The following is a 57,508-nucleotide window of genomic DNA, read 5'->3' on the forward strand; positions in this document are numbered from 1 at the left end:
TGCCTTTTGGACAGAATGACCTGCTCGGTGACCCGGTACACGTTGTCGGCGACGATGTTGTTGAGGTTCACGGCCGCCGCTTCGCCGTTCCGTAGACCGCAACCGCTCATCAGGTCGACGATCAACATGAACGCGTCATCACCTGCGGTGCGTATCGCGCGCAGCTGTTCGGGGGACGGGATCACGGCGCGCGCAGGGTCGTACTGCGGCGGCTTGACGCCGGCCACCGGGTTATCGGGAAAGATCCCGAGCCTATGTGCGTCCAGGAGGACCGAGCGCAGCTTGTCGAAGGCGTTGGACTGAGTAGCCAGACCGACGCCGTTGCGTTCCATGATACGGATAAAGCCGTCAACGACCTTGTGATCGAAGGAGTTCATTCGTCGGCTGGCGAGCGCCGGGTAGAGGTGATGCTCCAAAAGCGAGTCGAGGTGGCGAACCGACGAGACAGCCAGATGACGTTGGCCAGCCTTCCACTCCTCGACGTACTCGTCGAACCGCATCGTCCCGTACTTCTGAATGCGCTCCGTCGACCGAGCCTGCGGTGCCGCCTTCTTCTCGTTGTAGATCTCTGTCAAACGCCCGATGGCCTTGTCGCGGTCCGTGAACCCCGACTCCTCCAACTGCTTGCCGGTCGCCGACCGGTACCGGATCTTGTAGGGGTGGGGGCACTTCGGCCACCGGGATCGCGGATGCTCGCACTCCTTGAAGAACGAGCCCATTCCCCGAACCAACGAATCCCGCGCCACGGCCGACCGACTCCTCGCGACTGATGCTGACCTTTTGCTGACCAGGAGCAGTCACGCAGGTCGTTGACCTGCGGAAACAGCGGCGTAGTGCGATATGTGGTGGAACTTCGTGGCCCGCACCCAGGCCGAGATCGAACAGGCCCGCGAGGACTGGTCCCAGGGCACCCGCTTCGGCGAGGTGAAGGGCTACGACGGCGCCCCGCTGCACGCCCCGAAGCTGCCGGAGGTGCCGCTGAAGCCGCGGGGCAGGGTGCGCTGACGGAGGCTCGGCCGGCCTCCGGGAGGGGCCGGGCGCGCCGGTTCGCCATGCCCTCCCGGCTGCCCTTTCGGTCCTTGCGGGGCCCGTACCGAGGGCCTAGCCTCGGCCCCTCGGAGCCGATGGCGGCCTGAGTGACCGGAGGGCTGGTCAGCGCGTGCGAGACAGAGCGACATCCCCGGTGCCGGCGGCGCCCGCGGCGGCACGCAGGAGGCAGATACCGGGCCCGGCCCCGCAGTTCACCGCCGGGCCGGGGCCGCACCCCGCCGGGCTCGCCGCCCTCCAGCGGACCGTGGGCAACGCGGCCGTCACCCGGCAGGTGCAACGGGTGCAGGGCCAGGGAACTGACGGCGTCAGGGAGGAAGCACGGCGCAATGCCGCCGATCCCACCGCACACGGCGAGTGGGACACCTTCCGCGACATGATGGACAAGGTGGGCTTTCCGCAGGACGTCACGGACGCCGCCTGGCAGCTGATCCTGGGCGGCATCGCCGAACAGGGACAGCTCAACGACGAGGCGCTGGCGAAGTTCACCGAACGCCAGGAGCAGCGCGACCACCGCGCGTCGAACAGCTGGTACCAGGAGTTGGTGCGACTCGTCGGCGACTATCTGGAGATCGACCGGCCGACGATGGCCCTGTGGTCCGGCGGCATCGACACCAGCGTCTACGCCCGCTCCAAGGGCCATACGCCCCTGGAGTCCACCCCTTTCGGCAGTGTGGTCAACGCACTCCAGCTGACCATGGACTGGATGCTCAAGACGCCGATGTGGAACGTCCTGTCCAAGGCGTTCGTGACCCGCGCCCGCGGCCCCGTCCACATCTTCCTGCGGGCGTACAACCCCGACAGCGTCCTCATCGCGCAGGAGGTCCCGCAGCTGCGCGTGGTCATGGCGCTCAACCCGGCCGTGGAACTGATCTGGCACCCGGTGTACACCACGGCCGACGGCGAGCTGATGGAGGTCACCAAGGACCTCGAACTGGCCTCGGACGCGACCTACCGCACCCGGGATCTGTGCGTACGGGCCCTGTACGACTACCTCCGGCTCAAACACGACCAGGCCAACAGCCGGTCCGAGCGCGCCAACGCGGAGATGGGCGCCCGGCTCGCCTCCAACGGCAACCAGCCGTGACCCCGGGCGGGTCGGGGCGAGGCGTCAGGAGTGACCGAACAGCGCGGCCACGCTCCCCGGTGCTCCCTGGCCGAAGAAGCTCTCCAGGTTCTTCGCCGAGCGGGCGGCGGCATCGCGACCACGCGGGAACAGCCGCTCCTCGTAGGCGGTGAGCGCGGCCTCGGCGTCGGGTCGCCCGACCAGCTCGCGCGCCAGGTCGGCGCCGTCGTACATGGCGAGGTTCGCACCCTCACCGGCGAAGGGCGACATCAGATGCGCGGCGTCGCCGAGGAGCGTCGCGCCGGGCACCCTGTCCCAGGCGAGGCCGACGGGCAGGGCGTGGATGGGCCGGAGCCACGGTCGCGCGTCGCTCCGGGTCACGAAGTCGGTGAGCAGCGGCGACCAGTCGGCGAACTCGTCAGCGAGTCGACGGAGACCGGCGGCCGGGTCGCCGAAGTCGATCGACCTCAGCCACTCCTCGGGCTTGTTCAGCGCCACGTATCCGCGCACCTGCCCGTCGGCGCAGCGATGGGCGATGATGCCCTTGCCCGGGGCGACCGCCATCAGCGTGCCGCCGCCGATCGCGGCCACGCTCGCCCGGCAGTCGTGGTCGCCCGCGGCGAGGGCGATCTCGATGAAGCAGGTTCCGCTGTAGCGGGGCTCGGCGTGGGTGAGCAGCGGCCGTACCCTCGACCAGGCGCCGTCCGCGCCGATGACCAGGTCGGCGCGCGTGGCGGAACCTGCCGCGAAGGCGAGGTCGTAGCCGCCCTCCGGGTGGTGGCGGACCGAGGCGAGCTGGTGACCCCACCTGATCGTCCCGGGTGCCAGCGAGTCGATGAGCAGGCGCCTGAGTTCGCCGCGGTCCACCTCCGGACGGGCCGACGCGGGGTCCGCGGGCAGGTCGAACAGGATCGCCCCGTGGCGGTCGACCACGCGCTTGGCGTCCTCGCCCGGGCGGACCAGGGTGCGGAACGCGTCGTACAGACCGGCCGAGCGAAGGGCGACCTGTCCGGTTTCTTCGTGGATGTCGAGCAGGCCGCCTTGCGCACGCGCCTTCGGCGACGCCTCGCTCTCGTAGATCGTCGCGGCGACGCCGTGCGTCTGGAGCACGCGGGCGAGCGTCAGCCCGCCCAGTCCGGCTCCGACGATGGCGATGGTCTTCCGCATGGTGCGCTCCTCCGTCGCGCCGGCACGGGCCGGCGGTGGTCAGCGCCGGAAGCGGGCGGGACGCCCGATCCCGGCTGGGAGACGCTCACCGAGCAGAACCGTCTGCGTCGATGTATGCGCGATGCCCGGCGGACGACACCGCACGGAACATCGTTTTTCGCGACCGTGTGACTATAACGTCATTCCGCGCGGGAAGGGTGCGCCGAGCTTCGAGGCCCGGCCCGGGGCGATCGCCCGGGCCGGGGCGGCGGCCGGTGGGGCCGGTCGGTCAGGGGTGGGTGGTGAGGTAGCCGCCCATCGCCGTGAAGTACTCGGTCGCGGGCAGCTCGCGGCCGTCGTCGGTCCGGACGCGGGTGATGGCCAGTCCGTGGTTGCGGCCGGTGCGGGCATCGGCTCCGGCGACGATCACCACGCCGTCGCCCTCGCGGTAGAAGACGCGGCCCGGTGTGCCGCCGTAGCGGTTCTGGGAGACGACGGCGCCGAGGACTTCGAGGCGCCTGCCCCGGTGATGGGTGAAGGCGGCCGGGTACGGGGCGGACTGGGCCCGGATCAGGCGCTCCAGGTCCTCGGCGGGCCAGTTCCAGTCGATCCTGATGTCGTCCTCGGCGCGCTTGTGGAAGAAGGTGGCCTCGGACCGGTCCTGCCGGGTGAACTCGGTCTGCCCGGACGCGATGAGGTCGAGCGCGCCGATGGTGACCGGGGCGATCAGGTCGACGGTCTTGTGGAACAGGTCGGTCGCCGTGTCCGAGGGGCCCACGGGCACCGCTCGCTGGGCGACGATGTCTCCGGCGTCCAGTTCCTCGTTCATCATGTGGGCGGTGACGCCGACCTCCTTCTCCCCGTTGACGAGGGCCCAGATGAGCGGGGAGAAACCGGCGTACTTCGGCAGCAGCGAGTCATGGACGTTGAGCGTGCCGCGGCGGGGCAGGGAGTAGACGCGCGGAGGGATCCAGGTGCGCCAGTTGTTGGCGACGATGATGTCCGGGTCCGCCTCCTTGAGCAGCGTGAGCAGCTCCTCGTCGTCGGGCCGGTTGCGGATGACGACCGGGACCTCGTGGTCCGCCGCCAGGTCCGCCACGGAGTCGCTCCAGATCTTCTCGTAGGCGTGCTCGCTCTTGGGGTGCGTGACCACCATGACCACCTCGTGGTCGGAGTCGAGGAGCGCTTGCAAGGTCCGGTGGCCCCAGGTCTGGTACCCGAACATGACGACTCGCATGGAGATTCCTCCTTGGAACAGGGTCTGCGAATAACTTAGGTAAGGCTTACCTAATGTGCAAATGAGTGGGGGTCAGGCGTGCTTCCCGCGGCGGCGGTTGGCGGCCCGCGCCAGCAGGTCGAGCAGGGGGAGGGTGCGGGACCAGCCCAGGCAGGCGTCGGTGACGCTGACGTCCCGGCGCAGGACGGTCGCCGCGAGGTCCTGGCGGCCGTCGGAGAGATACGACTCGATCATCACCCCGGCCAGGCCCGGCTCCCCGTCGCCGATCCGCCCGGCGAGGTCGGCGACGACCTCCGGCTGACGGTTGTGGTCCTTGCCGCTGTTGCCGTGCGAGGCGTCCACGACGAGAAGCGGCGTCAGACCGGCCGCCGTCAGCAGCGAGCGGGCGTGCTCGGTGCCGGCGGCACCGTAGTTGGGCACCGGACCGCCCCGCAGCACCAGGTGGGCGTGGGAGTTGCCGATGGTGTGCGTCACGGTGAGCCGGCCGTCCGGTGCCGGCACGGGCAGGGCGTGCGGGTGGGAGGCGACCTGGACGGCGTCGACGGCGGAGCCCAGATCGCCGGACACGCAGTTCTTCATGCCGACCGGCATCGGGAGCCAGGAGGCCAGGTGCCGGTGCGGCTGGCTGGCCACCGTCCGGGCACCGATCGCGGCCCAGGAGACCGTGTCGGCCAGGTAGGGCGCGAGGAGGGGGTCGACGAACTCGTAGGCGAGGGGCAGCCCCAGGGCGGCGGCCTCGGTGAGGAACGCGCGGCCGGTGCGCAGACCGGTCGCCAGATCGCTCTTGCCGTCGAGGGCGGGGTAGTTGAGCAGCCCGGTCCAGCCCAGCGCCGTGCGCGGCTTCTCCAGGTAGGCCCGCAGGACGACGACCAGGTCGTCCGAGAAGCGGCGCGCGGCGGCGGCGAGCAGGCTCGCGTACTCCAGGGCGGCGGCGGGATCGTGGACCGAGCAGGGACCGGCGATCACGAGCAGCCGGGGGTCCCTGCCGTCGAGTACGGCGGCGACGGTGTCGCGGTGCTCTGCGACGGCCCGGGCCGTCGCCGTGGACAGGGGAAGGGCCGTGGTGAGCTCGGCGGGGGCGGGCAGTGTGTGCATCATCAGGCTCTCCTGAGGGCGCGGGTCCGGGGCAGTCTCGTCGTCCCGGCCGCGGCCAGCAGCCCGAGTCCGACGACCCACCAGAAGGTGTCGGCGAACGCCGCGGGGACGTCCTGGTGCCGGGCGCCGAGCCGGTCCTGGAGGACCACGGCGAGGGCCGCGGTCCCCAGCGAACCGCCGACGGTACTGAGGAGGTTGAGCGCTCCGGAGGCGCGGGCGATCTGCTGGGACTCGATCCGGCTGTAGACGATGTTCATCACGGGGGCGCCGATCATGGCCATCCCGAAGCCGCGCACCAGGAGCGCCAGGGCGATCGCGGCGTCGGGCAGTCCGTGGTCGAGCTGGGTGAAGGGGACCGTACCGGCCAGGACCAGGGTGACTCCGGTGATCACCAGGGTCCTCGGGGCCACCTTGTCGATGGTGCGGTTGACCAGCACGGATCCGGCCGCCGCGCCGAGCCCCTGGGGGGCCAGCAGCAGTCCCGTCCCCCAGGCCGACAGTCCGCGCCCGGTCTGGAAGTACAGCGGCAGCAGGAACGTCGTACCGAACACGGACGCGCCGAGGACCAGCAGGGCCAGGGCCGCCGCGCCGAGCGGCGGCCGGGTGAACAGCCGCGGGTCGATCAGCGGGGTGCCCCGGGTGCGCAGGCCGTGCACGACGAAGCCCGCCAGCATGAGCAGGCCCGCGCTCACCCCCACGGTCGCCGCGGGCGTGTTGCCGTGCGCGACCTCGGTCAGGCCGAACACCAGGACGGCGAGGCCGGGTGACAGCAGGACGGCCCCCCGGACATCGAACGCGGCCCGCCGGGACGCCGGTTCCAGCACCGGCACATGACGGCGGGCAAGCAGCACCGCGGCGACGCCGACCGGCAGATTGACCAGGAACAGCCAGGGCCAGGAGGCCGCCCCGAGCAGGGCGCCGCCGACCAGCGGGCCGAGCACCGGTGACAGCAGCGGGACGACCGCGACGACGCTGATCACCCGTCCGGTGCGGGCGGGTCCGGCGATCCGGGCCAGCAGGGCCTGCCCGGTCGGCGGCAGCAGTCCGCCGCCCAGGCCCTGGAGCACCCGGAAGACGATCAGGCTGGTCACGGACCAGGACAGGGCGCACAGGGCCGACCCGCCCAGGAAGATCCCCACGGCGACCAGCCAGACCCGCCGGCCGCCGAGGCGGTCGGCGAGCCAGCCGGAGGCGGGTACGGCGGTGACGACGGCCAGCAGATAGGCGGTGCTGACCCACTGGATCTCGGCCAGCGAGGCATGGAACTCGCTTGCCAGGGTGTCGATGCCGACGCTGACGATCGTGGCGTCGATGGACGCCATGAACGTGCCGAGGACCAGGATGAACGCGATGCGCAGCAGCGGTCCGTCGACCTTCTCGGCCGGTGCGGCGGTCTTCTGCGTCATCGCCGCTCCAGCAGGGTGCGGACGTCACGGTCGAGGTGGTCCGCCAAGTCGCGCAGCAGATCGAGCAGTTCCTCGGCGAGTCCGTCGGCGGCGGCTGCGGACCGGTGGGCGAGCACTCCGGTCCAGGTGTCGCCGTCCGGCATGACGGTCAGGGTCACCGGGTGGTGGGTGGCCTCGCGGAAGCGGCTGTCCGTGAGGGTGAGTCCGGGGGCGGGCTCGCGCAGCCGGTCGCGGTCCACCGGGTAGTTCTCGAACACCACGAGGCTGTCGAAGAGCCTGCGCCGCCCGGTGACGCGTTCCAGGTCGGACATGGCCACATGATGGTGGTCGAGCAGGGCCCGCTGGCGGGTCTGGAGCGCGGTGAGGGCCTCGGCGAGGGTGCCCGTCAGCCGGGCCCGTACCGGCACGGTGTTGGCGAGCAGTCCGACGATCTCCTCGACGCCCGCCAGCTCCGGGGGCCGGCAGGCGACCATGGCCCCGAAGCAGACGTCCTGGTGCCCGGAGCGCCGGGCGAGCAGCACCGCCCACGCGCCCTGCACCAGGGTGCTGCGGGTCAGTCCGCGGCGGGCCGCGAGCCGGGTGAGCCGGTCCACCAGCGGCGCGTCGAAGGTGAACACCTCGGGTTCCTGCCAGGCGGGTCCGAGGTCACCGGCGCCCAGATAGTTCCCCTCGGGCAGCCCCGCCAGCTCACCGGCCCAGACCCCGAGGTCGGGTTCGTGGGCGGCGCGCCAGGCGAGGTAGTCGCCGAACGGCACGGGTGCGGGCAGATCCGCCTCCTCGCCGCGCAGCCGTGCCGTGTAGAGGGCGAACAGCTCGGTGAGGATGCGGGGCGCCGACCAGCCGTCGGAGAGCACATGATGGCTGGTCAGGACCAGGTCGAAGCGTCCGGGTTCATGGCGGATCACGGTCAGCCGGAGCAACGGGCCCGCGCTCAGGTCGAACGGCTCCGCCAGATCGGCGGCGAGCACTTCCTCGGCGGGTCCGTCGCAGACGCGGAAGTCCGGTTCCGGGGACTTCGGGACGAGCGCGAGACCGGCCGGGAACACGGCGCCCAGGTTCGGATGCCGGGCCAGCAGGTCGGCACCGGCGCCGCGCAGCGCGTCGAGGTCCGGTGTCCCGGTGAGGGAGAAGGCCGACTGCACGGTGTAGGGGTCGGGGCGCTCGACGCGCGAGTGCCGCAGCATCACCTCCTGCAACGGCGTCAGCGGCTGCGCCTCGGCGATCGGCCGCCCGGTGTCGAGCGAGCCCAGCTCCGGCGCGGCGGCGACATCGAGCAGCGCGGTCCGCAGCCGCTCGGCCAGCCGCTCGATCTCGGCGGCGGTGAACAGCGCGCCGGGCCAGGTCAGCCGGATCCCGAGCCGGTCCTCGCGGACCAGCGCGTTGACCATCAGCGCGTACGGCAGCGGCATGCCGTCGGTGCCGCCGGAGCCGAGCGGGTCCGCGTCCGGGGGTGCCTGCCAGGCGGTCTCGGTGTCCGGGGCGCCCGTGTAGCGGCCGAGATAGTTCCAGGCGATCTCGGGGGCGACCGGGTCCAGCAGTCCGGCCGTGGTGAGGATGCCGTGCCCCAGGCCGTCGCCCTGGGCGCGCAGCCGTTCGGCGACCGCCTTCGGGTCGTCGTCGGGGTCGAGCAGCACCGGGTGGACGGCGGTGAACCAGCCGACGGTCTGGGAGAGGTCCGCGTCGGCCGGGCGGCCGTGGCTCTCCAGCGCGACCAGCGGTCGCGGGGTGCCGCGCCAGGCGCGTACGGCCCGGGCGAGCGCCGTGAGCAGGGGCGCGTCCGGTGTGCTGCGAAGGGCGGCGGGCAGGGTCGTGGTCAGGGCCCGGGTGGTGTCGGCGTCGAGGTGGATCTCGTGGTGCGCGGCGGTGGCCGCGGTGTCCCGGGCGGGGTCCAGCGGCCGGGCCGCCAGTGCCCCGGTGGCCGTCATCCCTCGCCAGTGCGGCAGTTCGGCGCCCCGGTCGGCCTCGCGCAGGGTGCGCGCCCAGGCCAGGAAGGACACGCCGTGCCGGGCCGGGGTGCCGCCCTCGTACGCGTGGCGCACGTCGTCCAGCAGGATCCGCCAGGAGACGCCGTCCACGAGGAGGTGATGGGCGATCAGGACGAGCCGGCCGGGCCGCGCGGCTCCGGCGTCGAGCCAGATCGCGCGCAGCAGCGGTCCGGTGCGCGGGTCCAGCGCGGCGCGGGTCCCGGCGGTCCACTCGTCGGTCAGGGCGCGCAGGCCCTCGGCGGTGAGGTCAGGCGCCACCGGCACCCGGACCAGCACATCGGCTCCGGTCACCGTGCCGGTCGGCGGGATGCGCAGCGCGTCCGCGACCAGATGGGCGCGCAGCACGTCATGGCGGGCCAGCACCTTGTCGAACACGGTCCGCCAGGCGTGCTCGTCGCCGCCGGGCGGGACGCAGATCTCCGTCCACTGGCAGAAGCCGTCGGCGGCGGTGCCCGCGCGGCGCAGCAGGTCCCGCATGAGGGGGGTCAGCGGGGCGTCGCCGACCGCCGGGGCCCGGTCCTCGGTGAGGGCCCGGGCGCGGGCGGCGATCCCGGCGACCGTGGCTCCCTCGAACACGTCCCGCGCGGTCAGCTGGAGTCCTTGTCGGCGGGCGCGGGAGACCACCTGGAGGGAGACGATGCTGTCCCCGCCGATCGCGAAGAAGTCGTCGTCGGGTCCGATGTCCTCGCTGCCGAGGATGTCCCGGAAGACACCGAGCAGCACCGCCTCGGCGGGAGTGGCGGGTTCGCGTCGGTCGGCCGCCGCGGTGTCGGGGGCGGGCAGGGCCGCGGTGTCGAGCTTTCCGCCGGGGCCCAGCGGCAGCCGGTCGAGCACCACCAGCGCGGTGGGCACCATGTGGTCCGGCAGCCCGGCGGCCAGGTGCTCGCGGAGCCGGGCGGTGTCGCACTCGGCGCCGTCGACCGGGATGACGTAGCCGACGAGCCGTCCCTCGCGCAGGACCACCGCGCAGGCGCGCACCTCGGGGTGGCGGGTCAGCGCGGACTCGATCTCGCCCAGCTCGACCCGGAAGCCGCGGATCTTGATCTGGTGGTCGGCGCGGCCGAGGAACACCAGCTGTCCGTCCGCCCGCCAGCGCACCAGGTCGCCGGTGCGGTACATGCGTTCGCCGGGCGGTCCGAAGGGGTCGGCCACGAACGCGGCGGCGGTCAGCTCGGGGCGGCCGAGGTAGCCGCGCGCCAGGCTCGGTCCGGCGAGGTACAGCTCGCCCGTCACGCCGGTGCCCACGGGGTGCAGACCCCGGTCCAGGACGTAGGCGCGGACGTTGGGGTCGGGGCGGCCGATCGGCAGCGGGCCCGGGTCGGCCGGATCGTACTTCCAGGTGACGGAGTTGATGGTGACCTCGGTGGGGCCGTAGGCGTTGAACAGGGCCCGCCGGCCCTCGCCCCAGCGCCGGGCCAGTTCGGGATCGAGGCGTTCGGCGCCGACGACGAAGAACACCTCGGGGTCGACGGTGCGGTCGTCGGGCATCGCCGCCAGGAACGACGGCAGCAGGTTCACGCCGGTCACCCGGTGCTCGGCGATGTAGTCCAGCAGTTCGTCGCCGGGGACGCGTACCTCCTCGGGGGCGATCACGGAGGTGCCGCCGGACAGCAGCGGCACCATGGTCTGCCAGAACGCCACGTCGAATCCGGTCGAGGCGAAGTGCAGATAGCGGTCGTGCTCGGTGACCTGGACGACGTCCTCCTGGAGGGCGATCAGGTCGGGTACGCCGCGGTGGGTGACGCCGACGCCCTTGGGCCGGCCGGTGGTGCCGGAGGTGTAGATGACGTAGGCGAGCGCGTCCTCGGTGAGGCCGGTGCGGGCCCCGTCCGGGTCGGTGCCGGGCAGCCCTGCGAGGGTGGCCGGGTCGTCGAGGCGCAGCACCGGCAGGTCGCGGGCGGTGGGCAGTTCGGCGCCCGTGGTGACGGCGGCGGCCGGTGCGAGGTCCTCCAGCATGTACGCCAGCCGGTCCCGGGGGTAGCTCGCGTCCATCGGCACGTAGACCGCGCCCGCCTTGGCCACGGCGAACAGGGCCACCGTCATCTCGATGTCCCGGCCGAGGAACACCGCGACCGGGTCCTGCGGGCGCACGCCGCGCCGGATCAGCGCGTGTGCGAGCCGGTTGGCCTCCCGGTCCAGTTCCGCGTAGGTCAGGACGCGGTCGCGGCAGACCAGGGCCTCGGCGTCGGGCTTGCGGCGCACCCAGGAGGCGAACTCTTCCAGCCAGGGACCGCGGGCACGGACCGGACGGGCCCCGGTGCCGGTGCGCAGCATCCGCTGCCGCTCGTCCGCGTCGAGCAGCGGCAGGGCGAGCACGGGCCGTGCGGGATCGGCGACGATCTCGCGCAGCAGGTGGTGCAGTCGGCGGCCGTAGTCGCGCACCGTCGGCTCGTCGAAGGCGCTCGGCTGGTAGCCGAGTCCGATGGTGAGGGTGTCCCCGGGGAGCACGATCACGGTGAGCGCGTAGTGGGTGGCGTCGGTGATGTCCACCGCGGCCAGGTCGAGCCCGGGGGCCAGTGGGGTGCGGTTCCGGTCGGAGAGCGGGAAGTTCTCCATCACCAGCATGGTGCCGAAGAGTTCACCCGCGCCCGCGATCCGCTGGATCCCGGGCAGGCCGACGTGGTGGTGGTCGGCCAGTGCGAGGCTCTCGCCGTGCACCTGTGCCAGCAGCTCCCGGGCCGTCGTGTCCTGGGTGTGCCGCACCCGCACGGGGATGGTGGTGCCGAGCTGGCCGATCATGGCGGCGACGCCGTCCACCTCGGCGGGCCGGCCGGACGCCGGGCAGCCGAACACCACGTCGTCGCGGCCGGTGAGCCTGCCGAGGAGCAGGCCCCACGCGGTCTGGAGCACCGTGGTCAGGGTGACGCCCTGGTCGCGGGCGAAGGCGCGCAGCCGTTCGCTGAAGTCAGGACCCAGGTCCAGCGTGATCCGGCCGGGCCGCTCGACCGGGGTCCCGGCCGTCGCCGGTGCCAGCCGGGTGGCGCCGTCGACGCCGTCGAGTGCCTCGCGCCACGCGGTGAGGGACGCCTCGCGGTCCTGGCCGGCCAGCCAGCGGTAGTACTCGCGGACATCGGCGGCGGGGGGCACCTTCGGGCCGCCGCCCAGTTCGGCGTAGATGCCGAGCAGGGTCCGGCCGACCAGCGGCATGGACCAGCCGTCCAGCAGCGCGTGGTGGTTGGTGATCACCAGTTTGTGCTCGGCGGGGCCGACGCGGGAGAGCAGGAAGCGGATCAGCGGCGGCCCGGACGGATCGAAGGGGCGCGCCAGTTCGGCCTGCGCGGCCCGCTCGAAGTCGTCGTCCTGGCGCCACTCCAGGGTGGCCTCGGCGGGCACCACCTGCACCACCTCGTCGCCGGTCTGCGCCAGGTACACGCGCAACGACGGGTTGCGGCGCAGCAGTTCGCGTGCGGCCAGCGCCAGGCGCTCGGGGTCGAGTTCGCCTTCCAGGGTGGTCACGGCCCGGACGACGTACACATCGGTGTCCGGGTCGTCGCGGACCAGGGTGTGGAAGGACAGTCCGACCTGGAGCGGGGTGGCGGGCCACACGTCCTCGATCGGCCCTGAGCGCTCCAGTGCCCGGATGGTGTCCTGGTCGAGGTCGACCAGCGGGAGATCGGACGGGGTCAGGCCGCCGGTGGTGTGCCGCGCGTGGTCGGCGAGCAGTTCCAGGGCCCGGTCCCACGCCGTGTGCAGGGCGGCCACCGTGTCGGCGCCGATGACTCCGGTCGCGGCGGTCCACTCGACGGCGAGCCGGGGTGTGTCCCCTTCGTGGACGAAGCAGTTGAGGGCGAGCACCTGTTCCAGTGCCTTGGCGCCGGGTTCGAGCACCGAGAAGGCGTCCTTCTCGGGCAGTTGCCATCCGGTTCCGGTCAACGGCGCGAAGCGGCCCAGGTAGTTGAGCAGCACGTCCGGCGGTGGTACGGCGGCCAGTTCGGCGCCCGCCGGGTCGAGGTGGCGGAGCACGCCGTAGCCGAGCCCCCCTCCGGGGGCGCCGCGCTTGGCCTCCTTGGCCGCCCGCAGCACCTCCCCGGGGTCGCCGCCCGCCGGGACCCGCACCGGGTACTCGCTGGTGAACCAGCCGACGGTGCGGGCGAGATCGAGGTGTTCGCGGCCGTGTCCCTCCAGGGTGACGGTCACCGCGTCCCCGTCGGCGCCCCACTCCCGCAGCGCCAGGACGAGGGCCGCGAGCAGGACCTCGTCGACACCGGCGCGATAGGCCGCGGGCAGGGTGGTCAGCAGGGCCTCGGTGACGGCCGGGGAGGCCACGGTGAGGGACCGGTGGGCGGTCGAGACCGTGTCCTTCGTCCGGTCCAGGGGCCGGGGGCCGAGACGGGTCGCGGAGGCGAGGGCGGCGCGCCAGTGGCCGAGTTCGTCCCGGCGGGTTCCGGCGGCGCCCTGTTCGGCGAGGACGGTGGCGTGCCGCCGCCAGGAAGTACCGGCCGACGGCAGGGTGCCGTCCGTGCAGGCCGTGTGCAGATCGGGGATGACGAGCCGCCAGGAGACGCCGTCCATGGCGAGGTGGTGCACCACGAGGACCAGCTCGTCCGGGGTGTCCGGGCCGGTGCGGAGCAGGGCCGCCCGCAGCAGGTCGCCGCGGCGCGGGTCCAGTTCGTCCGCCAGCCGACGGGCGACCGTGGCGGCGTCCGCGCCGTGGACCTCGGTGACGACCGCGGGCACCGCGCCCCGGGGCAGGATCTCCAGGCCGTCCTCGTCGGCCCGCAGCCGCAGCGCGTCATGCCGGTCGAGGATCGCCCGGACCCCCATGTCCAGTTTTTCCAGGGTGAGTTCGGGGACGCGCAGGGCCGTCCACTGGGCGTATCCGGCGACGGTGTCGATGTCCGGGTGGGCGTCGAGCAGCTCGCGCACGATGGGCGGCGCGGTGACGGGTCCGGTCGGCTCGTCGGCCGGTTCGTCGCTCTCCTCGGCGGGTACGGCACCGGCGGCGAGGGAGGCGAAGCTGCGGCGGGCCAGCAGGTCCCGGGGCCGCAGTTCGAGGCCCAGCGCGCGCAGCCTGCCGCTGACCGTGATCGCCGTGATGCTGTCCCCGCCGAGGGTGAAGAAGTCGTCGTCCACACCGACCCGTTCGACCTCGAACACCTCGGCGAGCGCCGCGCACAGCAGGCGTTCCCGCTCGGTGCGGGGCTCCCGGCCGCCGCCCGCGGTGACGGGGGCGGGCAGCGCGGCGCGGTCGAGCTTGCCGTTGGGGGTGAGGGGCAGCGCGTCGAGCACCACCACGGCGGCGGGTACGAGGTGCTCGGGCAGCGACTCGGCCAGCCGGGCGCGCACCGCCTCGGCGGTGGCGGTGGCGGACACGACGTATCCGACCAGCCGGGCGGAGCGTACGGCGGCGGCAGCGGCGGTGACTCCGGGCAGCGCGGCCAGCGCGGCCTCTACCTCGCCGGTCTCCACCCGGTGGCCGCGCACCTTCACCTGGCCGTCGGCGCGGCCCAGGTAGTCCAGTCCGCGGCCCGGGACCCAGCGCGCCAGGTCGCCGGTGCGGTACATCCGCGCCCCGGGCGGCCCGTACGGGTCGGCGACGAACCGCTCGGCACTCGTGCCGGGCATGCCGAGATAGCCCCGGGCCAGGTGCGGGCCCGCCAGGTACAGCTCGCCCACCGCGCCCGGCGGCACCGGGTGCAGGGCGCGGTCCAGGACGTAGGCACGGGTGCCCGCCAGCGGCCGGCCGATGGTGGGGGCGTCTCCGGTGACGGGCGCGGTGGTGCTGTCCACGGTCGCCTCGGTCGGGCCGTACATGTTGCGGGCGGTGACGCCCGAGGCCACGACCCGCTGCCACAGCGCCGGGGGTGTGGCCTCGCCGCCGAGGACGAGCAGGGCCGGGCGCAGGTCCAGCAGTCCCCCGTCGACCAGGGCCGCCGCCATCGACGGCGTGGTGTCGACGACATCGATGCCGTCCCGGGCGTACGCCGTGAGCAGCGCGTCGGCGTCGCGGACCGTCTCGGCGTCGTAGACGTGGAGTTCGTGTCCGCACAGCAGCCATACGAGGTGGTCGAAGGCCGAGTCGAAGGCGAACGAGTAGGTGTGGGCCACGCGCAGCCGCCGGCCCGTGGCGCGTTCCGTCTCGGCGACGACCGTGGCGCGCTGGTGGTGCAGCAGCGCGGCCAGGCCGCCCGCCCGGCCGAGCACGCCCTTGGGGCGTCCGGCGGAGCCTGAGGTGTGGATGACGTAGGCCAGGTGCTCCGGGTGGCGGGGCGCGGCCAGTTCGGCCGGTGCCAGCGGCGCGCCGGACAGGGGCTCGGCCTCGGCGAGCAGGGTGTCCCAGGGGAGGCCGTCGACCGCGCCGGTGGTGACCACCAGGGCCGGGCTGGCGTCCTCGACGAGGGCGCGCAGCCGCTGGGGCGGGTAGGCGGTGTCCAGGGGGAGGAAGGCGGCACCGGCGTCCAGGACCGCGAGCAGGGCGGTGACCAGGTCGGCGGAGCGGGGCAGCGCGAGGGCCACGACATCGTCGGGTCCGATGCCGCGGGCCCGCAGCGCGCGGGCCAACCGGTGTACCCGGCCCGCCAGTTCACCGGCGGAGTGCCGGTCCGTGCCGCAGACGAGGGCGGTGTCCTCGGCGACCGCCGCGGCCATGGCGTCGAGCGCGTCCGGCACGAGGAGCGGTGCGCCGGGCAGGGCCGCGGGGGTCCAGGGGGCCGGGACCTCGCCGTCGGCGCCGCCCATCGGGACGCGGGCGACGGCCCGTCCGTCCAGCAGCCCGTTCAACAGCGCGCGGAATGCGGCCAGTTTGCCGTCGACGCTCTCCTGGTCGTGGTCCCGGGCGTCCACCTCGAAGCCGAGGTGGAGTCCCCCGTCGGGGGTGGGCAGCACCGCCAGGCCCATGTCCTCGGGCGGGCCGCCCGCGACATTGCGCATCAGGCCCGTCGCTCCGGCGAAGTCCAGTGCCAGGTCGAACGCCTTGAGGTTGATCCCGCGGCCGTGCAGCAGCGCGCCCGCGCCGGGCACCCCGAGGTCGCGCGGCAGGTCCTCGCCCCGGTAGCGCTGATGCCTGCGCGTCTCGCGCAGCGTGGCGGCGACTCTGCGGGTCAGCTCGCCGAGGTCGTCCCCGCCGTGCACGTCCACCCGCAGCGGCAGCACATTGACGGCCATCACCGGGGTGCGCAGTTCGGCGGCGGCGGTCCGGCACATCAGCGGCAGCGCGAAGACCACGTCCGTGCGGCCGAGCACGCGGTGCAGGAAGGCGGCGTAGCAGGCGATCAGCGCCTCGCCCCAGGTGGCCTTCTCCCGGTCGGCGAAGTCGCGCAGCCGGGCGGTCAGTTCGGGGGTGAGCCGGGTGCGGGCGCTCAGCGAGCGGCCGGAGGGCGCGGCGGGGGCGCGCACGTCGTCGAGGTCGGGCAGCGGGGTGAAGCGGTCCACCCAGTAGGCGCGGTCGGCCGCCGCCCGTTCGCTCTCCCGGTAGGCGCGGTCGGCGGCGACGACGTCCGCGAGCGTCCCGAAGGTGCCGCGCGGCGGTTCGGTCCCCCGCACCAGGGCGGTGTAGTGGGCGGCGGTGCGGCGGGCCAGCATGGCTCCGCTGTAGCCGTCGAAGACCAGGTGGTGGCCGAGCTGGGTGTACCAGACCTCCCGGTCGGAGAGCCGGATGACGACGGGCGCGTACAGCGGGCGGTCCACCATCTCGCGGCAGGTCTCGGCCGCGCGGGCCCGCTCGGCCTCGACGAGGGCGGCGGCCGCGGCCGCGGGGTCGCTCGCGCCGCCGACGTCGATGATCCGGGGCGGCTCCACCGGGGCGTCGCTCACCCTCTGGCGCGGTCCCTCGGGGGTGTCGTACACCCGCAGGCGCAGGCTCTCGGCCTCCTCGGTGGTCGCCCGGACGGCCTCGGCGAGCGCCCGCGGGTCGATCGGCAGCTCGCCGCCGGATATCTCCACCACGTCCCCGACCACGTAGTACGGCGAGTCCGGTTCCAGCCGTTGCGCGTTCCAGATGCCCGACTGGGCGCCGGTCAGGGGTAGCAGTCGGTCCGCGGGGGCGGGTGGGGTGGTCAACTCACTCTCCTTGCAGTGTGGGGACGACCATCGGGGTGGCGGCCACCGGGTCGGGCACGATGACGCTCGGCAGGTCGAAGACGTCCTTGATCAGCGCGGCGTCCACGATGTCCGCGGGCCTGCCCTCGGCCACCACCCGTCCGTCGCGCATGGCCACCAGGTGGTCGGCGAAGCGGCACGCCTGGTTGATGTCGTGCAGTACGGCGATGACGGTGCGGCCCTGGTCGCGCAACCGGGCCAGCAGGCGCAGCAGTTGGTACTGGTGGGTGATGTCCAGGAAGGACGTCGGTTCGTCGAGCAGCAGGTACGGCGTCTGCTGGGCGAGCGCCATGGCGATCCAGACCCGCTGCCGCTGCCCGCCGGACAGCTCCTGGACGGGCCGGCCGGCCAGTTCGGTGACGCCCGCCGCGGCCATCGCCTCGGTGACGGCCCGCTCGTCGTGCTCGGACCACAGGGACAGCAGCGACTGGTGCGGGAACCGGCCGCGGGCGACCAGTTGACGGACCTTCACGTCGTCCGGGGCCAGCGGGTCCTGGGGCAGGAAGCCGACCTGGCGGGCGAGTTCCTTGGACGGGTACGAGCCGACCTCGCGCCCGTCGAGTTCCACCTGACCCTCGGCGGGGCGCAGCAGCCGGACGAACGCGCGCAGCAGGGTGGACTTCCCGCAGGCGTTGGGGCCCACGATCGCGGTGAACGCGCCGTCGGGGATGTCGAGGCTGAGCCGGGTGGCCACCACCCGGTCGCCGTAGCGCAGGGTGATGTCCCGCGCGGTCAGGCGTGCGCTCATGCGCGCCGCACCTCCTTGGTCAGCAGCCAGATCAGATAGCAGCCCCCGACCGCGGTGCTCACCACGCCGACGGGCAGGGCGACCGGCGCCAGCAGCGCCTGGGCGATCAGGTCGGCGCCCTGGAGCAGGACGGCCCCGGTCAGGGCGGCCGGGAGCAGCGGGATGCCCGCCGAGCCGGCGAGCCTGCGGCCGATCTGCGGGGCGGCCAGCGAGATGAACGCGATCGGTCCGGCCACCGCGGTCACCGTCGCCGTGCAGCCGACGCCGACCAGCACCATGAGCAGCCGCAGCCGGCCGAGCGCGACCCCGGTGGTGACGGCGAGCGGGTCGCCGAGCGCGGTCTGGTGCATGGCACGGGCCTGTACGGCGATGGCCGTCAGCAGTACGGCGATCACCCAGAACGGGATCCACAGGTCCGACCAGTCCACGCCGTTGAGGGAACCGGCGCTCCAGCCGACCGCGGCGATCGCGATGTCCAGGTCGGCGCGGAGCACGATCCAGGAGTTGAGCGCGGTCACCATCGCGTTGACCGCGATGCCGATCACCACGAGCCGCAGCCCGGAGAAGCCCCGGTCGACGGAGAGCAGGTAGACCACGGCCGAGACGAGCAGTCCGCAGACCACCGAGGAGGTGGCCAGCTGGGCCGATGTGCCGGACAGCACGGTCATCGCGAACAGCGCCCCGGTGTAGGAGCCGGCGTCCAGGCCGATCACGTCGGGGCTGCCGAGCGGATTGCGGGTCAGGTTCTGGAAGATGGCTCCCGCCACTCCGAGCGCGGCCCCGAAGACGGCGCCCGCCGCCACCCGGGGCAGCCGCCAGTCGAGGATCACCACGGACCGCTCCCGCCCGGTCAGGGCGGACAGCACCTCCCCGGGGGTGGCCCAGGACGCGCCGTAGCACAGCCCCAGCAGGCCGAGCGCGAGGACCAGGGCGGCCAGCACGACGGCGACCAGCAGCGGGCGGCGCGCCACCCGCGGCGCGTACCCGGTCACAGCGCCCCCGCCCCGTAGCGGCGGACGGTCCAGATCAGCATGGGGCCGCCGAGGAACGCGGTCACGATGGCCACCGGCATCTCCCCGGTGGGCAGCAGCACCCGGGCCGCGGTGTCGGCGGCCAGCAGCAGCACCGGACCGAGCACCATCGAGTACAGCACCAGCCAGGGCGCCGAGCCGCCCGCCGCCCTGCGGGCGAGGTGCGGCACGATGAGGCCGACGAACAGGATGGGGCCCGCCACCGCGGTCGCGGCGCCGCTGAGCACGGTGATGAGCACCAGGGTCACGGCCTGGGTGCGGGCCACCCCGGCGCCCAGGGTCTGGGCCACGTGCTCGCCCAGCGCCAGGGCGTTGAGGGACCGCCCCAGCGCCAGCGCCGCCACCAGGGCGACGCCGATGGCGACGAGCGGCAGGGTCAGCGGTTCCTGTTCGCGTCCGGCGAGGGTGCCGACCGACCAGAACCGGTAGGCGTCGAACAGCTTCGGGTCCATCAGCCGCAGCCCGAGGGCGATGCCGCCCAGTACGGCGGTGAGGGCCACGCCGGTGAGCACCAGGCGCAGGGGCGCGCGCCGTCCCACGGACAGCACCAGCAGGGCGGCCAGCACCGAACCCGCGACGGCGCACAGGAGTTGGCCGCCCTGGCCGCCGGCCAGGCCGAGCGCGGCGCCGACCGTGACCGCGAACCCCGCGCCCGCGGTGACGCCGAGGATGCCGGGTTCGGCGAGCGGGTTGCGGGCGAGCGTCTGGATCAGCGCGCCCGCGACCGCCAGGGCGGCACCGACGGCCGCCGCCAGCAGCGCCCGGGGTGCCCGGACGTCTCGTACGATCACGTCGTCGTTCGTTCCTCGGTAGTCGAACAGGGCCCTGACCACGTCGGCGGGGGGCACGGCGTGGGCGCCGACGGCGATGCTGAGGACGGCGGCCGCGGCCAGCAGGACCAGCCCGCCGATGAGCAGGCCGGTCCTCCTCAGGTCCCGCCCGGGTGACTCCCCCTGGTCGGGGCGGTCCGCGGCGGTCACTTGTCCAGCAGGGGCGCGAACGCCTTGTCGATCGCCTTGAGGGTCTTGAGGGCGTCCCCGTAGGTCGACGCCTCGGTGCAGGCGATCGGGAACGTCATCTTCTTCTTGACCGCGGGCAGGTTCTTCCACAGCTTCGAGTCCAGGACGGACTTGACCGAGTCCGGGACGCTGCCGTCGGCGTTGACCGAGTAGGTGATGGCGTCGGCCTGGCCGAGCGAGTCCGTGATCTGCTCCATGGAGGGGTATTCGCTCACCGACTTGGAGCCGGGTCCGGCCTTCTTGACCTTGCCGTAGTAGTCGGCGCCGATGTCCTGGGCCACGTTGGTGCCCCAGGAGCCGTTGAACTCGCGCTGGAAGGTGCCCTTGGAGGTGTCGCCGTACGCGCCGACGTGGCCGAGCTTCAGCTGGGGCAGCACCTTCTGGTACTTCTTCTTCAGCTTCGCCGCCTCGGCCTCGTACGTCGCCTTGCCGGACTCGTACTTGGTGAGCACGCCCGCCGCGTCCGCCTGCTTGGTGGACACGTCACGCCACTGGGAGGGCAGGGTCGGGCCGATCGCGACGACGGGGGCGATGGACTTGAGCCGCTTCATGTCGATGTCGCCGAGCACGGGCACCGGGACGCCGAGCACGATGAGGTCGGGCTTGGCCTCGGCGATGGCCTCGTAGTTGGTCTCCGACGCCTGTTCGCCCGCGACCTTGGTCAGCTTCTTGTACGTGGCCATTTCCTGGCCGTCCATCATCGGCTCGCCGCGCTGCCAGGAGGAGATGCCGACGAGCGGGGCGCCGGCCTCGATCAGCGTGGGCACGGCGTAGCCGGTGGCCACCACGCGCTCGGGGTGGACCGGGATCGTCACCTTGCCGTTGTCCGCGGTGAACACCCGGGTGTCGTTCTTCTCGGGCTTGCCCGCGGCGTCGTCGTGGGACGATCCGCACGCGCTCAGGGTCAGGGCCAGTGCAAGGGCACCGACGAGACCCGCTGATCTGCGCGTGAACATGTGCGACTCCTTCTGACATGCGAGACCGGTCCGCTCCATCGAGCGGGTGTGCCTCGGTCCATGGCCTTCCGGCGGGCCGCCGGAAGGAATTCGTGGGTGGGACGTGGGTGGGCAGGGGGGTGGGACTGGTGGGACGTACGGGCCGACGGCCGACGGGCCGTCAGTGCTCGTGCTCGTCGTCGAAGTCGGCGATGCCGCGCTTCCAGTAGCCGGTGATCTCGTAGTCGCCCCGGTCCAGGTGCAGTTCGTCGCGGACCCAGCGGCGCAGCGGTTTGATCTGCCCGGCCTCTCCGGCGATCCACGCGTACAGCCGCTCGCCCTCGGCGACGGGCACCGCGGTGACGGCCCGTTCCAGGGCGTCGCCGGTGCCCGCCGGGCGGTCGCCGCGGTGCAGCCAGCGCACCTCGACGGCGGCGGGCGCGGACAGTTCGATCTGCTCCGCCGCGTCCGCGACCTCGATGAACGCCCAGCCCTTGGCGTCCCGGGGCAGTTCCTCCAGCCAGCGTGCGATCGCGGGCAGTGCCGTGATGTCACCGACCAGCAGATAGCGGTCGTAGACGGGCGGGACGATCAGCCCGCCGGGCGGCCCCGCGACATGCAGCACGGCACCCGGGCGCACCCGCTGGGCCCAGTCCGAGGCCAGACCGCCCTCGTGCGGGGCGATGTCGATGTCGATCTCGCCCGCCTCCGGGTCGTAGCGGCGCACGGTGTACTCGCGGGACGTGGGCGCCGGGCGCGGCCACTTCAGCAGGTCGCCGTCGGGTTCCGGGAGCCGCAGCGAGCCGTCGGGCTCGGGGAACAGGAGCTTGACGTGGTCGATGGGCGAGTGCGCCTCGAACCCCTCGGTGCCCGGGCCGCCCAGGGTGACCCGCAGCAGACCGGCGCCGACCGTCGTGGTGCGGACGACCTCGGTGCGGCGGACCCGGATCGGGTAGCGCACCTTCTCGGGGCGGCGCCCGGCCAGGACCTCCTCGATCCGCTCCAGGTGTCCGGGCCCCTGTCCGGTGCGGCTCATGCCTTCTCCCCCGTCAAGAGGGCCTGCCAGTGGGCCAGTTCGGGGCGTTCCGCCAGATCGGGCAGTTCCAGTTCGCCCGCGCCGTCGGCCCGCCAGCGCTCGACGAGGGTCATCAGGCGCACCGAGTCGAGACCGAGGTCGCGCAGGTCGTCGTCGGGGGCTATCTCGGCGGGAGCACAGCCCAGCAGCTCCGCGACGTCCGCGCGGACGCGCTCGGGTGACAGTGCCTCACTCATCGGATCGACTCCTGGGGATATGGGTGCTGACGGAGGGTGGCCGGGCCCGCGGCGCGGCTCATACGAGGTGCTCCAGGCCGAGGGCGCGCAGCAGGGTGCGGAACTTGGCGGAGGTCTCGGCCAGTTCGGCGTCCGGGTCGGAGCCGGGGACGATGCCGGCTCCGGCGAACAGCCGTACGGTGCGGTCGCAGATCTCGGCGCTGCGGATCGTCACCGCCCACTCGCCGTCGCCGTCGAGGCCGCTCCAGCCGACCATCCCCGCGTAGTAGCCGCGGTCCTCGGGCTCCAGGTCCGCGATGGCGGTGAGCGCCCGGGGCGCGGGCACCCCGCAGACGGCGGGCGTGGGATGCAGCGCCTCGGCCAGGCCGAGCGCGGAGCAGGCCGGGTCCAGCGGGTCCCGCAGCCGTCCGGTGATCCGGGTGGACAGGTGCCACATCGTCGGTGTCCCGATCACCTCGGGGCGCTCGGGTACGTCGAGGTCGGTGCAGAACCCGCCGAGCAGCTCGGCCACCTGGGCGGCGGTGTGCGCGTGCTCGCCGAGGTCCTTCGCCGAGTCGCGCAGCCGCGCGATCCGTTCCCGGTCGAGCGTCTCGTCACCGGCCCGGGGCGCGGACCCGGCCAGCGGGTTGGCGACCACGAGGGCGCCGCGCCGGGACACCAGCAGTTCCGGGCTGGCGCCGACCAGGGTGCGCGGGGCGGGGTCACCGGGGGCGGTGACATCGGCGGCGAAGGCGTAGGCCGCCGGGTCGGCGTGGACCAGCCGGGTCAGCAGCGCGGGCACGGCCACGGGATGGCCGCCGGTCAGCTCCAGGGAGCGGGCCAGCACCACCTTGGACAGCTCGCCGTCGCCGATCAGCTCCAGTGCCCGGCTCACCGCGGCGGTGTAGCCGCCGGGTTCGGGGCGGGGCCGGACCGTCCACCCGGTGCCGGGTCTCGGCTCGGGCAGATGGGTGGCCAGGGCGGAGGGGGCGCCCGCGCGCCGTACGACCGCGGGGACCAGCAGGCCGGCGTCGCCGTCGGGGCGGAATCCGGCGGCCCCGACCACGACGGGATCGGGCAGCCCGGCCGCGGCCGGCCGCGGCCGCCGCGTCCAGCGCCTCGGCGGCGGCGTGGGCCCGGCCGCCGCTCCCGGCGCGTACCCGGGTGTGCACACCGTCGGCGAGCAGGGTGCCGCGCGCCGAGGAGAAGTAGAACGAGCCGGTGAGGTAGGCCGCCAGCAGATCGGCGGGCCGGTGTACGGGGCTGGGGCGCAGCAGGGTGGATAGGGACACGTCGATGCATCCTTCATTCGGGCGTGGAGTCTGGGCGCCGGCGGCACGGCGGTTTCTCCGGGGTGGTGGAGCGAGAACATCGGCGGAGGTCCCGGGCGGGGAGGCAAGGGCTCCAGGAACCTGGCCGGATACGACAATCTCACCAGATAGTTAGGTTAGCCTCACCTTATTAAGGGAAAGGCTCGGCGGTCAACAACGCGTCCGCACGAGGGACTTGAGGGCAGGCATGCGCCGCCCGCCGGGCCCCTGGCTCTCAGGTGCCCGACGCCGTGGACCGCGCGTGCTCGATCAGGCTCGTCGGCCGCATATCGGTCCAGTGCCGGCCGACATGGGCGAGACACGCCTCGCGGGTGTCCTCGCCGTGGGCGACGGTCCAGCCGGTGGGTACCTCGGCGAAGGCGGGCCAGAGGGAGTGCTGGTTCTCGGCGTTGACGAGGACGAGGTAGCGGGCGCCGTCGTCCTCGAAGGGGTTGGTGGCGGCCATGGCCGGTCTCCTGGTGGGGTCAGGGGGTGGGGAGGGGGACGGTGCCGGTCTCGGGCGCGAGGCCCGCGGTCTCGGCGCCGGTGCGCTGGGCGCGGTCGAGGAGCAGCGCGTCGCAGATCTCACCGGCGCGCACGGCGAGGGTGGACAGCAGGGAGGAGGTGATGCCGTGGGTGTGTTCGGTGGCGGCGCCCTGGAGGTAGATCCCGGCGCGGACGGCGTCCGTGGTGGCGATCCGGTGGTCGCGCCCTATGCGCAGGCGCCCCTGGCCGTCGGTCAGGCAGTGTTCGGCCAGCGGGCCGAGGAGGGTACGGGGGTCGGAGGGCCGGTAGCCGGTGGCCAGGACGACGGCGTCGCAGTCCAGGGTGCGGGGGTCGCCGCCGATCAGGGGGCGCAGCACCGCGCGGACGCCGTGGGGGTGTTCCTCGACGGCGGTCAGGGCGGTGGTGTTCAGGATCCGCAGCCGCTCGGTGCCGGCGACCTTCTCCTGGTACACGGTGCGATAGAGCTGTTCGATCAACTCGCCGTCCACCACGGAGTAGTTGGTGTTGGCGTGATAGCCGAGCAGGGACTCCTTGACCTCGTCGGGCGCGGCGTAGAAGTCGTCGACGGCCGCCGGGTCGAAGATCCGGTTGGCGAAGGGGCTGTCGTCGGCGGGGCTGTAGCCGTAGCGGCTGAAGACCGCGCAGATCTCCGCGTCCGGGAACTCGCGGTGGAGGAACTCGGCGGCCTCCGCGCCGGACTGGCCCGCCCCGACCACCACGAAACGCCGCGCCGGCCGGTCCTTCAGGGCCGCCGCCCGCGGCAGCAGCTCCGAGCTGTGCCACACCCGCGGCCCCGCCGTCACGTTCTCCGGGAACCGGGGCACCAGGCCCGTGCCGAGCACGACGTTGCGCGCCCGCAGCACTCCCTCACCGGGGACGTCCCCGTCGGCGGGGCCCGGGGCGGGGCGGGTGTGCACCTCAAGGACGGAGGCGGGGGCGTCGCCGTCCGCGGCCGGGCGCAGGGCGTACACCTGGCGCCCGTACCGCACCTGGTCCGCCACCATGGCCGCGCACCAGCGGAGGTAGTCGTGGAACTCCACGCGGGTCGGGAAGAACGACTTCTGGTTGATGAAGTCGGCCAGCCGGCCCTTGTCGTGCAGATAGCGCAGGAAGGTGAACCGGCTGCCCGGGTCCCGCATCGTGGCCAGGTCCTTGAGGAACGACACCTGCATCGTCGCCCCCGGCAGCAGCATTCCCCGGTGCCAGCCGAACTCCCCCTGCCGCTCCACGAACACCGAACGCAGTCCACGACCGCCGCCGTGCGCGTTCTGCTCCGCGACCGCGACGGCCAACGCCAGATTCGCCGGGCCGAAGCCCACCCCGACCACATCCTGGACCGGCCACTGACCCGGCCCACCGGCACCCGCACGCCCTGCTGACATCTTCGCCCTTCGACAAGGTCCCGTGAGGGACCGATAAATGATTCGCACTTAGGCAAGCCTCGCCTAAGTTTTCCGGGCAGAGGGGTCGACGATCCGTCAACCGGCCTCTGCCGTACGTGATGTGAGATCTTGAGATATCGCTCCGCGCGCTCGGCGGCGGCGCTCAGAAGCTGTCGACCGCCTGGTCCGTGGTGATCACCCTCGCGCACCGGCCGGCCGCCCAGCGCAGGGCCATCGCGTGGTCCTCGCGGGAGAAGTCGGCCACGGCGTCGGCCACCACGAACGCCTGGATGTCACGCATCCACGCGTCGCAGGCCGTCGCCATGACCCCGATGTGCGCGTACACACCGACGACGACCAGCTGGTCACGGCCCTGGTCCCGCATCAGGTCCGCGAGGTCCGTGCGGACGAAGGCGCTGTATTTCCATTTGGTCAGCGTCGTGTCGCCGGGCCGGGGTGCCACGGGTTCCGGAACGGCCAGGACCGCCGGGTCATCGGCCACGCCCGGTCCCCAGAAGTCGAGTTGGAGCCCGCGTTCCTCGGGGGTCTGGCCGCCGCGCTGGACCGAGTAGACCACCGGCGCCCCGGCCCGCCGGGCCGCGTCGAGCAGCCGGGCGGTGTTGGCCAGCATGCCGGTCAGCGGCTGTTCGCCTGCCGGGAAGGCGGAGAGGAAGTGCTGCTGGAGGTCGTGCACCAGCAGCACCGCCCGCGCCGGGTCCACGGACCAGGAGACCCGGTTGTCCGGCAACTGGCCCGCGGTGGGCAGGGGGTAGCCGGTGATGGACGGAAGTGCCATGGGGAAAGGGCCCTTTCAGCGCTGCTCGGCACAGGCCGCGGCCGAGCGCAGCCCCTTCTTGCTGACCTTGCCGACGCCGGTGTGCGGGAAGGCGTCGACGAACCGGACGAGGTCGGGGACCTTGTAGGCGGCGACACCGCGCGCACGGACGAACGCCTTGATCTGGGCGGCCGTCGGCGGCTCGGCGTCCGCGCGCAGGATCACATGGGCGAGGGTGCGCTCGCCCAGGAAGTCGTCGGGCACGGCGACCAGGGAGACGTCATGGACCGCCGGGTGGGCCAGGATGATGTTCTCGATCTCCTCCGGGGCGACCTTCTCGCCGCCCCGGTTGATCTGGTCCTTGGCCCGCCCCTCCACCACCAGATGCCCGCTCGCCGTCCGGCGCACGATGTCACCGGTGCGGTAGAAGCCGTCCTCGGTGAACGCGGACCGGTTGTGCTCCGGGGCCCGCCAGTAGCCGCGGATGGTGTAGGGGCCCCGGGTGAGCAGATGCCCGAACGCGCCCTCGGGCACGTCCCGGTCGGTGTCGTCCACGATCCGGATCTCGTCGTCGGGCGAGATGGGCAGGCCCTGGGTGGTGAGGATCGTCTCCGGATCGTCGTCGAGGCGGGTGTAGTTGACCAGCCCCTCGGCCATCCCGAAGACCTGCATCAGCCGGCAGCCGAGCGCCGGCTCAAGGCGCCGCGCCGTCTGCTCGCTGTACTTGGCCCCGCCGACCAGCACCAACTCCAGGCTGGACAGGTCGCGTTCGGTGCGCGGCGCGCTGTCCGTCCACAGCAGGGCGAGCGGCGGCACCAGGCCGGTCATGGTGACCCGCTCCTGCTCGATCAGGGCGAACGCGGTCGTCGGATCGGGCTTGGGACACATCACGACCCGGCCTCCGGCGTACAGCGTGCCGAGCCAACCGGGGGAACTCATGGGGAAGTTGTGGGCCGCGGGCAGGACGACCAGGAACCGGGTGTCCGCGTCGACACCGCAGATCTCGTTCGAGCCGCGCAGGGAGTAGAGGTAGTCGTCGTGGGTGCGGGGGATCAGCTTGGACACCCCGGTCGTCCCGCCCGACAGCTGGAGGAACGCCAGTTCGTGCGGCTGCGGTTCGGCCAGCGACACGGACGGGTCGCACGGCACGTCCGACAGCGCCGTGTGGCCGCCCGGGTCGCCCGCCACGAAGATCTCCCGGAGTCCGGGGGCGCCCCGGCGGACCCGGGTGGCGAGGTCGCGGTGGTCGAAGCCGTCGTGCACGTCCGGGATCACATAGGCGACGGCCTCGGAGAAGGCGCAGAAGTGCGTGATCTCGGTGTCGCGATGGGCCGGCAGCGCGAACACGGGCAGCGCGCCCAACCTGAACAGGGCGAAGACCACTTCGGCGAACTCGGCGGTGTTGGGCAGCTGGACGACCACCCGGTCCCCGCGCCCGATGCCGCGCCCCGCGAACCCGGCGGCGAGCCGGTCGGCGGCCTCGTCCAGCTGCCGGTACGTCCGGGTACGGCGCCCGGGCGCGAAGTCCACCAGGGCGACCCGGTCGGGATGGGCGGCGGCCCGCTCGCGGAGCATGCGGCCGAAGGTCTCGCCCCGCCAGTGACCGGCCCGCCGGTAGCGCTCGGCGAACTCCTCGGGCCAGGTGGGCGCGTCCACGCCCGGGGTGAGGCCCGAGGGGGCGGGTATCGGTTCGATGGTCACGGCAATGGCTCCACGGTGTTCGACGGGGTTCGTCACGGGGCGGCGGGGTGCGCCGGTGGTGGTCAGGCGCGCAGGGTGGCGCCGCCGTCCACGTACAGGTCGTGCAGGGTGATGTGCCGGGCGCGGTCGGAGACCAGGAAGGCGACGGCGTCCGCGATGTCCGAAGGCTCGGCGATCCGGCCGAGCGGAATGCCGGTGCGGTACGCCGCCAAGTCCCCCTCGATCACGGCCCGTCGGCCGCTGTCGGGGCCGCCGGGCGCCCGGTCCCACAGGGCGCGCTGCATGTCCGTGTCGGTGGAGCCGGGGGACACGGTGTTGCAGCGCACCCCGTACGGGGCGACCTCAAGACCGAGGCACTTGGTGAACATCACGGCGGCGGCCTTGGAGGCGGCGTAGGCGGCCATACCGGCGCGGGGCACACCGGCCGCGTTGGAGGCGACGGTCACGATGCTGCCCCGGCGCCGGGCGGTCATCCGGCGGGCGGCGGCCCGGCAGACGTGGAAGACGCCATCGGTGTTGACGGCGAACACGGCCGCCCAGTCGGCGTCGTCCAGGTCGACCACGGCCGCGCCGCGCAGGACGCCGGCCACGTTGACCACGATGTCCAGGGGTCCGAGGGTCCGTTCGGCCTCGGCGACCAGTTCCTCCACCGCCGCGGCGTCGGTCACGTCCAACACCCGTCCCGTGACCCGGCCTTCGTGCCGTGCGGACAGTGCCGTAACGGCCGCGCCGTCCACATCGGTGGCGAGCACCCGCGCGCCCCGCGCGGCGAGTTCCTCGGCCACCGCGGCGCCGATGCCCCGCGCCGCCCCGGTCACCAGGGCGCAACGACGGGCCAGTTCGGGCTCGCCGCTCATCCGGCCGCCCCCTCGGGCCGGGCGGCGCCCGATCGGTGAACGGGAGAGCGGGATCTGTGAACGGAAGACGGGGATCTGTGGAGTGACTTCATGGCCTCGGGGCCTCCGGCAAACGCGCAGCGGATACGACCACCCGGGAGGACACCAACGGCCCGCCCTCGGCGACTTAGGTAAGGCTAACCATACCTTTACCTTGGTGGTGATCGTCAACGCCGTCCGCGAAGTCATCCGGTTCGTTCCGGGAACCCCAAGTCCCGGCGCTCCCGGGCGGGTTGCCGACGGGAGGCCGGGCGGGCACCCGTGCGAGCGCGCGGGCCGCCTCGTCGGGTAACGTCCCCGGGGACGACGTCGCACCGGCCGTTCCGAGGCACGTCCGTCACCGCGCACCGGACGCGCCGGTCCGCGCCGCACCGGTCCGTGCCGCGGCGTTCCGCCGCACCCGCCCGTCCGGCCGCACCGCGCCGGACGTACGCACCCGCCCGTCCGGCCGCACCGCGCCGGACGTACGCGCGCCGCCGCTCCCCCGGCCACCCGACTCCGCACCGTGCGCACGGCCTTGTGCCCGGGCGGTACGCCGCCGGGCCGCGCGAGCCGCCTCCATGCCCCCATGCCCCCATGCCCCCCATGGCTCCACACGGCCCCCACCAAGGGCCGCAGCGAAGGGACGAACACCCGATGAGCTCGACTTCCGCGCCTACCGCGGCCCCCACTCCCCCACCGGCCGACCCCGTGCCCCACCTGGAGGCGTCCCCGGGCAAGGTGGTCGTCGTGAAGTTCGGCGGCCACGCCATGGTCGACGAGGCGCTGCAACGGTCCTTCGCCCAGGACGTCGTGACGCTGCTGCGGGCCGGGGTCCACCCGGTGGTGGTGCACGGGGGCGGGCCCCGGATCAGCTCCCTGCTCGCGCGGCTCGATCTGGAGGTCCGCTTCACGGCCGGACTGCGGGTCACCACGCCCGAGGTCCTCGACGTGGTGCGCATGGTGCTCGCCGGGCAGGTGCAGCGCGAGATCGTCGGCCTCATCAACGCGCACGGCCCGCTGGCGGTCGGACTGACCGGCGAGGACGCGCACACCCTCACCGCCGTACGCAGACCGGCCTGGGTGGACGGCGATCCGGTGGACATCGGGCTGGTGGGCGAAGTCGTCCGGGTGGACCCGCGGTTGATCCTCGCGCTGCTGTCCCGGGGCCGGGTTCCGGTGGTGTCACCGCTCGCCAGGGGAACCGGGGGCGAGGTCTACAACGTCAACGCGGATCTCGCGGCGGCGGCCCTGGCGGGCGCCCTGGGCGCCGAGCGGCTGATCGTCCTCACCGATGTCGCCGGGCTGCACGCCGACTGGCCGGCCGGCGGCGAGGTGATCGAGCGGCTGACCGCGGCGGAACTCGACGCGCTGCTGCCGGGCCTGACAGGCGGGATGGCGCCCAAGATGGAGGGGTGTCTGCGGGCGGTGCGGGCCGGGGTGCGGGCGGCGCGCGTCATCGACGGGCGGGTGCCGGGCGCCGTGCTGCGGGAGGGCTTCCGCGACCGGGGCGGCGCCGGCACCACCGTGTTCCCGGACCGGGCCGACGACCCCGGGGAGGACGCCGATCGGCCCGGCGGGCGGCGCCGGTCACAGGGTCCGGCGCAGCACCCGTGACCCCGGGCGGGGAGCGAGCCCGGCCGGCCAGGTCACGGGCGCGTCGGTCACGGTGAAGCCGTGCCGCAGGAACAGCGCGGCACCCCCGCTGGTCGCGGCGAACACCGTGCGGGCCGAGCGGGCCGCGGCCTCGGCGAGGAGCGCGGTCAGCAGGGCCGTACCGACCCCCCGGCCCTGACTGGCCGCCGCCACGCAGAAGTTGTAGACGACGGCGGTACGGCCCGGGGCCCGCCCCTCGGGTGCGGCGGCGAACCTGAGCCCCGCACAGCCCTCGACACGGCCCGTCGCCGACTCGGCGAGGAGGAAGTCGTCCACGTCGCGCGCGTACCGCGCCATGGGCCGCTCGCGCAGCTCTCCCGTCCGGGCGAACACCCGGGAGAGGCGGTGCAGCGCGATCGCGTCGTCGCGCCCGGCCGCGCGCACCACCACCGGAGGCGCGGGACGAGAGGGGCGCGGAGTCGGTACGACGTGGAGTGCGGGGCGGGAAGTCACCGTGCTGTCCTCACTGGTTCTGACCGTGCTGTCCTCACTGGCTTCTGGTGGTCAGGCGGGGGCGTGGTCCTGTTCCGCCGCGGATCCGGGGATCGCCGAAGGCTCCTCCCGACGCGCTCCGGGCGCGAACACGGCGGCGATGACGGCGGCCGCGGCGCAGAAACCGGCGGTGACGAGGAACGCCCGGTCGTACCCCGTGACGAGCTGGTCGATCCGGTCGGCCGGGGCGGACGAGGCGCCCCGGGTCGCGGCGACCGTGGTGAGGATCGCGAGCCCGAGGCTTCCGCCGATCTGCCGGGCCGCGTTGATGAGACCGCTGATCAGCCCGGCCTCGTGCGGGGCGGCGGCGCCGGTGGCCAGGGAGGTGTTGGCCACCATGCACAGGCCGACGCCGGTCGACGCCACGAGCGAGGCCGGCAGGAAGCCGTTCAGGAAGGTCGAGTCGGCGTGCATCAGACCGAAGAGCAGCATGCCCGCCGCGCCGAGCGCCAGGCCCGCGGTCAGTACGGCGCGGGCCCCGAAGCGTGCGGCCAGCCGCCCGGAGAGCATGGATCCGACGACGGTGCCGAAGCAGAAGGGCAGGAAGGCGGCGCCCGCCCGCAGCGGCGAATAGCGCAGGACGTTCTGGAGGAACAGCGAGGCGAAGTAGAACCCGGCGACGGTGGCGGCGCCGAGGAACAGCACGATCACATTGGCCAGCCACACCGGCCGGGCGCGGAACACCCCGAAGCGGACCAGGGGTTCGGCGGCCGCCCGCAGCTCCCAGACGGCGAAGGCGGCTCCCGCCACGGCCGCCACCGCGAAGGAGACGAGGGCGCCGCCGGTCCCCCAGCCGTGCTCGCCGGCCCGGATGAGTCCGTTCACCAGGGCGGTCAGGGCGACGGTGACCAGGAGCGCGCCGGGCAGGTCGAGGCGGCTCACGCGGGTCGTGCGTGCGTCATGGACGGACAGCCGGGCCAGGATCAGGGCGGCGGCCACGATCGGTACGTTCACGAACAGCACCCAGCGCCAGGACAGCCACTCGGTGAGCACCCCGCCCAGCAGCACTCCGAGCGCGCTGCCCGCGGCGGACACCATGGCCCAGATCCCCACGGCGCGGGCCCGCGCGCGCATCTCGCGGAAGGTGACCATGATGACGGCCAGGCTCAGCGGGGCCAGCAGCGCACCGGCCAGGCCCTGGCCCGCCCGTGCCGCGATGAGCTGGCCCGGTGTCTGGGCGAAGCCGCCGAGCACGGAGGTGGCCCCGAACACCCCGAGCCCCAGGAACATCGCGACGCGGTGCCCCACGAAGTCGGCGAACCGGCCGCCGAGCAGCAGCAGTCCGCCGAAGACCAGCGTGTAGGCGTTGACGACCCAGGACAGGCCACCGGGCCGGAATCCGAGGTCGCCGGCGATCGAGGGCAGCGCCACGTTCACGACGCTCACATCGAGGACGACCATCACCTGCCCCAGACAGGCGGTGGCGAGGACCAGGCCGGGGCGCGGCCGGGGCCCTGAGGTCCGGTCGGATCCCGTGTCGGATCCCCTGTCGGGTGCGGTACCAGGTGCGGTATCGGGTGCGGTCCCGGACGGCGTCTCGGTCATGGCGCACTACTCCCGTTGCTCGGCGCGGACCTCTGCCGCGCGACGACGCGAACAATGTACGCGTAAGGCATGCCTAACTTCTACTTCGGCGGTGCGGGAGAAGTGGGAGGATGGCGGCATGTACCGGCCTCCGCAGACCTCCGAACCCGACCCGGCACACCGACGGCGCGGGGTCCCCAGGTCGCAGCCGAGGCCGGGGCTGACACCCGAGGCCGTCGCACGGGCGGGACGGGAGCTGATCGAGCGCGAGGGGCTGGACGCGCTCACCATGCGGGCGGTCGCCGCCGAACTGGGCACCGCCGCCGCGTCGCTGTACCGGCACGTCGCCGACCGTGACGCGCTGCTGCTGGCGATCCTGGAGGACATCGCGTCCCGGCTGCCGGTGGAGGTGCCCGGAAGGTCACCCGCGCGGCGGCTGTTCAACCGGCTGACCACCGCGCACGACTACATGGCCGAGCACATCTGGGTGCTGCACATCCTGATCCGCGGCGAACTCGTCGCCCGCAACGCCTTCCCGTTCAGCGACGCCTGTCTGGCCGACTTCCTCGCGGCGGGCCTCACCGAGCGCCGGGCGGCCACCGCCTACCACGCCTGCTGGCACCTCACCACCGGTGAACTGCTCAACGAGCACCCGCTCACTCCGCCGCCCCAGCCGAGCCAGCGACAGCAGGCCCTCGCCTCGGTGGACCCCGCCCGGCTCCCGGCGCTCGCCCGGGTCCGCGAGGCGGAGCTGCGGGAGGGCCGCGACACCTACGCGACCGCGCTCAAGGCCCTGTTGACGGCCTTTCTGCCCGATGCGGCGGACTTCTGAGACACGCATGCCCATCAGGGGGAATTCGATGACTCCGCCGTACACCCAGGGCGAGTCCGCATGGGTGCCCACCCGTGACGGACGACGGCTGCACGCGATGGTCCTGGACGCCCGCGAGCCCGGCACCGGGCCGCCGGTTCCCGGCCGGGTGCCGCCGACGGTCGTGTTCGAGGCGGGGGTGGCGGCCGACCGTTCCTCCTGGGCCGGAGTGCAGCCCGCGGTCGCCCGGTTCGCCCGTGCGATCGTCTACGACCGCGCCGGACTGGGCCGCAGCGCGCCGGACCCGGCGGGGCGGGCGCTCACCCGGATGGCCGACGACCTGGGCGATCTGCTCGACCACTTCGGGCCCGGCCCGTTCGTCCTGGTCGGACACAGCGCCGGTGGCCCGATCGTACGACTCGCCGCGGCCGACCGCCCCGACCGGATCACCGGCCTGGTGCTGGTCGAACCCACGGACGAGGGCGCCGATGCGCTGTTCTCGCCGGGCTTCCGCCGGATGAGCCGGATCGTGCCCCGCGCCTGCGGTCTGCTCGCCCGCCTCGGTCTGCTGCACCTGCCGCACCGGCCCCTGCTCAGGGCCGTGCCCGCGGACGTGCGCGCGGCGATGCGCCGGGAGGCGTTCACGGTGCGGGCGATGTCCACCTGGGCCGAGACCAACCGCACCTTCCTCGACGAACTCGCCGCCTGGCGCGACAACCCGCCGGGCGCCGGGGACTTCCCGCTCACCGTCGTGTCCGGCGCCCGCGCGGGCAACGGCATGAGCCGCTCGATCCGGGCCGCCGCGAACGCCTCGCACGCCCGCCGGGCCGCCTGCTCACCCCGGGGCCGGCAGGTGATCGCCGAACGCTCCGGCCACTACGTCCCGCTGACCGAGCCCGGCCTCGTCGTCGACGAGATCGCCCGGATCGTCCGGCAGTTGGACGGCCCCGGGCCCGGCGGCCCGGAGGCGTCCCGCAGGAACTGACCGCCCAGGCGGTCCCGTTGTGTCCGCAGCCCGATCAGACCGTCGGCCGCGGGCCGGAGTCGTACGGGCCGTGGGTCCAGCGGCCGCCGGTCAGCGTGGCGTGCACCGGCATCGCCCGCAGCGTGGCGGCGTCGGCCTTCAGCGGGTCCACGTCCACGACGACCAGGTCGGCCGGGTCCCCGACCCGCACGAGCCGCCGTCCGCGGGCCGCCGCGACCAGCGCGTCGGGTACGGACAGACGCTGTTCCGGGTGCCAGGCGGGACGTTCGTCGTCGGTACGGCTGACGGCCGCCGCGACGGCGAGCCAGGGGTCCAGCGGGGACACCGGGGCGTCCGAGCCGAACTCCAGCCGGGCGCCTGCCGCGTGCAGGGCGGCGTACGCGAAGGCCCGGTCGGTGCGCCCGGCCCAGTGCCGGTCGGCCACGTCCCGGTCGTCGGTGGCGTGCCGGGGCTGCACTCCGGCGGTGACCCCCAACTCCGCGAAACGCGGCAGGTCTTCGGGGCTCAGCAGCTGCGCGTGCTCGATCCGGCCGCGGCAGCGCACGGCCGCGAAGGCGTCCAGGGCCACGCTGTTGGCGCGGTCCCCGATCGCGTGCACGGCGGGCTCGATGCCGTGCGCGGCGGCCCGCCGCATCAGCCGTACCAGCTCCTCGGGTGCCGTCTCCTCGATGCCGTGCGCGCCCTCGGTGCCCTCCAGACCCGGATAGGGGGCATGGCACAGCGCGGTACGGGTGTTGAGCGAGCCGTCGGTGAACAGCTTGAGGGGACCCACCCGTACCAGCCCGGGGTGGCGGCCGACCCCGCCGCCGGTGCGCAGGCCCCGGGCGATGGCCGCGTCGAGGCGGCTGGGGTAGACGGCCGCAGCCACCCGCAGGGCGGGCGGGGTATGCGCCGTACGCCGGGCCCAGTCCTCGACCATGTCGCCGTACTGGAAGTCGATGACACCGGTCACCCCGCGCGCGGCGGCGGCCCGGCAGGCCTCGGCGATCCGGTCGTCGACCACCTCGACGGGCGGCTTGGGCAGGGCGGACAGCGCCTCATGGGTCTCGTGCTCGCGCAGCAGCCCGGTGGGGTGCTCGCCCCGGCCGACGAGCGCCAGCGCCGGGGAGTTGAGCCACACGGCGTGCAGATCGGCGCTGACCAGGGCCACCGGGCGGTCCGGGAGGACCGCGTCGAGCAGGTTCTTGTGCGGGGCGTCGGACCAGAGCCCGTCCCGGAAGCCGTACCCGAACAGGACGGTGTCGCGGGGCCCGCCGGTCTGCCGCCGCACCAGGTCGGCGACCGCCCGTGCGGATCCGGTACCCGCCAGGTCCAGGCGGTGCCGGGCGTTCGCCCACTCCGCGAGGTGGACGTGCGCGTCCCACAGCCCCGGCAGCAGGACGCGCCCGTCGAGGTCCACGACCCGCTCGCGGCCGTCGGGTGCCGCCCGGTCGCCGTCCTCCGCGTCGGTGACGACATGGGTGATGGTGCCGTCCGCCACGCGGACCCGGCTGAGCGGGCCGCCGGCGCCGAGCCGCACCCGGTCGAGTACGAGCGCGAAGTCGGTCATGAAGCCTCCCTGGAGGACGCCGGGCGGCGCTTGGCCGAACGACCGGCGAGAAACTCGGCCTCACCTTACCCACGGCTGCGGGCAGGCGGGATGTGAACTGATGGGGTGTCAACCGCGGTGGCTCGCCCGGCCGTTCACCGTCGGGCGGGCCGCCGTCTCGGCGGGTCCGTGGGTGCTCAGAGCGCCATGGTGTCCGCGGGCCGCCCGCGCAGGTCCGCGCGCACCGCCTCGGTGACGGTGACGGTCGCGCAGGTGGCGGCCAGCCAGTGGACGGCCATGGTGTGGTCGGCGGCCGTGCGGTCGGCCACGGCGTCGGCGACGACGAACGGTTCGAGGTCCTGCATCCAGGCGTCGGCCGCCGTGAGTAGCACGTCGGTGCGCGCCGCCGCGCCCACGACCACCACCTGGTCCCGCCCGAGTTCCTTCAGGCGCGAGCGCAGCCGGGTACCGGCGAACGCGCTGTACCGCTTGGCCGTCAGGACCGTGTCGCCGGTCTCCGGCCGCAGGACGTCCACGACGGCGCGGGCGTCCGTCGCGGTCGGCGGTGCGAGCGGGACCGGCGCGGGGAAGACCGGCCCCGGCCCCTCTCCCCCGACCGACCGCGACCCCGGTATCCGCGTCACGTACACGACGGGCACGCCGAGGCAGCGGGCGGTCTCGGTCAACCGGCCGATGTTGTCGAGGAGTTCGGCGACCGGCGCGGTCTCCTCCAGGGCTCGCAGGACGTACTCCTGCATATGCTGCACGACGAGTGCGGCACGGCACGGATCGATGCGCCAGGACGGGCCGCCGTCCGGCAGCGACGCCGCGTCGGGCATGGGGTACGGGACGGCGCTCAAGGACGTCATGGTCTCGCCTTTCGGCTCAGGCCAGCAGATGGCCGGTGTGGGAGAGGCGGCGCGCCGCCGACAGCAGGGCGTGGATCTGCGGCCCGACATGGTCGAGGTCGCGCACGGGGGTACGGAACGGAATGCGGGCGTCGTGGTGGGTGCGCCGGTGTTCCAGCCGGAGGGTCAGTCCGTAGCGGTCGATGGCCACCGGGACCACCTTCGTCACACCGGGCTCCGGGCGTGGCCGTACGAGCCGCAGCAGCCGGGGCACGAGATCGGCGTGGTCGTCCACGAGATGGGTCAGGAGGCCCGCCTCGCAGGTCGCCAGCGGATCGAGTTCGGTCGCCTCCAGTTCCTGGAGGGTCACGTACGCGCGTCCGCCGGAGTCCTCCAGGACGCCCTGCCCGAACTCCATGCACGTACTGTCCGTGGCGTCCGGGTCGTACGGCGCGCGCAGCACCCCGGTCAGGGTGACGCGGGCGCGCAGCCGTTCGCGTACCGGCGTGGGCGCTATGTCGGTGAGTTCCAGGCGGACCGGGACCCGTACGGGGGACGGGGTGCCGGTGCCTTCCCAGGCGGCGTGCAGATGGAAATGCCCCATCGCACCGGTGCCGTCGAGTCGGCGGATCTCATGGTGCCGGCCGTCGCTGACCACGGTCATCGAGTGGGCGGCGGCCAGGATCGACCGGACGCGCTCGGCGGCCGTCGGCGCGCTGGCAGGACTGGGGGTACGACGCATCCGGGCCCTCCAGGACCAGGGAAAGTAAGGTAAGGCTAACCTAACCCACACCCTTCCCGGTTGGCCAGTCGCCCCGCACGCACAGCGCCCCTCCACCGGCCGGGGACGGTCACCGGTGAAGGGGCGTGCACGCGCCGCGCCGTACGGGCTGACGGCCTTTCAGTAGCCGACCGCGACCTCCATCCACTGCGGGTTGTCCATCGAGGTGTACGCGGCCTGGCCCGCCACGTCGTCGTACGGGAAGCCGTACGCCAGGTGGCCGATCGCGTGGTCGTGCCAGTACTTTGCGTACCAGTTGGCCGGGTCGCCGCCGTAGAACTTCGACGGGTCCTGCTGCTGCGCGGCCGGCAGGTTCGCGGTGTGCCGGTTGAGCGCGGCGCACCGGGCGGCGTCGGAGGCGAGGGACCCGGCACAGCCGAAGATGTTCGAGGTGGACTCGTTCACGCCGACCGAATTGGCGTACGCCGTGAAGTAGTTGGCGTTCGTGCCGCCCGACCGGAAGCTGGGGTCGCTGCCGGGGGCGATGATCCGGTACGGCGCCTGGGTCTGGGCCAGGACCTTGAACTGCTGCGGCACGGAGTTCTGGAAGTTCTGGAAGACCTGGTCGCGGGTCATGGTGAACAGGTCCTGGGCGTCGCCCAGTTGGACGTCCTGCCCGCTGTGCGAGTGCAGCCGGATCGCCAGCGGCAGACCCCAGGCGTCGACCCGGGTGGTGTTGCCGCTGAAGGAGGACGTGCCGGTGGTGAACTCGATGAAGTCGTCGTACTGGCCGTTCGGGGAGCCGACGTAGAAGTACATGCGCTGGGCGGGGGCGGCGACGACGTCCACGTAGGGCTGCTCGGCGATGGAGTGCTCCTGGCCGTTGTAGCTCCAGTAGACCTGGCTGTCCGGGTAGGCGCCGCCCGTCCGGTTGAGCACCTTCACCTTCATGACGGCCGAGGACGGCGGGATGTCGTCGGTGGTGCCCCAGAAGTCGTCCGGGGGCGTGCTGCCACCGGAGCCGCCGTAGACCTGGAACTCCCACAGGGAGTAGCCGTACGGGGTGGCCCGCTGGGTGCCGTACATCCGGACGTACCGTCCGGAGCCGCTCACGTTCAGGTTCTGTACGCCGCCGGTACCTGCGGTGGTCGAATAGACGGTGGTCCAGGGGCCGTTCGGGTCCGTGGCCGTCTGCACGGTGAAGGCCTTGGCGTAGGCGGCCTCCCACTTGAGGGTGACCTGGGTGAGGGGCTGGACCGAGCCGAGGTCGACCATGAGCCACTGCGGGTCGGCGAACGCGCTGGACCAGCGGGTCTGGTCATTGCCGTCCACCGCCTGCGCGGCGCCGAAGGAGGCGTTCTCGGTGGAGGAGGCGGTGGCGGGTCTGCCCTGGGAGAGCAGGGTGCCCGCGGCGCGGGCGGGGCTCTGGGAGGTGACGGTGAGTCCGAGCGCCGCGGCGAGCGCGATCAGCAGCGCGAGGACGAGAGAGGGCCGGGAGCGGGAGCGTCCCGGCGCACGGCGTGGTGGGGCGGAGCTGACTGGCATGGGCGTACTCCTCGAACGGGTGGGGACCGTGCTGGAGACCGAACCGTGACGCAGCCTGAGAGCGCTCTCGGGTGAGGGTGATGGTGGCAAGCTCCCCGGGACCAGTCAATGGGTTGTTCGCAAATGAACGGCGGCGGGGCGGAATTCGTTCGGCTCTCGAACGCCGGGCCCGTGCCGGGGTGTCGGCCGGCTTCGTTCGCACCGGGCGAGGGCGAGCTTGATCATCGGCCCACCGCGGCCCCACCCCTTTCGCGCGCCCGGCGCACCAACTCGTCGGCGGCTCCCGGCCATTGGGGGTACCGGAACGCGAAACCCGCCTCGGTCAGCCGCCCCGGGACGACTCGGCGGCTCTTCAGGAGCAGTTCGGTGTCGGAGCGCAGGGCGAACGCGCCGATCTCGGCCATCCACCTGGTCGCCGGAAGGCCCACCGGCACACCCCACGCGGAGCGCAGCGCGCGCATGAACGCGCGCTGCGGCAGGGGGTGGGGAGCCGCCAGGTTCACCGGCCCGGTGAGGTCCTCGCGGTCCATCAGGAACTCCACCGCGCGCACGAAGTCGTGTTCGTGGATCCACGACACGTACTGCGCGCCGCCCGCGACCGGGCCGCCGAGGCCCAGGCGGGTCAGCCCCGACAGGACGGCGAAGACTCCGCCGGGGTCCGGGCTCATCACCATGGCCGAGCGCAGGGCGACCTTGCGGGTGGCCGGTGTCTCCGCCCGGCGCTGGGCCCGCTCCCACGCCTTGGCGATGTCGACGCTGTACGCCCAGTAGTCCGGCACGCCCGCCTCGCCGCCGCCGATCACTCCGGTGGCCTCGTCGTTCGGGGCGTCGAAGCGGTGCGCGTACACCGTGGCGGTGCTCATCTGGAGCCAGAGCCGTGGCGGTCGGGCGGCACCCGCGATCGCGGCGCCCACGACGCGGGCGGAGTCGACCCGGGAGTCCATCATCTCCCGCAGACGGGTCGCCGTGTACCGGCAACTCACGCTGCGTCCGGCCAGGTTGATCACGATGTCACTGCCGTCGACGGCCGCGGTCCACGGCCCCAGGGTCTTGCCGTCCCACTCGATCTCACCCCCGCGCTCGGGGTGTCTGGTGAGCACCACGACCTCGTGACCTGCGGCGCCGAGCGCGCGCTTGAGCACCGTGCCGACCTGCCCGGTCCCACCGGGAATCACGATCTTCATCGGCCACCCCTCCCTCGTGTCGAGCCCTCGTGTCGAGCTGAGCCTAGACCAAGGAGTTGAACGCGTTCAAAACAGGTCGGGAGGCGGCGATCCAGGTCGACCCTCGGGCTCCGTCCGGACGGCAGGGCAACCGGCCGCCTCATGTGACCTGGACCACACGCCCGCGGCCCTTCCCATCGGACCACCGGAGGCGTACGTTCCGGTTTACCTCGCGATGACGCCCCCAAGGCGTCGGCCCGCCGAGCCTGGGACGGCGGGCCAGCGGGGGCCAAATCCGCCCCGACAACGTGCCGCGCCAAAAAGACAGTTGGCCGACGGAGCACCCCTGCTATGGTGCGCCGATGTCATCGATCAAGAAGATCCAGGTCACCTTCGACTGCGCGGAGCCCGAACGCGTCGCCCGGTTCTGGTGCGAGGTGCTGGGATACGAGGTCCCGCCGCCGCCGGAGGGGTTCGACACCTGGGGTGATTTCGATCGTTCGCTGCCGGCCGAGCGGCAGGGCGCGGCGTTCGCCTGCGTCGATCCCTCGGGCGAAGGGCCCCGGCTGTTCTTCCAGCGCGTTCCCGAGGGGAAGGTCGTCAAGAACAGGGTGCACATCGATGTGCGGGTCGGCACCGGGCTCGTGGGCGCGGAGCGGCTGGCCGCGCTGGAGGCCGAGTGCGCGCGGCTGGTGGCGCTCGGCGCGGTGCAGGTACAGGTGCTGCGCGCCGACGGCTTCAACGAGTCCTGCATCGTGATGCAGGACATCGAGGGCAACGAGTTCTGTCTCGACTGAGGACCCGCCGGGAGAGGCGACGGGGCGCGATCCCCGTACGGTCACGGCCCGTTGCCGCTCAGGGCACGCGCAGGGCCAGTACGGCGACGTCGTCGTTCTGGACGTCGCTCATCCGGCCGAGCAGTTCGTCCCGGAAGACGGCCAAGGGCTCGCGGGCGAGTGCCGCCGCGTGCTGGCGCAGCCGGGTCAGACCGCGGCCGATGTCCTCGCCGGGGCGTTCGACGAGGCCGTCGGTGTACAGGAGGAGGGTGGCGCCGGGCGGCAGGGTGACGGTCGCCGTCTCCCGTGCGAGCGCGGGATCGACCCCGAGGATGGGGGCGTGCCCTTCCTCCAGCAGCAGCGTGTGGCCGTCGGGCTGGGCCAGCAGGGGCGGGAGATGACCGGCGTTGGTCCAGGTGAGCCGCCATGGTCCGGCGTCGGGTGTCTCGATGCGCGCGATGACGGCCGTCACCAGCTCGATGCTGGTCAGCCCCTGCATCACCTTGTCCAGGCGGCACATGATGCCCGCCGGGTCGTCGCCGCCGCTGTCGTAGGCGAGTGCGCGCAGCATGTTGCGCAGCTGCCCCATCCGGACGGCGGCGGCGAGGTCGTGGCCGACCACGTCCCCGATGGCGAGGACCGCCGAGCCGTCGGGCAGCGGGAAGGCGTCGTACCAGTCGCCCCCGACCTCGGCCCGTTCGCGGGCGGCCAGATAGCGGGTGGCGAGCTGGAGGTGGTCCAGGCCGGTCAGGTCGGGCAGGAGGGAGAGCTGGAGCTGCTCGGCGGTGTGCTCCTGGAGCGCGTACAGCCGGGCGTTGTCCAGGGCGAGGGCCGCGCGGTGGCCGAGGTCGGCGGCGAGCGCCTGCTCCTGCTCGTCGAACGCCGGGGCCCCGGCGCGGCGGACGAAGGTGAGGGCGCCCAGTTCCTGCCGCCGTACGCGCATGGGCACGATCAGCGCGCTGTGGGCGCCGAGCGTCCGGTACAGGGACCACTGGGCGGCGCGCAGCGGGTCGGCGGGGTCGGGTTCGCCGAAGTCGGTGACCACGACGGGGCCCGCGCCGCGCAGCACCTTCGCCAGCGCGCACGCCGAGTCGTCCGGGCCGGGCAGCAGCCCGCCGGACAGCACCCGCAGCGCCCGTTCCGTGTCCCGGTCGGTGACCGTGAGTCGCCGTAGCCCTTCGCTTTCGACGACGTCCACGACACAGGCGTCGGCCAGCTGGGGCACGACCAGCCGGGCGAGCCTGCGCAGCGACTCCTGCGCGTCCAGTCCGGAGGCCAGCGCGCGGCTCACATCGGCGAGCAGCCGCAGCCGGGCGGCGGCGACCTCCGGTGGCAGCTCCTCGGACGGCGCGGCCGCCGGTGGCGTCGGCTCTCGTTTCATGACGCTCCTCCGGGCGTCCCTGGGGCGGTGGGATGTCGTTCCGGACCGCCGGTCCGGTGGGATCGCGGGCAGAGGCCGGCAGCGCGGCGCGGACCGTGCGGTCGCACATGGCGAGCCTCATCGCCGTCTTACGCACCGATGCCCCGGCGGGGAGCCGCGCAATCCCCCGTCACTCTCCCTGACCAGCGGCGGCACGGCGCCGCCGACGGTCCCTGCCCGACGAGGGGCGGGCGCGGGGGGTGCGGCGCGCGCGGCCCTCCGGCCGTGACACGGCGCAGGTCGGCGTCGGTGTCGGTGTCGGCGTCGGCGTCGGCGTCGGCGTGGCGGACCTGGCAGGACGTGTGCCGGGTGGCGCACTATGGGGGTGGCGATGAGGCTCGCCCTTGACCGCACCTCCCGTGCTGATGGCCTCTACCTCCACCGATCGGACGGTCGCTGCGGCTGCCCGACGGTCGCGAGCCAGGAGGTGCCGTCGCCTTGTCACTCCCGAGCGTGCCGACCCGAGGTCGTCCACGGCCTCGCCACGCCCGCTTCCGCTCGGCTCCTCCGGGCCCCCGGCTGCCTGAACCCCGCCAGAAGGAGTTGGACATGCCCGTACGACGGCTGGTCCTGGACGTCGACAAGACGGTCGACGAGCCCGATCTGATCCACCTCGCGTCGGTGATCGAGGCCGCGCCCGGGGTGAAGGCGGTGAACATCGCGGTCACCGAGATCGACATCGAGACCGTCGGTACGAACGTCACCGTGGAGGGCGACGACATCGACGTCGGCGCGCTGACCGAGGCGATCCAGCACACCGGCGCGGTCGTCCACAGCATCGACGAGGTGGTGGCCGGCGCCTATCTGCTGGACAACAAGCCGCGTTCGCGATGACCCCGGCCCGCGGGCTGCGGATGCCGGCCGTGCGGTCCATGCTGCCGCTGGTCCTGGGTCTGGTGGACGGGCTGCTCAACGCCCTGACGCTGGCCGCCGCCTCGCTGGTGGGTTCGGGCGCGCCGGTCAGCGCCTCGCTGGCGCTGCGGGTGGGGCTGGTGGCGTTGACGACGGCGGCGTTCGCCGTGTTCGTGGCCGACTACGCCGACCGCCGCGCCTATCTGATCCGCGCCTCACGGCAGTTGAACCTGACCCGGCGGGGGCAGCTGGCCACGACCCGGCTCGGCCGGCTCGCGCTGACCCGCGCGTTCACGGCCACGGTGATCGCCTGCACCGCGAGCTTCACCGGGGCGACGCTGCCGCTGCTGGCCGGGGCCGCGGCGCCGGAGCTGTCGTGGATCGTGGTGGTGCTGGCCGTCGTCGCCCTCGCGGCGCTGGGGGCCGTCCTGGGGCGCCTGTTCGCGGGCAGTCCGGTGCGGTGGGCGGCGGTGCTCGGCTGCGGCGGGGTGGCCGTGACCTGGATCGGTGTGTGGCTGCACCTCACCTGAGCGCGGCGCGCGGACCCGCGCCTCCCGCGCTCCCACGGCGGGGTCCCGGTGAGCGGGCCGGCTGGCGGGGGCGGCCCGGGTGGGCGCACCATGGACGGAGACGGGCGATGAGGCTCGCCCTTGAGCGCACGTTCCGTGCTGATGGCCTCTGCGAGCACCAGCCGCCGCACCCGGCGGCCCGGCTTCCGGAGGCATCGCGGATGTCCGTGTACACGATGCGCAGGGCCCGTACGGCCCATGGTGACAAGGTCGTCCTCGACGATGTCACGCTCTCCTTCCCGCCCGGCGCCAGGGTCGGCGTCCTGGGCCCCAACGGCATGGGCAAGTCCACCCTGCTGCGGATCATGGCGGGACTGGAGCGGCCCACCGACGGCGACGCCGTCCCGGCCCCCGGGATCAGTGTCGGGATCCTGGAGCAGGAACCCCGGCTCGACGACTCGACGACCGTCCTCGGCACCGTCGAGGAGGGCGTCGCGGAGATCCGTGCCGGGCTGCGACGGTATGAGGAGATCACCGCCCGGCTCGGCGCGGCGGGCGGTGCGCAGACGCAGCCGCTCCTGGACGAACTCGGCGCGCTCCAGGAGCGGTTGGACGACGCCGGGGCGTGGGATCTCGGCTCCCGGCTCGAGCAGGCGATGGACGCGCTGCGCTGCCCGCCGCCCGGCACACCGGTCGCGGAGCTGTCGGGCGGTGAGCGGCGGCGGGTGGCGCTGTGCCGGCTGCTGCTGTCCCAGCCGGACCTGCTGCTGCTGGACGAGCCCACCAACCATCTGGACGCGGAGTCGGTGACCTGGCTGGAGCGGCATCTGGCGGAGTACCCGGGCACCGTCGTCGCCGTCACCCACGACCGGTACTTCCTGGACAACGCCGCCCAGTGGATCCTGGAGATCGACCGGGGTCACGCCTACCCGTACGAGGGGAACTACTCCACCTACCTCCGGACCAAGGCGGCCCGGCTCCAGGTGGAGGGCCGCAAGGACGCCAAGCGGCAGCAGCGGCTGGCCGAGGAGCTGGCGTGGGTGCGCTCCGGCGGCAAGGGGCGCCAGGCCAGGTCCAGCGCGCGGGTGCGGCGGTACGAGCAGCTGGCGGGCGAGGCCGCGCGGGCGCGGCGGCTGGACTTCGAGGAGATCCAGATCCCGCCCGGGCCGCGGCTCGGCAGCCTGGTCCTGGAGGCCGACCGGGTCACCAAGGGGTTCGGCGACCGGCTGCTGATGGAGGAGCTGTCGTTCTCCCTGCCGCGCGGCGGCATCGTCGGGGTGCTCGGCCCCAACGGGGTCGGCAAGACCACCTTGTTCAAGGTGATCGTCGGCGCGGAGCGGCCGGACGCGGGCACCCTGCGGCTCGGTGACACGGTGCGGATCTCCTACGTGGACCAGAACCGCGCCGGACTGGACCCGGACATGCCGGTGTGGCAGGCGGTGTCCGGCGGCGCGGACCACATCCGCGTCGGCGATGTGGAGATGCCCTCGCGCGCCTATGTCGCCACGTTCGGTTTCAAGGGCTCCGACCAGCACAAGCCCGTGGGCGTGATGTCCGGGGGCGAACGCAACCGGCTGAACCTCGCCCTGACGCTCCGGCAGGGCGGCAACCTCCTGCTGCTGGACGAACCGACCAACGATCTCGACGTGGAGACGCTGGCGTCGCTGGAGAACGCACTGCTGGACTTTCCCGGCTGCGCGGTCGTCGCCGCGCACGACCGGTGGTTCCTGGACCGTGTCACCACCCACATCCTGGCCTTCGAGGGCGGCGCCGACTGGTTCTGGTTCGAGGGCAACTTCGCCGACTACGAGGCGAACAAGCTCGACCGGCTGGGCCCGGAGGCGGCCCGCCCGCACCGGATCACCCACCGTCGGCTGGTACGCGGCTGACCACCCGGCCGAAATCCCGTGACCCGCGCCCCGCACTTTCCCCGGCACCCGGTCATATGGGCATGGTCGGGGCGCGGCGGCGGGCCTGCGCGTTCGGCCTGTTCGACACCGGTTTCGGTGCGTGCTGGTTCGCCGGAAGCCTCGCTTTGGGGGCGCTCTACGATCGCTCGGTCACCGATCTGGTGGTCTTCTCGCCGGCCCTGCACGTGGCCGCGATTCCCCTGCTCCTGGTGGTCGGACGGACTCGGTGACGTCCCCTGGGGCCGACGACGCGGCCCGTTCGGCGTACCCCGGATGCCTTGCGGCGGCGATCTTCGGGGCTCACTATGGGTACGCGCCCGACGCGCCGGTGATGGGGCTCACCGCAACCGCGGCACCACGCCGCTGACGGTCCCTGGTCGAACGGACACGACCAGGAGAAGCCATGCCCGCACCCGCCGCGTCGCACTCCCCCGCCCGGCCCGACGGCCCCCGGGACGCCCGTACGGCCGCTTGCCACCCGGCACCGCCGCCGGACGGAGGTGTCCGGGCGAGCGCGCCCGGTACCCGTCCCGACGAGCCCGGCCCCCGCCCGCCCGAGCCGCGCCACCGGGCGGCTCCCGCTTCCAGGAGGACACAGTGGAGTTCGATGTGATCGTGGAGATCCCCCAGGGGTCCCGCAACAAGTACGAGATGGACCACGAGCTGCACCGCATCCGGCTGGACCGGCTGCTGTTCACCTCCACCAAGTATCCGGCGGACTACGGCTACGTCGACGGCACCCTGGGCCGCGACGGAGACCCCCTGGACGCCCTGGTGCTGGTCGGCGAGCCGACCTTCCCGGGCTGCACCATCGAGTGCCGGGCCGTCGGCATGTTCGTGATGAAGGACGAACACGGCCCGGACGAGAAGGTGCTGTGCGTGCCCGCCCACGACCCCCGGTACGCGCCGGTGCAGGACATCGGTGACATCTCCGAGTTCGACCAGCTGGAGATCACCCACTTCTTCGAGGTCTACAAGGACCTGGAGCCCGGCAAGTCCGTCGAGGGCTCGCACTGGGAGGGCCGCGAGCGGGCCTACGCGGAGATCGAGGCCTCCCGGGCGCGGGCCGCGGGAACAGGAGCCTGAACCATGACCTTGCGGATCACCGAGCTGCACGCCGTCGAGATCCTCGACTCGCGGGCCCGCCCCACCCTCGCCGTCACCCTCACCACGGGCGCCGGCAGCCGGATCCGGGCCGGGGTGCCCTCCGGTGCCTCCACCGGCACCCGGGAGGCCGTCGAACTGCGCGACGGCGACCGGACCCGCTACGGCGGACAGGGCGTCTCCACAGCGGTCGGACACGTCAACACCGAGATCGCCCGGGTCCTGACGGGACGCGACTTCGTCTCGGCCGCCGACGTCGACCGGGCGCTGATCGAACTGGACGGCACCGACACCAAGTCCCGGCTCGGCGCCAATGCCGTCATCGGGGTCTCCCTCGCCGCCTGGCGCGCCGAGGCGGCCGCCGCCGGGCAGCCGCTGTGGCGGCGGCTCGCCGAGGTGGCGGGCACCGCCGCGCGCCTGCCGGTGCCGCACTTCAACGTCGTCAACGGCGGTGCCCACGCCGCCAACGCCCTCGACTTCCAGGAGTTCATGCTGGCCCCGCTCGGCGCGCCGAGTCTGCCCGAGGCCGTACGCGCCGGGGCCGAGGTGTACGCCCGGCTGAAGGCGCGGCTGACCGCCGACGGCCACAGCACGGGCCTGGGCGACGAGGGCGGCTTCGCGCCCGCCGTCGACCGTCCCGAGGACGTCCTGCACCTCCTCGTCGAGGCGATCACCGACGCCGGCTACACACCCGGCCGGGACGGTGTCGCGATCGCCCTGGACCCGGCGGCCAGCGAGTTCCGGCTGCCGGACGGCCGGTACCGGGTCGCGGGCGAGATGTTGAGCAGTGACGACCTGATCGACCGCTACGAGGCGATCATCGACCGCTTCCCGGTCTGGTCGATCGAGGACGGTCTGGCCGAGGACGACTGGCACGGCTGGGTCCGGCTGACCGAACGCCTCGGCGACCGGGTCCAGGTGATGGGCGACGACATCTTCGTCACCAACCCCGGCATCATCCAGGAGGCGATCAGCAAGAAGATCGGCAACTCCGCTCTGATCAAGGTCAATCAGATCGGCACCGTCACCGAGACCCTCGACGCCATGCGGATCTGCCGCGCGGCCGGCTACACCCAGATGGTCTCCCATCGCTCGGGCGAGACCGAGGACACCTTCATCGCCGACCTCGCCGTGGGCACCGGCTGCGGTCAGCTCAAGTCCGGGGCCCCGGCCCGGGGCGAACGTGTCGCCAAGTACAACCGGCTGATCGAGATCGCCGACACCGACCCCGCATTGCCGTTCGGCCTCACCGGCGGCTGAACCGGCCGGGTCAGCTCCGGGGCGCCGCGCACAGCGCATGGTCGGTGAGGGTCTGCACCGCCCGGTCGAGGCGGTCCTCGTCGACGAGCGCGGTGGTGGTGGTCACCGACACGGTCACCGCCCGGCGGCCGTCGGCGCCGACCGCCGGTCTGCCGTAGACCCCGAAGCCGTCCCCCTCGTGCGTGTAGTAGACGCCCCCGCAGGTCAGGGGGACGGCTCGCAGCCCGAGGCCGTATCCGCCCTGTTCGCCCGCGGGGGGTATCGGCAGGTCGTCGTACGGGACCGTCCGCCGCATCAGTGCCCACTGCGCGGCGGGCAGCAGCCGTCCGTCCGCCAGGGCGCGGAAGAAGCGGTCGAGGTCCGAGGGGGTGCTCACCACCCCGGAGTCGGCGGTGTGCTGGTAGCTCTGCTCGGTGAGGTCCTCCGGTACGCCCCCGGGCCCGTCGATGGTCACCCGCTCGTGCGGGCCGATCAGATACGGGTTCTCGCCGGGGATGTAGGTGTGCCGCAGGCCGAGCGGGGCGATGATCCGGTGCTCGACGAGCTGCCGCCAGTCCGCGCCGCCCGCCTTCTCGGCGATCATCGCCGCCAGCAGGTAGTTGGTGTTCGAGTACGCCCAGCGGCGCGGTGCGCCGTGCGGCGGTGGGGTGAAGAGCGGGGCGTGGCGCATGGCGGTCGCGACGAGCCGGGAGGCCGGGGTGGCGTCGTACCGGTTCTCGTCGAAGTGGTTCAGCAGCCGGTCCCGCACCTCGGGGTCGTCGATGTAGTCGTAGATCCCGCTGGTCTGCTGGAGCAGGTCGCGGACGGTGATCCGCGCGCCGTCATTGCCGTGTCCGCGGACCACTCCGGGCAGCCAGTGCTCCACCGTGTCGCCCAGTGAGAGCCGCCCCTGCGCGGCGAGTTGGAGGACCACCACCGCCATGAACGTCTTGCTGGTGCTCGCCGCCCGGAACTCCGGGTCCCAGGGCACGGGAGCGGTCGAGCCCACGCCCGCGGTTCCGTACCGTGCCCGCAGCACGGCGCCGTCCGGCTCGTCCACCCGGGCCACCACGTTCACATCACCGCCCGCGGCGGTACGCACCGCCGCCAGATCCTCTCTCAACTCCCCCGCCGAATAGCCGCCGTCGCCCCCGCGCGCCCCGGCGGGCGCCGCGCCCACCGCGCCCGCCAGGAGTGCCGCCAGGAGTGCCGCCAGGCATGCCACGACCGCCGTACGCTTCCCCACCACGCTGTCCTCCTGTGCCCGGTCCGGCTCTCGTCCGTCCCTTGCCAGTCAACCGGTCGCGGCTCCTGCCATCGATGGAGGTGCCACCCGAGTACGAGGTGGGGATTTCCCCCTTCCCCCCTCTCTCCCTCCCCCGCGTATTTCTCCCGCACGTTTCCCCGCGCATTTCGCGCGCATTTACCCCGCACACGATCTTCACCGGGACGGCGGCTTGCGCCGCCAATATGTTCTTCCATATGGATCTTGACCCATACATATATTGGACAGACGTATGCCGCCGAGTGTCCACTGGATTGCACCGAGAATTACTCGCTCTCCTGGAGGCTCCGCATGCAAAAGGAAGACGTGGCCCGCCTCTTCACCACTCCGGTGGATTCCCCGGCCTACGCCCCCGCCCGGTACCGGTTCACCAACCGTGAGTACCTCAACATCTACTACCGCACGGACCCCGAGGTACTGCGCCGCCTCGTTCCGGAGCCGCTGACGGTCACCGATCCGATCGTGCGCTTCGAGATCATGCGCATGCCCGACACCACCGGCCTGGGCGACTACACCGAGGCCGGTCAGCTGATCGCCGTGGAGCACGAGGGCGAGAAGGGCGAGTTCAACCTCGCCATGTACGTGGACAGCGTGCCCGCGATCTCCAGCGGCCGCGAGTACAGCGCGTACCCGAAGAAGTCCGGTTCCCCCACCCTCTACGTGGACTCCGACACGTTGGTCGGCACGCTCGACTACGGGACGCTGCGGGTGGCCACCGCGACCATGGGCTACAAGCACCACGCCCTGGACCCGGCGGAGGCGCGCGCCCAGGTGTGCTCGCCCAACTTCATGATCAAGACGATCCCGGACTACGACGGCGGCCTGCGCGTCTGCGATCTGGTCCGCACCCAGATCAGCGACCTCACCGTCAAGAGCGCGTACACCGCGCCGGGGCGTCTGGAGCTCTTCGCCCACGCCATGGCCCCGCTCGCGGACCTGCCCGTACGGGAGGTCGTCGGCGCCAGCCACATCCTCACCGACCTGACGCTCAGCCCCGCCCAGCCGGTCTTCGACTACCTCACCGCCTGATCCGGTCGAGAAAGGTCCGCACCATGACCCCCACCTCCACGCCCACCTCCGGCCCCACCCCCGAGGCCGCCCTGGAGTCCTACCGGCGTGCCGCCGTCATCGGCGGCGGCGTGATCGGTGTCTCCTGGGCCGGCCTCTTCCTCGCCCGCGGCCTCGACGTCGTCGTCAACGACCCCCGCCCCGACATCGAGGACCTGGTCCTCGCCGGACTCGCGGAGATCACCCCCGCGCTGGCCGCGCTCGGCCTGCCGACCGAGAACCTGACCGCCGGGCTCACCTTCGAGGCGGACCTCGCAACCGCCGTCGCCGATGTGGACGTCGTCCAGGAGAACGGCCCCGAGCGGCTCGAACTCAAGCAGCGCATCTGGGGGACCGTCGAGGCGGCCGCCCCCGCCCACGCGCTGCTTGCCACCTCGACGTCCAGCATCCCGGCGACCGCCATCGCCGAGGCCATGCGGCAGCCCGAACGCCTGATCGTGGGCCACCCCTTCAACCCCCCGCACCTGGTACCGCTCGTGGAGATCGTGCCCGGCGCGCGGACCGCCCCGGCCACCGTCGAGCAGGCCACGGCCTTCTACACCGCGCTCGGCAAGAAGCCGCAGGTCCTGCGCAAGGAGGTGCCGGGCTTCGTCGCCAACCGCCTCCAGGCGGCCCTCTTCCGCGAGTGCGTCCACCTGGTCGCCGAGGGCGTGGTGACGGAGCGGCAGCTGGACGACGTGGTGACCTCCTCCATCGGTATGCGCTGGGCCGTGGCGGGCCCGTTCCGCACCTTCCATCTCGGCGGCGGCCCCGGCGGGCTCCCCCAGTTCATCGACCACCTCGGCCGCGGCATGGAGACGGGCCTGTGGCCGCTGCTCGGCAACCCCGCCTTCGACGACGCCACCGTCGCCCTCCTCACCGAACAGGCGCGCGAGGCGTTCGGCGACCGATCCGTGGAGCAGCTCGCCGCCGAGCGCGACCGCGCGCAGCTCACGCTGATGCGCGCCCTGGGCGAGACCCCGGACACCGCACGCGCCCGCGCCTGAACTCCCGCACACCACACAGGAGAAGCGAAGAAGTCATGGACCTCACCGACAAGATCAAGAAGGCCGTCGCCGCCCCCGCGACGGACGACGCCTTCGACATCCACGCCGAGACGGGCGAGGTGCTCGCGGGCATCGGCCTGCGGCCGGGCGACACCGGCGGGCGGATCACCTTCGAGGGCGCGGACCCGGTCGTCCCCAGCACCCTGCGCCTGGGCGCGGCCTCCGGTATCGCCCTGGTCGCCAAGTCCGCCGCCGTAGCCGCCCTGTGGAAGGACCGCACCGGGCGCGGCCAGGACATCCACATGGACCTGCGCGTCGGCCCGCACCGGCTGTGCCCCTTCTACGACGAGAAGTGGGAACTCATCAACGGCTATGTCGGCGGCGCCCCCTCGCTGCCGAACCAGGCGTTCGTCAACTCCTTCTACCGCACCGCCGACGACCGCTGGATGATGCCGTTCAACATCTACCCCAACATCAAGGTCGCCGCGCAGCGGCTGCTCGGTGTGGGCGAGGTGCCCGAGGACGTGGCGGCCGCGATCTCCAAGTGGAACGCCCGGGAACTTGAGCAGGCAGGTGCGGAGGCCGGGTGCGTGATGCCGATGGTGCGCACGCCCGCCGAGATCCTTGAGGAGGCGCAGTACCAGCAGGTGCTCTCCGGGCTGCCGCTGGTGGAGATCACCCGCATCGGCGACAGCGATCCCGAGCCGCTGCCCGCCGGCCCGACCGCGCCGCTCGACGGGGTGCGCGCCCTGGGCATGGGCCACATCATCGCGGGCGCCGGAGCCGGTCGCGCCCTCGCCCTGCACGGCGCCGACGTGCTGAACCTGTGGCGGCCCTACGAGCTGGAGCACGACGTCACCTACCTGACCACCGGCGTGGGCGTGCGCTCCGCCACGGTCAGCCCGTACACCCGGGAGGGGCTGGCCCGGATCCATGAACTCCAGTCCGGCGCCGACGTCTTCTACGCCAACCGCCGTCCCGGCTTCCTCGACTCCATCGGCCTGTCCGAGGAGGAGTCCATCGGGCGCAGGCCCGGTCTGATCCACGCGACGGTCTCGCTGAACGGCCGCAGCGGCCCCTGGAAGAACTACCTGGGCTTCGACCAGACCGCGGGCGCGCTCACCGGTCTGCTCCATCTGGAGGGCGACGGCGACAAGCCGGCCCTGCCGCCCATCACCGTCGTCAACGACTACCTGGTCTCGTGGTTCATGACGGCCGGGATCACCGAGGCGCTGCGCCGCCGCGCCGTGCACGGCGGCAGCTACCGCGTCCATGTCTCCCTGTCCCGTGTCGCCCTGTGGATCCTGTCGATGGGCGTCTTCGACAAGTCGTACGCCGAGCGGATCGCGGGCACCGGCGAGCTGCACGCCTACCTGGACCCCGAGGTCTTCACCGCCGAGACGCCGCTCGGCCGCTACCAGGGCGTCACCGACCAGGTGCGGATGTCGGACACCCCCGGCGCCTACCGGCAGATCCTCGTGCCCCGCGGTTCCCAGCGGGCGCAGTGGCTGCCCACCGCCTGATCCGCCGCCCGGCGAGACCGGTGCGCGTCACCCCGGGACGGGCTCACGGCCTGGGTGGGCCGGGTCGAGGGTGAAGAGCTTGCCGTCGGAGGCCGCGAGGACCAGCGCGCCCCGGTCGAACCACACCGTGGGCAGCAGCCCGCTGTCCAGCACCTCCGCGCGGGCCGAGGACTCCCACAGCAGGGTGCCGCGGGCCGTGTCGAGGGCGGCCACCCGGCCGCTCCCGCCGGCCAGGTACACGGTGCGGCCGTTCGGGTCCACCGAGACCTGGCCCGGCGTCTCCAGGGTCGTATGGCTCTGCCACAGCTCGGCCCCGGTCATGGGCGAGACGGCCGTGACCATGCCGCTGGAGGTGGCGAAGTAGAGCGTGCCGTGGGCCAGGGCCGGGATCCCGCCCCGGTACCGCTCGGGCAGCGGTGTCAGCGCGCGCTCGCCGGTGCGCGGGTCGACGCGCACGATACGGGTGTAGACCAGGTCGGGGCTGTCGGGCGCGGGGTTGTCGGTCGACTCCACGAAGACCAGCCGGCCGTCCAGGGCACCGATGAAGCTCCGCTGCTGGGCGGGGGACTCCAGGGTGTGCGCGGAGCCGTCGGCGGGGTCGACCACGAGGAACTTCGTGCGGTGCGAGCCCTCCGCGCGGGTGATGCACTCCACGTACGGGCGGTTCCCGGCGGCGAGCGGGTAGCAGTCGTATCCGGCGGGTACGGGGATCCGCCCGCGCACCGTTCCGTCGCGCGCCGAGCGGACGGTCACCGCGCCGCCGTCGCCCTCCTGGGTCATCGTCACCCCGGCCGCGTAGGCCGAGCCCAGGCTGTCGGTGCGCACCGGATGGGTCCACAGCCGGGTGCCGGTCGCGGCGTCGAGGGCGAGGACGGACTGCGCCTGTCCCGTGCCGCCCGAGCCGGTGACCGTCAACTCCACGAGCACCACGCCCTCGTACGTGCCGAGGACGTTCGTGACGTACCGGTCGGCCGGGATCCCGGCGGGGGCGATGCCGGAGCGCCACAGGGTGCGTCCGGTGGTGGCGTCGATCCGTTCCGGGAGGAGCGCGCTGCCCGCGCAGTAGAGGGCGCCGCCGTCCGGTACGCAGGCCGGGGTCCGGTTGCCGTCGTATGCCGGTGCCTTCCGCACGCCCTTCTCGGCGTCGGCGGACGCGGTCGTCTGCCAGGGTTTCCAGCCGGCCGGGAGCGGGGTCCAGCGTCCGGCGGCCGTGGCTCCGGCCCGTACCGTGCCGCCGCCGTCGCCGCCACCGCCCGCCGGGCCGAGCAGGAGATAGCCGGTCAGGGCGGCGGCCAGCACTCCGGACACGGCCAGCAGCGCGCGGGGTCCGCGCCGTCGGGGGCGGTGGTCCGCGGTGGTCGGGGCGCCGGTGGGGGGCTGGTCCGCGGGCCGCGCGGAGGGCAGCCGCAGGGTCATCGTCTGCGGTTCGCCCGGTGACGGTTCCGGCAGGGCCTCGGCGAATTCCAGGGCCAGTCGGTCCGGTGCGGGCCGGTCGGCGGGCTCCTTGGCCAGGCAGCGCTCCAGCACCGTGCGCACGGAGCCGGTCACGCCGTCGAGGGCGGGCTCGTTGTGGACGACCCGGTAGCCGGTCAGATAGGGGCTGTCGGCGTCGAAGGGGCCGCGTCCGGTGACGCACCACACCAGCAGCGCGCCGAGCGAGAAGACATCGGAGGCGGGGCCGACCGTACGGGCGTCGGTGAACTGCTCCGGGGACATGAAGGGCGGGGTGCCGATCACCTGACCGGTCTCGGTCAGGGTGTGGTGGCTCTCCACGGCCCGGGAGATGCCGAAGTCGATGACGCGGGGGCCGTCCTCCGCCATCAGGACGTTGGCCGGTTTCAGGTCGCGGTGCACCACCCCGGCCCGGTGGATGTCGCGCAGCGCCTCCACCAGGCCCAGCGCCAGCGGCCGCAACTCGGTGACGCGCAACGGGCCTTGGTCGCGGACACGGTCCGCGAGGGACCGGCCGCGCACGTACTGGGTGGCCATCCAGGGCGAGTCGGCCTCCGGGTCGGCGTCCACCACGGCCGCGGTGAAGGCGCCGCTCACCCGGCGGGCGGCCTCGATCTCCTGCCGGAACCGGGCCCGGAAGACGGGGTTCTGGGCGTACTCGGCGTGGACGACCTTGACGGCGACCTCGCGTCCGGAACGCGATCTGCCCCGGTAGACCCTGCCCATGCCGCCGGCGCCGAGCCGGTCGATCAGCTTGTAGCCGCCGACGGATCTCGGGTCGTCCTTGTGTAGCGGCACACGCCCCCCCCTGGCCTCCCAGCAGTTCCTGCCGCCAGAATACGGAACGCGCACGCGTGGCCGGCCGGGCGGCGGCCGGGCCGGGCGGCCCTTCGCAGAAGCATCACACGTGGACACCGCCCTCCCAACTCCTCGGCGGCCGAACCGAGTCCGGACCGGAGGGCGCCGCGCGGCCCGTACCCGCCGGGCCGATCCGCCGGGCCGATCCTCTGAAGCCGAAGCCGAAGCCGAAGCAGACACCGACTCCGGCACCGACTCCGACACCGGGTCCCTCGCCTCGTCCGACGCCGACGCGTCCTCACCTCGAAGGCGCCGATCGGGCGGCCCCTCGGGGTGTCGTGACGTCTTCTCGCCGCCGCGCTGCGTTCCTTGGGGGAGGGCATCGTCCCGCACGTGCCCTCAGTGCGCCGGGCGGGCCCGTCCGGCTCGTGACCTCGAAAGGTGTCCCGTATGTCCGCACAGAGCGCCGCCCCCGCGTCCCGCCCCCCGACCGCGCTGGTCACCGGGGCCACCTCCGGCATCGGCCGGGCGATCGCCAGGCGGCTGGCCGAGGACGGGCTGTCCGTCGTGGTCGTGGGCCGCAGCGCCGAGCGCGGTGCCGAGGCCGTGGCGGAGATCGCCGCGGCCGGGGGCCGGGCCCGGTTCGTCGCGGCCGATCTGACCGAGCCGGACGGCGCGAGTCGGCTGGCGGCCGCGGTGGGCGAGGTGGATGTGCTGGTCAACAACGCCGGGGTCGCGCACTGGGCCCCGACCGAGCAGATGCGGCCGGAAGACTACGACGCCATGTTCGACGGCAATGTCCGCGCGCCCTTCTTCCTGGTGGCCGCCTTCGCCCCGGCGATGGCCGCGAAGGGCTCGGGCAGTGTGATCAGCATCGGCAGCATGGCGGGCAGCCTCGGCCTGGCCGACGCCGCGGCCTACGGCGCCACGAAGGCGGCCCTGGCCTCGCTGACGCGGAGCTGGACGGCCGAGTACGGCGCTCGCGGCGTCCGCTTCAACACCGTGGCCCCCGGCCCGGTGTACACCCGGCCGGAGGGGCGCGAGCTGTTCGACGCGCTGGGCGCAACCACCGCGATGAAGCGCGTCGCCGAGCCCTCCGAGGTCGCCGAGGTGGTCGCCTTCCTGGCCTCGCCGAGGGCCAGTTACGTCACCGGCGCCACCATCGCCGTGGACGGCGGCCGGACCGCGATCTGAGGGCACCCCGGGTGGGGCGGTCGAGCCGTCCCACCCGAGGGCGCGCCGGATCAGGAGACCGTCCGGCAGACCGTTCCGTTGAGGCTGAAGGACGTCGGGGCGGGGTTGGCGCCGTCGTTGGCGCCGACGAAGCCGAAGGTGGCGGAGTTGCCGCCGTCGGGCGCGAGTTCGGCGTTGGAGTCGGTGTTGGTCACATGGACGTGCCGCCCGTCACCGGTGACGTTCGCGTTCCACGACGAGGAGACCGACTGCCCGGCCGACGGCCAGTCGAAGGTCAGCGTCCAGCCGTCGATGTCCGCGGGCCCGACATTGCTCACCACCACATCGGAGACGAAACCGTTGCCCCAGCCGGAGGTGACCTGGTACGAGACGGTGCAGGTGCTGTCGTCCGGCGTGGCGGTGGTGAAGGTCAGCGGGGCGGAGGGCCGGGAGAGGTGTCCCGCCTTGTCGCGGGCCAGCACATCGACGGTGTGCCGGGAGCCGGGCGGCAGGTTGGCGAGCGTGACGGAGGTACCGGTGGACGAGCCGAGCAGCTGGATGTTGGTGCCGAGCTGCTCGTAGACCTCGTACCGGTCCACCGTGCCGGTCGCGGCCGGCCAGCTCAGGCCGACGGTGCCGGCGCCGACCGCGGTGGTCCGCGGGGTGCCCGGTGCGCCGACGGTGGCGGCGGCGGAACCCGTGCCGCTCTTCGGGTGCAGGGTCAGCACGGTGACGGAGTACGGCGCGAGGGTCGCCGAGTCGGCCGTGGCGGTGCCGGTCGCGTCCACCAGGCCGTCGTCACCGGGGGCCCAGCGTTGGACCTCGGGGGCACCGGAGGCGGCGGTGAAGCCCTGGTACCGCAGGTCCACGGTGTGCTCGGTACCGGAGCTCTTGTTCAGCAGCAGGACGCCGAGGTCGCCGTCGGACCGGAGCACCGCGTGCGCCGAGACCTCGGAGCTGGAGGTGCCGGAGGCCACCATGCTGTCGCCGGGGTCGCTGAGGGCGCCGAGTGTCTTGATGCCGTAGTACGGCGCGAAGGGGGTGTTCACGGCGGGCTCGCAGACGCCGCCGGAGCAACTGCCGTTGGACAGCATGCCCATGTCGCCGTAGTCGGTCTCGCCGCCGACGGTGCTGATGGTGCCCGCGCTGTTGTGGGTGTCCCACCAGTCCACGGTGAAGACGCCGTTCTCCAGCGCGGTCATCATGGCCTCGGCGGCGAACAGGCCGTTGGGGCGGCTGGTGAAGGCGCCGCCGCCGGAGTTGGAGTTCACCTCGGTCATCGCGATGCCGATGTGCGCGGAGTCGGCGCCCGCGTACCGGTCCACCAGGTCGCGCACCTCGTGCAGCTCACCGGGCAACTGCCGTACGGCGGCCAGTGATTGGTCGCCGTCGCTGGTGTTGGGGTACCAGTGGACGCTGACGAAGTCGATGTCGTGGGCGACGGCGGCGAGCACGGTGTGGTTCCAGTCGCCGGTGTCGCCGGTGGCCACCGAGCCGTCGGGCCAGTTGCCGGGCATGGTGAGGACCGCGCCGATCTTGACGGTGGGGTCGACCGCCCTCATGGCGGCGGCGTAGGACGTGACCTCG

At 73.3% G+C, this 57,508-nt stretch carries 44 protein-coding genes, 1 pseudogene and 2 riboswitches (2 of these 47 running past the window's edge); of the genes and pseudogenes, 16 read left to right on the forward strand and 29 right to left on the reverse strand.

What is annotated here, in order from left to right; genetic code table 11:
* Positions 1-746, reverse strand: the 5' portion of a protein-coding gene (locus ACLF5H_RS14980; protein WP_421676567.1) for a tyrosine-type recombinase/integrase. The gene continues 406 nt to the left of window position 1, outside the view; only the first 746 of its 1,152 coding nucleotides appear in the window; its start codon is at positions 744-746; its stop codon lies beyond the left edge, outside the window.
* A gap of 94 nt (positions 747-840) precedes the next feature.
* On the opposite strand from ACLF5H_RS14980, the pseudogene ACLF5H_RS14985 reads away from it, so the two are divergent.
* A pseudogene (locus ACLF5H_RS14985) lies at positions 841-1,005 on the forward strand (pirin-like C-terminal cupin domain-containing protein); the annotation flags it as partial.
* A 178-nt stretch (positions 1,006-1,183) separates the two neighbouring features.
* Entirely contained in the window at positions 1,184-2,134 is a 951-nt protein-coding gene (locus ACLF5H_RS14990; protein WP_421676568.1) for a hypothetical protein, read from the forward strand.
* Positions 2,135-2,158: 24 nt separating this feature from the next.
* Here ACLF5H_RS14990 and ACLF5H_RS14995 read toward each other — a convergent pair whose 3' ends face one another.
* The 17 genes from ACLF5H_RS14995 to ACLF5H_RS15075 form a co-directional block, all read right to left on the reverse strand.
* The gene (locus ACLF5H_RS14995; protein ID WP_421676569.1) at positions 2,159-3,280 is read right to left on the reverse strand and encodes an FAD-dependent oxidoreductase; all 1,122 of its coding nucleotides are present in this window, start codon (positions 3,278-3,280) and stop codon (positions 2,159-2,161) included.
* A 268-nt stretch (positions 3,281-3,548) separates the two neighbouring features.
* Positions 3,549-4,496 (reverse strand): methionyl-tRNA formyltransferase, encoded by a 948-nt coding sequence (locus ACLF5H_RS15000; RefSeq protein WP_421676570.1) that lies wholly within the window; start codon positions 4,494-4,496, stop codon positions 3,549-3,551.
* A gap of 72 nt (positions 4,497-4,568) precedes the next feature.
* Positions 4,569-5,594 (reverse strand): 3-deoxy-7-phosphoheptulonate synthase, encoded by a 1,026-nt coding sequence (locus ACLF5H_RS15005; protein WP_421676571.1) that lies wholly within the window; start codon positions 5,592-5,594, stop codon positions 4,569-4,571.
* A complete protein-coding gene (locus ACLF5H_RS15010) occupies positions 5,594-6,997 on the reverse strand; it encodes a DHA2 family efflux MFS transporter permease subunit (RefSeq protein WP_421676572.1) in 1,404 nt (467 codons plus the stop codon). The genes ACLF5H_RS15005 and ACLF5H_RS15010 overlap by 1 nt, the downstream gene beginning before the upstream one ends.
* Positions 6,994-16,980: an amino acid adenylation domain-containing protein gene (locus ACLF5H_RS15015; protein WP_421676573.1), complete on the reverse strand. Its 9,987-nt coding sequence runs from the start codon at positions 16,978-16,980 to the stop codon at positions 6,994-6,996. The genes ACLF5H_RS15010 and ACLF5H_RS15015 overlap by 4 nt, the downstream gene beginning before the upstream one ends.
* A 1-nt stretch (position 16,981) precedes the next feature.
* Positions 16,982-17,767: an ABC transporter ATP-binding protein gene (locus tag ACLF5H_RS15020; protein ID WP_421676574.1), complete on the reverse strand. Its 786-nt coding sequence runs from the start codon at positions 17,765-17,767 to the stop codon at positions 16,982-16,984.
* Complete coding sequence (locus ACLF5H_RS15025) at positions 17,764-18,759, reverse strand: FecCD family ABC transporter permease (RefSeq protein ID WP_233534253.1); 996 nt, start codon at positions 18,757-18,759, stop codon at positions 17,764-17,766. The genes ACLF5H_RS15020 and ACLF5H_RS15025 overlap by 4 nt, the downstream gene beginning before the upstream one ends.
* Complete coding sequence (locus tag ACLF5H_RS15030; RefSeq protein ID WP_421676575.1) at positions 18,756-19,778, reverse strand: FecCD family ABC transporter permease; 1,023 nt, start codon at positions 19,776-19,778, stop codon at positions 18,756-18,758. The genes ACLF5H_RS15025 and ACLF5H_RS15030 overlap by 4 nt, the downstream gene beginning before the upstream one ends.
* Entirely contained in the window at positions 19,775-20,773 is a 999-nt protein-coding gene (locus tag ACLF5H_RS15035; protein WP_421676576.1) for an ABC transporter substrate-binding protein, read from the reverse strand. Before ACLF5H_RS15035 ends, ACLF5H_RS15030 begins: the two co-directional genes overlap by 4 nt.
* A 160-nt stretch (positions 20,774-20,933) precedes the next feature.
* Complete coding sequence (locus ACLF5H_RS15040; protein ID WP_421676577.1) at positions 20,934-21,788, reverse strand: siderophore-interacting protein; 855 nt, start codon at positions 21,786-21,788, stop codon at positions 20,934-20,936.
* A complete protein-coding gene (locus ACLF5H_RS15045) occupies positions 21,785-22,024 on the reverse strand; it encodes a phosphopantetheine-binding protein (protein WP_421676578.1) in 240 nt (79 codons plus the stop codon). Before ACLF5H_RS15045 ends, ACLF5H_RS15040 begins: the two co-directional genes overlap by 4 nt.
* 58 nt (positions 22,025-22,082) lie before the next feature.
* A complete protein-coding gene (locus ACLF5H_RS15050) occupies positions 22,083-23,069 on the reverse strand; it encodes an isochorismate synthase (protein WP_421676579.1) in 987 nt (328 codons plus the stop codon).
* Between the two features lie 479 nt (positions 23,070-23,548).
* A complete protein-coding gene (locus ACLF5H_RS15055) occupies positions 23,549-23,779 on the reverse strand; it encodes an MbtH family protein (RefSeq protein WP_421676580.1) in 231 nt (76 codons plus the stop codon).
* 19 nt (positions 23,780-23,798) lie between these two features.
* On the reverse strand, positions 23,799-25,202 hold the full coding sequence (locus tag ACLF5H_RS15060; RefSeq protein ID WP_421676581.1) for a lysine N(6)-hydroxylase/L-ornithine N(5)-oxygenase family protein: 1,404 nt from the start codon (positions 25,200-25,202) through the stop codon (positions 23,799-23,801).
* 163 nt (positions 25,203-25,365) lie between these two features.
* The gene (locus ACLF5H_RS15065; RefSeq protein WP_421676582.1) at positions 25,366-25,998 is read right to left on the reverse strand and encodes an isochorismatase family protein; all 633 of its coding nucleotides are present in this window, start codon (positions 25,996-25,998) and stop codon (positions 25,366-25,368) included.
* 15 nt (positions 25,999-26,013) lie between these two features.
* Complete coding sequence (locus tag ACLF5H_RS15070) at positions 26,014-27,678, reverse strand: (2,3-dihydroxybenzoyl)adenylate synthase (RefSeq protein WP_421676583.1); 1,665 nt, start codon at positions 27,676-27,678, stop codon at positions 26,014-26,016.
* Positions 27,679-27,740: 62 nt separating this feature from the next.
* The gene (locus ACLF5H_RS15075) at positions 27,741-28,535 is read right to left on the reverse strand and encodes a 2,3-dihydro-2,3-dihydroxybenzoate dehydrogenase (RefSeq protein ID WP_421676584.1); all 795 of its coding nucleotides are present in this window, start codon (positions 28,533-28,535) and stop codon (positions 27,741-27,743) included.
* Between the two features lie 675 nt (positions 28,536-29,210).
* Here ACLF5H_RS15075 and argB point away from each other — a divergent pair.
* Positions 29,211-30,170, forward strand: a complete 960-nt coding sequence (gene argB / locus ACLF5H_RS15080) for an acetylglutamate kinase (RefSeq protein WP_421676585.1) — start codon at positions 29,211-29,213, stop codon at positions 30,168-30,170.
* Here argB and ACLF5H_RS15085 read toward each other — a convergent pair.
* Positions 30,144-30,662 carry a GNAT family N-acetyltransferase gene (locus tag ACLF5H_RS15085; protein WP_421676586.1) on the reverse strand — a complete coding sequence of 173 codons (519 nt, stop codon included), beginning with the start codon at positions 30,660-30,662 and terminating at the stop codon, positions 30,144-30,146. The genes argB and ACLF5H_RS15085 overlap by 27 nt on opposite strands.
* Before the next feature lie 51 nt (positions 30,663-30,713).
* Entirely contained in the window at positions 30,714-32,246 is a 1,533-nt protein-coding gene (locus ACLF5H_RS15090) for an MFS transporter (RefSeq protein WP_421676587.1), read from the reverse strand.
* Between the two features lie 118 nt (positions 32,247-32,364).
* On the opposite strand from ACLF5H_RS15090, the gene ACLF5H_RS15095 reads away from it, so the two are divergent.
* Positions 32,365-33,057, forward strand: a complete 693-nt coding sequence (locus ACLF5H_RS15095; protein ID WP_421676588.1) for a TetR/AcrR family transcriptional regulator — start codon at positions 32,365-32,367, stop codon at positions 33,055-33,057.
* A 28-nt stretch (positions 33,058-33,085) separates the two neighbouring features.
* On the forward strand, positions 33,086-34,021 hold the full coding sequence (locus ACLF5H_RS15100) for an alpha/beta fold hydrolase (protein WP_421676589.1): 936 nt from the start codon (positions 33,086-33,088) through the stop codon (positions 34,019-34,021).
* 34 nt (positions 34,022-34,055) lie between these two features.
* Here the strand turns inward: ACLF5H_RS15100 and ACLF5H_RS15105 are convergent, their stop codons facing one another.
* The 5 genes from ACLF5H_RS15105 to ACLF5H_RS15125 all read right to left on the reverse strand — a co-directional run bounded on the left by ACLF5H_RS15105 (position 34,056) and on the right by ACLF5H_RS15125 (position 39,847).
* Positions 34,056-35,570 carry an amidohydrolase gene (locus ACLF5H_RS15105; RefSeq protein WP_421676590.1) on the reverse strand — a complete coding sequence of 505 codons (1,515 nt, stop codon included), beginning with the start codon at positions 35,568-35,570 and terminating at the stop codon, positions 34,056-34,058.
* A 176-nt stretch (positions 35,571-35,746) separates the two neighbouring features.
* Complete coding sequence (locus tag ACLF5H_RS15110) at positions 35,747-36,418, reverse strand: isochorismatase family protein (protein ID WP_421676591.1); 672 nt, start codon at positions 36,416-36,418, stop codon at positions 35,747-35,749.
* 16 nt (positions 36,419-36,434) lie between these two features.
* Entirely contained in the window at positions 36,435-37,139 is a 705-nt protein-coding gene (locus ACLF5H_RS15115) for a DUF2470 domain-containing protein (protein WP_421676592.1), read from the reverse strand.
* A gap of 159 nt (positions 37,140-37,298) precedes the next feature.
* Positions 37,299-38,663 carry a beta-1,3-glucanase family protein gene (locus ACLF5H_RS15120; RefSeq protein ID WP_421676593.1) on the reverse strand — a complete coding sequence of 455 codons (1,365 nt, stop codon included), beginning with the start codon at positions 38,661-38,663 and terminating at the stop codon, positions 37,299-37,301.
* 221 nt (positions 38,664-38,884) lie between these two features.
* Positions 38,885-39,847, reverse strand: a complete 963-nt coding sequence (locus ACLF5H_RS15125; RefSeq protein ID WP_421676594.1) for a TIGR01777 family oxidoreductase — start codon at positions 39,845-39,847, stop codon at positions 38,885-38,887.
* Positions 39,848-40,188: 341 nt separating this feature from the next.
* On the opposite strand from ACLF5H_RS15125, the gene ACLF5H_RS15130 reads away from it, so the two are divergent.
* Positions 40,189-40,623, forward strand: a complete 435-nt coding sequence (locus ACLF5H_RS15130) for a VOC family protein (protein ID WP_421676595.1) — start codon at positions 40,189-40,191, stop codon at positions 40,621-40,623.
* Between the two features lie 58 nt (positions 40,624-40,681).
* Here the strand turns inward: ACLF5H_RS15130 and ACLF5H_RS15135 are convergent, their stop codons facing one another.
* The gene (locus ACLF5H_RS15135; protein ID WP_421676596.1) at positions 40,682-41,983 is read right to left on the reverse strand and encodes a PP2C family protein-serine/threonine phosphatase; all 1,302 of its coding nucleotides are present in this window, start codon (positions 41,981-41,983) and stop codon (positions 40,682-40,684) included.
* A 357-nt stretch (positions 41,984-42,340) separates the two neighbouring features.
* A riboswitch (Fluoride riboswitch) is annotated at positions 42,341-42,404 on the forward strand.
* A gap of 167 nt (positions 42,405-42,571) precedes the next feature.
* Here ACLF5H_RS15135 and ACLF5H_RS15140 point away from each other — a divergent pair.
* The 6 genes from ACLF5H_RS15140 (at position 42,572) to eno (ending at position 47,657) form a co-directional block, all read left to right on the forward strand.
* A complete protein-coding gene (locus ACLF5H_RS15140; protein WP_421676597.1) occupies positions 42,572-42,856 on the forward strand; it encodes a DUF211 domain-containing protein in 285 nt (94 codons plus the stop codon).
* Complete coding sequence (locus ACLF5H_RS15145) at positions 42,853-43,404, forward strand: hypothetical protein (protein ID WP_421676598.1); 552 nt, start codon at positions 42,853-42,855, stop codon at positions 43,402-43,404. The genes ACLF5H_RS15140 and ACLF5H_RS15145 overlap by 4 nt, the downstream gene beginning before the upstream one ends.
* Positions 43,405-43,498: 94 nt before the next feature.
* Positions 43,499-43,562, forward strand: a riboswitch (Fluoride riboswitch).
* A gap of 42 nt (positions 43,563-43,604) precedes the next feature.
* Positions 43,605-45,272, forward strand: a complete 1,668-nt coding sequence (gene ettA / locus ACLF5H_RS15150) for an energy-dependent translational throttle protein EttA (RefSeq protein WP_421676599.1) — start codon at positions 43,605-43,607, stop codon at positions 45,270-45,272.
* Between the two features lie 62 nt (positions 45,273-45,334).
* Positions 45,335-45,523 (forward strand): hypothetical protein, encoded by a 189-nt coding sequence (locus tag ACLF5H_RS15155; RefSeq protein WP_421676600.1) that lies wholly within the window; start codon positions 45,335-45,337, stop codon positions 45,521-45,523.
* A gap of 367 nt (positions 45,524-45,890) precedes the next feature.
* Positions 45,891-46,379, forward strand: coding sequence for an inorganic diphosphatase (locus tag ACLF5H_RS15160; RefSeq protein WP_421676601.1), 489 nt, complete (start codon positions 45,891-45,893; stop codon positions 46,377-46,379).
* 3 nt (positions 46,380-46,382) lie between these two features.
* Positions 46,383-47,657 (forward strand): phosphopyruvate hydratase, encoded by a 1,275-nt coding sequence (gene eno / locus ACLF5H_RS15165; RefSeq protein WP_421676602.1) that lies wholly within the window; start codon positions 46,383-46,385, stop codon positions 47,655-47,657.
* A gap of 10 nt (positions 47,658-47,667) precedes the next feature.
* On the opposite strand, the gene ACLF5H_RS15170 is transcribed toward eno, so the two are convergent.
* Positions 47,668-48,885 (reverse strand): serine hydrolase domain-containing protein, encoded by a 1,218-nt coding sequence (locus tag ACLF5H_RS15170; protein WP_421676603.1) that lies wholly within the window; start codon positions 48,883-48,885, stop codon positions 47,668-47,670.
* Between the two features lie 327 nt (positions 48,886-49,212).
* On the opposite strand from ACLF5H_RS15170, the gene ACLF5H_RS15175 reads away from it, so the two are divergent.
* Genes ACLF5H_RS15175 through ACLF5H_RS15185 form a run of 3 tightly spaced genes read left to right on the forward strand, consistent with a single transcriptional unit; the run spans position 49,213 to position 52,498 of the window.
* A complete protein-coding gene (locus ACLF5H_RS15175; RefSeq protein ID WP_421676604.1) occupies positions 49,213-49,950 on the forward strand; it encodes an acetoacetate decarboxylase in 738 nt (245 codons plus the stop codon).
* A gap of 23 nt (positions 49,951-49,973) precedes the next feature.
* Positions 49,974-50,975 (forward strand): 3-hydroxyacyl-CoA dehydrogenase NAD-binding domain-containing protein, encoded by a 1,002-nt coding sequence (locus ACLF5H_RS15180; protein ID WP_421676605.1) that lies wholly within the window; start codon positions 49,974-49,976, stop codon positions 50,973-50,975.
* Between the two features lie 35 nt (positions 50,976-51,010).
* Positions 51,011-52,498, forward strand: coding sequence for a CoA transferase (locus ACLF5H_RS15185; protein WP_421676606.1), 1,488 nt, complete (start codon positions 51,011-51,013; stop codon positions 52,496-52,498).
* Positions 52,499-52,525: 27 nt separating this feature from the next.
* On the opposite strand, the gene ACLF5H_RS15190 is transcribed toward ACLF5H_RS15185, so the two are convergent.
* Positions 52,526-54,748 carry a protein kinase domain-containing protein gene (locus tag ACLF5H_RS15190; RefSeq protein ID WP_421676607.1) on the reverse strand — a complete coding sequence of 741 codons (2,223 nt, stop codon included), beginning with the start codon at positions 54,746-54,748 and terminating at the stop codon, positions 52,526-52,528.
* Positions 54,749-55,198: 450 nt separating this feature from the next.
* Between ACLF5H_RS15190 and ACLF5H_RS15195 the strand changes: the two genes are divergently transcribed.
* Positions 55,199-55,942 carry an SDR family NAD(P)-dependent oxidoreductase gene (locus ACLF5H_RS15195; RefSeq protein ID WP_421676608.1) on the forward strand — a complete coding sequence of 248 codons (744 nt, stop codon included), beginning with the start codon at positions 55,199-55,201 and terminating at the stop codon, positions 55,940-55,942.
* A gap of 50 nt (positions 55,943-55,992) precedes the next feature.
* On the opposite strand, the gene ACLF5H_RS15200 is transcribed toward ACLF5H_RS15195, so the two are convergent.
* Positions 55,993-57,508, reverse strand: partial view of a cellulose binding domain-containing protein gene (locus ACLF5H_RS15200; protein ID WP_421676609.1) — the 3' portion only. 605 nt of this gene lie beyond the right edge of the window; the window shows 1,516 of its 2,121 coding nt (coding positions 606-2,121); its start codon lies off the right edge, out of view — the gene reads right to left on this strand; it ends in the stop codon at positions 55,993-55,995.

Source organism: Streptomyces sp. LaBMicrA B280, from assembly GCF_049222185.1.
Taxonomy (GTDB): Bacteria; Actinomycetota; Actinomycetes; order Streptomycetales; family Streptomycetaceae; genus Streptomyces; species Streptomyces murinus.

Excerpts from the sequence above, each read along its gene's own strand:
- ACLF5H_RS14995 (WP_421676569.1), bottom strand. The coding sequence starts at position 3,280 with ATGCGGAAGACCATCGCCATCGTCGGAGCCGGACTGGGCGGGCTGACG.
- ACLF5H_RS15000 (WP_421676570.1), bottom strand. The coding sequence starts at position 4,496 with ATGCGAGTCGTCATGTTCGGGTACCAGACCTGGGGCCACCGGACCTTG.
- ACLF5H_RS15005 (WP_421676571.1), bottom strand. The coding sequence starts at position 5,594 with ATGATGCACACACTGCCCGCCCCCGCCGAGCTCACCACGGCCCTTCCC.
- ACLF5H_RS15010 (WP_421676572.1), bottom strand. The coding sequence starts at position 6,997 with ATGACGCAGAAGACCGCCGCACCGGCCGAGAAGGTCGACGGACCGCTG.
- ACLF5H_RS15020 (WP_421676574.1), bottom strand. The coding sequence starts at position 17,767 with ATGAGCGCACGCCTGACCGCGCGGGACATCACCCTGCGCTACGGCGAC.
- ACLF5H_RS15035 (WP_421676576.1), bottom strand. The coding sequence starts at position 20,773 with ATGTTCACGCGCAGATCAGCGGGTCTCGTCGGTGCCCTTGCACTGGCC.
- ACLF5H_RS15040 (WP_421676577.1), bottom strand. The coding sequence starts at position 21,788 with ATGAGCCGCACCGGACAGGGGCCCGGACACCTGGAGCGGATCGAGGAG.
- ACLF5H_RS15045 (WP_421676578.1), bottom strand. The coding sequence starts at position 22,024 with ATGAGTGAGGCACTGTCACCCGAGCGCGTCCGCGCGGACGTCGCGGAG.
- ACLF5H_RS15055 (WP_421676580.1), bottom strand. The coding sequence starts at position 23,779 with ATGGCCGCCACCAACCCCTTCGAGGACGACGGCGCCCGCTACCTCGTC.
- ACLF5H_RS15060 (WP_421676581.1), bottom strand. The coding sequence starts at position 25,202 with ATGTCAGCAGGGCGTGCGGGTGCCGGTGGGCCGGGTCAGTGGCCGGTC.
- ACLF5H_RS15065 (WP_421676582.1), bottom strand. The coding sequence starts at position 25,998 with ATGGCACTTCCGTCCATCACCGGCTACCCCCTGCCCACCGCGGGCCAG.
- ACLF5H_RS15075 (WP_421676584.1), bottom strand. The coding sequence starts at position 28,535 with ATGAGCGGCGAGCCCGAACTGGCCCGTCGTTGCGCCCTGGTGACCGGG.
- argB (WP_421676585.1), top strand. The coding sequence starts at position 29,211 with ATGAGCTCGACTTCCGCGCCTACCGCGGCCCCCACTCCCCCACCGGCC.
- ACLF5H_RS15090 (WP_421676587.1), bottom strand. The coding sequence starts at position 32,246 with ATGACCGAGACGCCGTCCGGGACCGCACCCGATACCGCACCTGGTACC.
- ACLF5H_RS15095 (WP_421676588.1), top strand. The coding sequence starts at position 32,365 with ATGTACCGGCCTCCGCAGACCTCCGAACCCGACCCGGCACACCGACGG.
- ACLF5H_RS15100 (WP_421676589.1), top strand. The coding sequence starts at position 33,086 with ATGACTCCGCCGTACACCCAGGGCGAGTCCGCATGGGTGCCCACCCGT.
- ACLF5H_RS15105 (WP_421676590.1), bottom strand. The coding sequence starts at position 35,570 with ATGACCGACTTCGCGCTCGTACTCGACCGGGTGCGGCTCGGCGCCGGC.
- ACLF5H_RS15110 (WP_421676591.1), bottom strand. The coding sequence starts at position 36,418 with ATGACGTCCTTGAGCGCCGTCCCGTACCCCATGCCCGACGCGGCGTCG.
- ACLF5H_RS15115 (WP_421676592.1), bottom strand. The coding sequence starts at position 37,139 with ATGCGTCGTACCCCCAGTCCTGCCAGCGCGCCGACGGCCGCCGAGCGC.
- ACLF5H_RS15120 (WP_421676593.1), bottom strand. The coding sequence starts at position 38,663 with ATGCCAGTCAGCTCCGCCCCACCACGCCGTGCGCCGGGACGCTCCCGC.
- ACLF5H_RS15125 (WP_421676594.1), bottom strand. The coding sequence starts at position 39,847 with ATGAAGATCGTGATTCCCGGTGGGACCGGGCAGGTCGGCACGGTGCTC.
- ACLF5H_RS15130 (WP_421676595.1), top strand. The coding sequence starts at position 40,189 with ATGTCATCGATCAAGAAGATCCAGGTCACCTTCGACTGCGCGGAGCCC.
- ACLF5H_RS15135 (WP_421676596.1), bottom strand. The coding sequence starts at position 41,983 with ATGAAACGAGAGCCGACGCCACCGGCGGCCGCGCCGTCCGAGGAGCTG.
- ACLF5H_RS15140 (WP_421676597.1), top strand. The coding sequence starts at position 42,572 with ATGCCCGTACGACGGCTGGTCCTGGACGTCGACAAGACGGTCGACGAG.
- ACLF5H_RS15145 (WP_421676598.1), top strand. The coding sequence starts at position 42,853 with ATGACCCCGGCCCGCGGGCTGCGGATGCCGGCCGTGCGGTCCATGCTG.
- ettA (WP_421676599.1), top strand. The coding sequence starts at position 43,605 with ATGTCCGTGTACACGATGCGCAGGGCCCGTACGGCCCATGGTGACAAG.
- ACLF5H_RS15155 (WP_421676600.1), top strand. The coding sequence starts at position 45,335 with ATGGTCGGGGCGCGGCGGCGGGCCTGCGCGTTCGGCCTGTTCGACACC.
- eno (WP_421676602.1), top strand. The coding sequence starts at position 46,383 with ATGACCTTGCGGATCACCGAGCTGCACGCCGTCGAGATCCTCGACTCG.
- ACLF5H_RS15175 (WP_421676604.1), top strand. The coding sequence starts at position 49,213 with ATGCAAAAGGAAGACGTGGCCCGCCTCTTCACCACTCCGGTGGATTCC.
- ACLF5H_RS15180 (WP_421676605.1), top strand. The coding sequence starts at position 49,974 with ATGACCCCCACCTCCACGCCCACCTCCGGCCCCACCCCCGAGGCCGCC.
- ACLF5H_RS15185 (WP_421676606.1), top strand. The coding sequence starts at position 51,011 with ATGGACCTCACCGACAAGATCAAGAAGGCCGTCGCCGCCCCCGCGACG.
- ACLF5H_RS15195 (WP_421676608.1), top strand. The coding sequence starts at position 55,199 with ATGTCCGCACAGAGCGCCGCCCCCGCGTCCCGCCCCCCGACCGCGCTG.